This is a genomic window from Flavobacterium circumlabens, assembly GCF_004345565.1.
In the GTDB taxonomy this organism is placed as follows: domain Bacteria; phylum Bacteroidota; class Bacteroidia; order Flavobacteriales; family Flavobacteriaceae; genus Flavobacterium; species Flavobacterium circumlabens.
The window spans coordinates 57672-115342 of the sequence record NZ_SLWA01000008.1; the positions used below are offsets into that span (position 1 = coordinate 57672).

The 57671-nt window shown below is 35.4% G+C and carries 53 protein-coding genes and 1 pseudogene (1 of these 54 only partly in view); 24 read left to right on the forward strand and 30 right to left on the reverse strand.

What is annotated here, in order from left to right; translation table 11 throughout:
- Positions 1-589 carry the 5' portion of a type 1 glutamine amidotransferase domain-containing protein gene (locus EV142_RS17810; protein WP_162304652.1) on the reverse strand. It extends 176 nt beyond the left edge of the window, so only the first 589 of its 765 coding nucleotides appear in the window; it begins with the start codon at positions 587-589; its stop codon lies beyond the left edge, outside the window.
- Positions 590-674: 85 nt separating this feature from the next.
- On the opposite strand from EV142_RS17810, the gene EV142_RS17815 reads away from it, so the two are divergent.
- The 11 genes from EV142_RS17815 to EV142_RS17865 all read left to right on the forward strand — a co-directional run bounded on the left by EV142_RS17815 (position 675) and on the right by EV142_RS17865 (position 8741).
- On the forward strand, positions 675-1580 hold the full coding sequence (locus EV142_RS17815; protein ID WP_132037201.1) for a LysR family transcriptional regulator: 906 nt from the start codon (positions 675-677) through the stop codon (positions 1578-1580).
- A 241-nt stretch (positions 1581-1821) separates the two neighbouring features.
- Positions 1822-2025: a PKD domain-containing protein gene (locus EV142_RS24435; protein ID WP_238698760.1), complete on the forward strand. Its 204-nt coding sequence runs from the start codon at positions 1822-1824 to the stop codon at positions 2023-2025.
- Positions 2026-2139: 114 nt separating this feature from the next.
- Positions 2140-2832, forward strand: a complete 693-nt coding sequence (locus EV142_RS17825; protein WP_132037203.1) for an NUDIX hydrolase — start codon at positions 2140-2142, stop codon at positions 2830-2832.
- 72 nt (positions 2833-2904) lie between these two features.
- A complete protein-coding gene (prs, locus tag EV142_RS17830; protein ID WP_132037204.1) occupies positions 2905-3732 on the forward strand; it encodes a ribose-phosphate diphosphokinase in 828 nt (275 codons plus the stop codon).
- Positions 3729-4550, forward strand: coding sequence for a TIGR02452 family protein (locus EV142_RS17835; RefSeq protein ID WP_132037205.1), 822 nt, complete (start codon positions 3729-3731; stop codon positions 4548-4550). The genes prs and EV142_RS17835 overlap by 4 nt, the downstream gene beginning before the upstream one ends.
- A gap of 3 nt (positions 4551-4553) precedes the next feature.
- Positions 4554-5081, forward strand: coding sequence for an NADAR family protein (locus EV142_RS17840; RefSeq protein WP_132037206.1), 528 nt, complete (start codon positions 4554-4556; stop codon positions 5079-5081).
- 7 nt (positions 5082-5088) lie between these two features.
- Positions 5089-5502, forward strand: a complete 414-nt coding sequence (locus tag EV142_RS17845) for an ADP-ribosylation/crystallin J1 (protein WP_132037207.1) — start codon at positions 5089-5091, stop codon at positions 5500-5502.
- A 12-nt stretch (positions 5503-5514) separates the two neighbouring features.
- Positions 5515-5985 carry a macro domain-containing protein gene (locus EV142_RS17850; protein ID WP_132037208.1) on the forward strand — a complete coding sequence of 157 codons (471 nt, stop codon included), beginning with the start codon at positions 5515-5517 and terminating at the stop codon, positions 5983-5985.
- A gap of 59 nt (positions 5986-6044) precedes the next feature.
- Positions 6045-6692 (forward strand): DUF4291 domain-containing protein, encoded by a 648-nt coding sequence (locus EV142_RS17855; protein ID WP_132037209.1) that lies wholly within the window; start codon positions 6045-6047, stop codon positions 6690-6692.
- The gene (locus EV142_RS17860; RefSeq protein WP_132037210.1) at positions 6685-7236 is read left to right on the forward strand and encodes an RNA 2'-phosphotransferase; all 552 of its coding nucleotides are present in this window, start codon (positions 6685-6687) and stop codon (positions 7234-7236) included. The genes EV142_RS17855 and EV142_RS17860 overlap by 8 nt, the downstream gene beginning before the upstream one ends.
- Positions 7237-7271: 35 nt before the next feature.
- On the forward strand, positions 7272-8741 hold the full coding sequence (locus EV142_RS17865; RefSeq protein WP_132037211.1) for a nicotinate phosphoribosyltransferase: 1470 nt from the start codon (positions 7272-7274) through the stop codon (positions 8739-8741).
- Between the two features lie 162 nt (positions 8742-8903).
- Here EV142_RS17865 and nadD read toward each other — a convergent pair whose 3' ends face one another.
- From nadD to EV142_RS17885, 4 genes are all read right to left on the reverse strand, one after another.
- Positions 8904-9485: a nicotinate (nicotinamide) nucleotide adenylyltransferase gene (nadD, locus tag EV142_RS17870; protein WP_132037212.1), complete on the reverse strand. Its 582-nt coding sequence runs from the start codon at positions 9483-9485 to the stop codon at positions 8904-8906.
- 66 nt (positions 9486-9551) lie between these two features.
- Positions 9552-10124, reverse strand: a complete 573-nt coding sequence (gmk, locus tag EV142_RS17875; RefSeq protein ID WP_132037213.1) for a guanylate kinase — start codon at positions 10122-10124, stop codon at positions 9552-9554.
- A gap of 91 nt (positions 10125-10215) precedes the next feature.
- Positions 10216-11076, reverse strand: coding sequence for a YicC/YloC family endoribonuclease (locus EV142_RS17880; RefSeq protein ID WP_132037214.1), 861 nt, complete (start codon positions 11074-11076; stop codon positions 10216-10218).
- 273 nt (positions 11077-11349) lie between these two features.
- The gene (locus tag EV142_RS17885) at positions 11350-11700 is read right to left on the reverse strand and encodes an arsenate reductase family protein (protein WP_132037215.1); all 351 of its coding nucleotides are present in this window, start codon (positions 11698-11700) and stop codon (positions 11350-11352) included.
- 78 nt (positions 11701-11778) lie between these two features.
- On the opposite strand from EV142_RS17885, the gene EV142_RS17890 reads away from it, so the two are divergent.
- Complete coding sequence (locus EV142_RS17890) at positions 11779-12234, forward strand: DinB family protein (RefSeq protein ID WP_132037216.1); 456 nt, start codon at positions 11779-11781, stop codon at positions 12232-12234.
- 29 nt (positions 12235-12263) lie between these two features.
- Here the strand turns inward: EV142_RS17890 and EV142_RS17895 are convergent, their stop codons facing one another.
- The 13 genes and pseudogenes from EV142_RS17895 to uvrC all read right to left on the reverse strand — a co-directional run bounded on the left by EV142_RS17895 (position 12264) and on the right by uvrC (position 29353).
- On the reverse strand, positions 12264-12755 hold the full coding sequence (locus tag EV142_RS17895; protein WP_132037217.1) for a septal ring lytic transglycosylase RlpA family protein: 492 nt from the start codon (positions 12753-12755) through the stop codon (positions 12264-12266).
- Between the two features lie 89 nt (positions 12756-12844).
- On the reverse strand, positions 12845-13267 hold the full coding sequence (locus EV142_RS17900; protein ID WP_132037218.1) for a hypothetical protein: 423 nt from the start codon (positions 13265-13267) through the stop codon (positions 12845-12847).
- Between the two features lie 104 nt (positions 13268-13371).
- The gene (locus EV142_RS17905; RefSeq protein WP_132037219.1) at positions 13372-16203 is read right to left on the reverse strand and encodes a TonB-dependent receptor; all 2832 of its coding nucleotides are present in this window, start codon (positions 16201-16203) and stop codon (positions 13372-13374) included.
- A gap of 313 nt (positions 16204-16516) precedes the next feature.
- A complete protein-coding gene (pgi, locus tag EV142_RS17910; RefSeq protein WP_132037220.1) occupies positions 16517-18160 on the reverse strand; it encodes a glucose-6-phosphate isomerase in 1644 nt (547 codons plus the stop codon).
- A gap of 139 nt (positions 18161-18299) precedes the next feature.
- Entirely contained in the window at positions 18300-19520 is a 1221-nt protein-coding gene (locus EV142_RS17915) for a M23 family metallopeptidase (protein WP_132037221.1), read from the reverse strand.
- A 23-nt stretch (positions 19521-19543) separates the two neighbouring features.
- The gene (locus tag EV142_RS17920; protein ID WP_132037222.1) at positions 19544-20485 is read right to left on the reverse strand and encodes a tryptophan 2,3-dioxygenase family protein; all 942 of its coding nucleotides are present in this window, start codon (positions 20483-20485) and stop codon (positions 19544-19546) included.
- Positions 20485-21255 carry a DUF3108 domain-containing protein gene (locus EV142_RS17925; protein ID WP_132037223.1) on the reverse strand — a complete coding sequence of 257 codons (771 nt, stop codon included), beginning with the start codon at positions 21253-21255 and terminating at the stop codon, positions 20485-20487. Before EV142_RS17925 ends, EV142_RS17920 begins: the two co-directional genes overlap by 1 nt.
- Positions 21256-21551: 296 nt before the next feature.
- Positions 21552-22712: a 4-hydroxyphenylpyruvate dioxygenase gene (hppD, locus tag EV142_RS17930; protein WP_132037426.1), complete on the reverse strand. Its 1161-nt coding sequence runs from the start codon at positions 22710-22712 to the stop codon at positions 21552-21554.
- A gap of 63 nt (positions 22713-22775) precedes the next feature.
- Positions 22776-23030: pseudogene (locus EV142_RS17935) on the reverse strand (four helix bundle protein); the annotation flags it as partial.
- Between the two features lie 286 nt (positions 23031-23316).
- Complete coding sequence (locus EV142_RS17940) at positions 23317-24474, reverse strand: homogentisate 1,2-dioxygenase (RefSeq protein ID WP_132037224.1); 1158 nt, start codon at positions 24472-24474, stop codon at positions 23317-23319.
- Between the two features lie 211 nt (positions 24475-24685).
- Entirely contained in the window at positions 24686-26974 is a 2289-nt protein-coding gene (locus tag EV142_RS17945; protein WP_132037225.1) for a patatin-like phospholipase family protein, read from the reverse strand.
- 74 nt (positions 26975-27048) lie between these two features.
- Positions 27049-27549 carry an XAC2610-related protein gene (locus tag EV142_RS17950; protein WP_132037226.1) on the reverse strand — a complete coding sequence of 167 codons (501 nt, stop codon included), beginning with the start codon at positions 27547-27549 and terminating at the stop codon, positions 27049-27051.
- A gap of 4 nt (positions 27550-27553) precedes the next feature.
- The gene (uvrC, locus tag EV142_RS17955) at positions 27554-29353 is read right to left on the reverse strand and encodes an excinuclease ABC subunit UvrC (protein WP_132037227.1); all 1800 of its coding nucleotides are present in this window, start codon (positions 29351-29353) and stop codon (positions 27554-27556) included.
- Between the two features lie 136 nt (positions 29354-29489).
- On the opposite strand from uvrC, the gene EV142_RS17960 reads away from it, so the two are divergent.
- Both EV142_RS17960 and EV142_RS17965 read left to right on the forward strand, forming a co-directional pair.
- Positions 29490-30494 (forward strand): succinylglutamate desuccinylase/aspartoacylase family protein, encoded by a 1005-nt coding sequence (locus EV142_RS17960; RefSeq protein WP_132037228.1) that lies wholly within the window; start codon positions 29490-29492, stop codon positions 30492-30494.
- Complete coding sequence (locus tag EV142_RS17965; RefSeq protein WP_132037229.1) at positions 30481-31050, forward strand: 5-formyltetrahydrofolate cyclo-ligase; 570 nt, start codon at positions 30481-30483, stop codon at positions 31048-31050. Before EV142_RS17960 ends, EV142_RS17965 begins: the two co-directional genes overlap by 14 nt.
- A gap of 79 nt (positions 31051-31129) precedes the next feature.
- On the opposite strand, the gene EV142_RS17970 is transcribed toward EV142_RS17965, so the two are convergent.
- From EV142_RS17970 to EV142_RS18005, 8 genes are all read right to left on the reverse strand, one after another.
- On the reverse strand, positions 31130-31876 hold the full coding sequence (locus EV142_RS17970; RefSeq protein WP_132037230.1) for a tetratricopeptide repeat protein: 747 nt from the start codon (positions 31874-31876) through the stop codon (positions 31130-31132).
- 62 nt (positions 31877-31938) lie between these two features.
- Positions 31939-33687 carry a BatD family protein gene (locus tag EV142_RS17975; RefSeq protein WP_132037231.1) on the reverse strand — a complete coding sequence of 583 codons (1749 nt, stop codon included), beginning with the start codon at positions 33685-33687 and terminating at the stop codon, positions 31939-31941.
- Positions 33688-33799: 112 nt separating this feature from the next.
- Complete coding sequence (locus EV142_RS17980; RefSeq protein ID WP_132037232.1) at positions 33800-34564, reverse strand: tetratricopeptide repeat protein; 765 nt, start codon at positions 34562-34564, stop codon at positions 33800-33802.
- Positions 34565-34699: 135 nt separating this feature from the next.
- On the reverse strand, positions 34700-35737 hold the full coding sequence (locus tag EV142_RS17985) for a vWA domain-containing protein (protein ID WP_132037233.1): 1038 nt from the start codon (positions 35735-35737) through the stop codon (positions 34700-34702).
- A gap of 143 nt (positions 35738-35880) precedes the next feature.
- Entirely contained in the window at positions 35881-36882 is a 1002-nt protein-coding gene (locus EV142_RS17990; RefSeq protein ID WP_132037234.1) for a vWA domain-containing protein, read from the reverse strand.
- Positions 36882-38513, reverse strand: coding sequence for a phenylalanine--tRNA ligase subunit alpha (locus EV142_RS17995; protein WP_132037235.1), 1632 nt, complete (start codon positions 38511-38513; stop codon positions 36882-36884). Before EV142_RS17995 ends, EV142_RS17990 begins: the two co-directional genes overlap by 1 nt.
- A 147-nt stretch (positions 38514-38660) precedes the next feature.
- On the reverse strand, positions 38661-39524 hold the full coding sequence (locus EV142_RS18000; RefSeq protein ID WP_132037236.1) for a DUF58 domain-containing protein: 864 nt from the start codon (positions 39522-39524) through the stop codon (positions 38661-38663).
- Between the two features lie 80 nt (positions 39525-39604).
- Complete coding sequence (locus EV142_RS18005; RefSeq protein ID WP_132037237.1) at positions 39605-40609, reverse strand: AAA family ATPase; 1005 nt, start codon at positions 40607-40609, stop codon at positions 39605-39607.
- A gap of 223 nt (positions 40610-40832) precedes the next feature.
- Here EV142_RS18005 and EV142_RS18010 point away from each other — a divergent pair, with 223 nt between their 5' ends.
- The 3 genes from EV142_RS18010 (at position 40833) to EV142_RS18020 (ending at position 43869) form a co-directional block, all read left to right on the forward strand.
- Positions 40833-41708, forward strand: a complete 876-nt coding sequence (locus EV142_RS18010) for an aldo/keto reductase (protein ID WP_132037238.1) — start codon at positions 40833-40835, stop codon at positions 41706-41708.
- A gap of 133 nt (positions 41709-41841) precedes the next feature.
- Complete coding sequence (locus EV142_RS18015; protein WP_132037239.1) at positions 41842-42597, forward strand: SDR family NAD(P)-dependent oxidoreductase; 756 nt, start codon at positions 41842-41844, stop codon at positions 42595-42597.
- 132 nt (positions 42598-42729) lie between these two features.
- Positions 42730-43869, forward strand: a complete 1140-nt coding sequence (locus tag EV142_RS18020) for an ATP-binding protein (RefSeq protein ID WP_132037240.1) — start codon at positions 42730-42732, stop codon at positions 43867-43869.
- Between the two features lie 36 nt (positions 43870-43905).
- On the opposite strand, the gene EV142_RS18025 is transcribed toward EV142_RS18020, so the two are convergent.
- Positions 43906-44649: a DUF3298 and DUF4163 domain-containing protein gene (locus EV142_RS18025; protein WP_132037241.1), complete on the reverse strand. Its 744-nt coding sequence runs from the start codon at positions 44647-44649 to the stop codon at positions 43906-43908.
- An 81-nt stretch (positions 44650-44730) separates the two neighbouring features.
- Between EV142_RS18025 and EV142_RS18030 the strand changes: the two genes are divergently transcribed.
- Positions 44731-45897, forward strand: a complete 1167-nt coding sequence (locus EV142_RS18030) for a cystathionine gamma-synthase (RefSeq protein ID WP_262710774.1) — start codon at positions 44731-44733, stop codon at positions 45895-45897.
- 61 nt (positions 45898-45958) lie between these two features.
- On the opposite strand, the gene EV142_RS18035 is transcribed toward EV142_RS18030, so the two are convergent.
- On the reverse strand, positions 45959-46750 hold the full coding sequence (locus EV142_RS18035) for a THC0290_0291 family protein (protein WP_132037243.1): 792 nt from the start codon (positions 46748-46750) through the stop codon (positions 45959-45961).
- A 325-nt stretch (positions 46751-47075) separates the two neighbouring features.
- Between EV142_RS18035 and gdhA the strand changes: the two genes are divergently transcribed.
- The 6 genes from gdhA to EV142_RS18065 all read left to right on the forward strand — a co-directional run bounded on the left by gdhA (position 47076) and on the right by EV142_RS18065 (position 56597).
- Positions 47076-48419, forward strand: a complete 1344-nt coding sequence (gene gdhA / locus EV142_RS18040) for an NADP-specific glutamate dehydrogenase (protein WP_132037244.1) — start codon at positions 47076-47078, stop codon at positions 48417-48419.
- Between the two features lie 210 nt (positions 48420-48629).
- Positions 48630-50900 (forward strand): type IX secretion system anionic LPS delivery protein PorZ, encoded by a 2271-nt coding sequence (porZ, locus tag EV142_RS18045; RefSeq protein ID WP_132037245.1) that lies wholly within the window; start codon positions 48630-48632, stop codon positions 50898-50900.
- Between the two features lie 38 nt (positions 50901-50938).
- On the forward strand, positions 50939-51970 hold the full coding sequence (locus EV142_RS18050) for an acyltransferase family protein (RefSeq protein ID WP_158286339.1): 1032 nt from the start codon (positions 50939-50941) through the stop codon (positions 51968-51970).
- Positions 51964-52677 carry a DNA repair protein RecO gene (recO, locus tag EV142_RS18055; protein WP_132037247.1) on the forward strand — a complete coding sequence of 238 codons (714 nt, stop codon included), beginning with the start codon at positions 51964-51966 and terminating at the stop codon, positions 52675-52677. The genes EV142_RS18050 and recO overlap by 7 nt, the downstream gene beginning before the upstream one ends.
- Positions 52678-52807: 130 nt before the next feature.
- Positions 52808-56209: an isoleucine--tRNA ligase gene (ileS, locus tag EV142_RS18060; protein WP_132037248.1), complete on the forward strand. Its 3402-nt coding sequence runs from the start codon at positions 52808-52810 to the stop codon at positions 56207-56209.
- A gap of 7 nt (positions 56210-56216) precedes the next feature.
- A complete protein-coding gene (locus tag EV142_RS18065; RefSeq protein WP_035681592.1) occupies positions 56217-56597 on the forward strand; it encodes a TraR/DksA family transcriptional regulator in 381 nt (126 codons plus the stop codon).
- 182 nt (positions 56598-56779) lie between these two features.
- Here the strand turns inward: EV142_RS18065 and EV142_RS18070 are convergent, their stop codons facing one another.
- Both EV142_RS18070 and EV142_RS18075 read right to left on the reverse strand, forming a co-directional pair.
- A complete protein-coding gene (locus tag EV142_RS18070; RefSeq protein WP_132037249.1) occupies positions 56780-57160 on the reverse strand; it encodes a hypothetical protein in 381 nt (126 codons plus the stop codon).
- 33 nt (positions 57161-57193) lie between these two features.
- Positions 57194-57550, reverse strand: coding sequence for a roadblock/LC7 domain-containing protein (locus EV142_RS18075; protein WP_132037250.1), 357 nt, complete (start codon positions 57548-57550; stop codon positions 57194-57196).
- Positions 57551-57671: the final 121 nt, after the last annotated feature.

Here is a 57671-nt window from a genome sequence, read left to right on the forward strand (position 1 = left end):
GGCCCACTGCTTCTTCCTCTTCATTGGTAAAACCGGTCACTTTTTTACCCTTAACCAAATATTCGCCTTTTACTTTTACATTTTTCAACACTGCAGGAGCGTGACAAACAAAAGCAACGGGTTTATTGTGCGTGTAAAAAGATTCGATCAAAGCAATTGAATTTTTATCTTCCACTAAATCCCAAAGCGGTCCGTGACCTCCCGGATAGAATACAGCATCGTAATCTTTCTGGTTGATAGTGGAAAGCTTATGCGTGTTTTTTAGTTTTTCCTGTAATGTTTTATCGGCATCGAAACGTTTGGTGTCTTCGGTCGCAGAAGAAGGATCCGCACTTTTAGGATCAATTGGGGGCTGACCTCCAAGTGGAGAAGCAATTGTAATTTCGATTCCCTGATCTAATAACTCATAATAAGGTGCAGCAAATTCTTCTGACCAAAATCCTGTTTTTTCTCCTGTGTTGCCCAGTTTATCATTACTGGTTACAACAAATAATACTTTTTTCATACCTTTTTTATTTGATTTTTGAGCTGTAGCGGAAAAGCTTACGGCTGTGAATGCTATGATCGCAAGTAATGCTATTTTTTTCATGTTCATTAATTTTAAACAAATTTACGCCATTAGTGATATTGGTAAAAATAAAATAAACTATGTTTGTTATAAATATATTTATGTCATGGTAAATCTCGAATGGTACAGAACTTTTAAATCGGTTTATAAAAATGGTAATTTTTCTATTGCCGCCAAAGAATTGTTTATGAGTCAGCCCGCTGTAAGTCAGCAGATTGCTATGCTGGAGGCGCATGTTGGAAATAAATTATTTAATCGAAAATCAAAAGGCGTAGAAGCTACCGAGTACGGTAAGTTACTCAATAATTTAATTATTGATGCACTGGATCGCCTTGAAAATGTCGAAACTACTTTTAGAGCAAAAGCCCAGGATTCGGTGCGATTAATTTCTGTTGGAGTTTCAAAAGATTTATTTAATAGTGTGGGAAGTACTTTAATTTCAAAATTTGACTTTATAGATTTTACGTTTGGAGATAATGATGCGCTTTTCGCCCTGGTCGATGCTAAAAAACTGGATTTTGCAATATTAACGAAGCAATTTGAAACTTTTGATACTATATATGAAATCGTCGGAAAAATTAAACTGGTCATGGTGGCACCACTAAATTTAGATGCAGAAAAATTCCGTCAGATCTTAAAAACAGATAATTATACAGAAACGGAACAATGGCTTAATGAACAAAAATGGTATTGCCATGACGCGAGAATTTCGCATATAAAATTATTCTGGCTGCATGCGTTTAATAAAAAAAGACCCTCAATGGTTCCTAATTATATTATTCCGTCAGAATCTGAAATGCTCGAAATGTTGTCCAGAAACTCTGGGGTTGCTATAACCTGGAATTGTAATGCAAGAAGATATATTAAGGAAAATAAGCTGCAGTTGTTGTGGAATAGCTTCCATGTGCCGGAGGAGTTTGTGTATGTACTCGCTGCCAAAAACAACAATTTGAATTCCTTTTTTGACAGTATTTCTAAAGAATTAAAGCTGTTTTTTGGCAACAGATTGTAATTTTAAAACAGGTAAAAAAATCTTCTTTTTCTTTTGAGTGTATCGTTTGAAAAGGATAATTTTGATAGACTAACTAAACTTTCCAATGATGAAAAAGCTTACAATGATTTTAATGAGTACGCTGGTGTTTTTCGGGATTAATTCCTGTAGTAAACATGAGGATGAGGCAATATTTGATTGCCTGGCCGCATCAATTTATATTAAATTGCATAATTCGACGGATACCAATTTTCCAAAGCTAATGAATTACTCCGTTGAATATACCGGAACTGGAACTTTAGCTGAAGTAAAATGGAACTTTGGTGATGGAACCACCGGAGCGGGTACGGTCGTTGCCCATATGTATACTGCAGCTGGAACCTATGAGGCTAAGGCCGATGTAACTATTAAAAAAGAGGGTTCGGAATGTACTTCCACGCTAAAGAGAACGGTGACGGTGGACTAGAAGCAGATAGAAAAACAAAATGTACAGGAGAGTCAATTTCATGATTTATTGCACAAGCATTAATTATGAAATTGACTCTCATTCGTTATATTTGTGAGATATGATTTTTTAATTATGGAAAATTTTCAAAATATTCGAATTGCTGTTGACGCCATTGTTTTTGGATATAAAAACAACAATTTGTATGTGCTTTTAATCGAACAGAAATTTGGTTCAGCCGAGAAATATTGGGCTTTACCGGGAGGATTAGTAAAATCGGAAGAGTCTTTAAGCGATGCTGTTATAAGAGAATTGCATGAAGAAACCAATGTACAGCTGACTTTCATGGAGCAGCTTTACACTTTTGGGGATGATATTAAAAGAGATTCCAGAAACCGTGTTATTTCGGTAGCTTATTATGCACTGGTAGATGCTTCAAATCTGGAAATTAAGGCAGATACTGATGCCGAAAAAGTGCAATGGTTTAAAATAGATGGAATTCCTTCTTTGGCTTTTGATCATAATTTAATAGTAAAAAGTGCAATCGCAAGACTAAAAGGAAAACTGACTTACGAACCCATTGGTTTCGATTTACTTCCGGATGAATTTCTGTTTTCGGATCTTGAAAACCTCTATTGCACCATTCTGGAAAAGGAAATTGACCGTCGAAACTTCAGGAAAAAAATACTCAGTTACGGCTTTTTAGATCAAACGGAGCACTTTTCTCCGATAAAAAGCGGTCGTCCGGCAAAACTTTTCAGATTTAATAAATTGAAATACAATGAATTAATTGAAAAGGGCTTTCATTTTGAAATAAAGTTTGCGTAATTTTTACACAAAACAATTGTCCAACAAAATATTAAATGTATATTTGCGTATAATTAACGCAAACTAAAGATTATGATACTTAATTTAGACCCCAATTTTAAACCATTTACAGGTCAGAAAGAAATAGAATTTAAAAATTTTATTTTTTCAGGCGGAGAACCACACATCAAAATTAATCCTGATTTTGATGTTAATCAGGCTGTAACCATTACACATCGTTTAAATTCATTCAATGATTTAGGGTTATTGTGCCTGACAGTAGATGCTTTAAGACGGATGGAGGTGAAAGTGATAAGTCTTTTTATTCCGTACTTTCCGGCAGCGCGTCAGGACAGAGTAATGATCAAAGGGGAACCTTTATCTGTAAAAGTCTATGCCGATATCATAAACGGAATGCAGTTAGAAAAAGTTTTTGTTTTTGATGCGCATTCTGAAGTTACACCGGCATTGGTTAACAATTGCGAAGTGATTCCAAACCATACTTTCATTCAAACGGTTATAAAGACAATTGGCAACGATGTAAAATTAATTTCTCCCGACGGAGGAGCTTTGAAAAAAATCTACAAAGTTTCTGAATTTCTAGGTGGTGTTGACGTTGTAGAGTGCAGCAAAAGCCGTGATGTAAAAACAGGAAAACTATCTGGTTTTAAGGTCTATGAAGACGATTTACAGGGCATCGATTGTTTGATTGTCGATGATATTTGCGACGGAGGAGGAACATTTGTTGGTTTAGCGGAAGAATTAAAAAGCAAAAATGCAGGAAAACTATATCTGGCAGTAAGCCACGGAATTTTCAACAAAGGTCTTGAAGTTTTAGATTGTTTTGAAAAAATATTCACAACGAATTCTTTTAAAGATTTTGACGAAGAAAAGGTGGAGGTCGTAAAATTGAAATTATGAATAAAAATTATAGAGTAGAAATAGCCAATAAAACCTTAGAAATTGTGAAAAATGGTTTTTATGAGTTTAGTGGGAAAAAGATTGACATAGAAAAAGAACTCAAACAATCCATAGGAAATACGTTTACAATTATGCCAGAAGATTGGGATGCAATATTGAAAATCCCAATTGAAAATAAGTTTGAGACAGAAATTGTTTCAAAGAATTGTTCGACAATTGAAGCAATATTTCAAGAGGAAAATGGCAAAATTGGTGTCTTGAATTTCGCTTCTGCAAAAAATCCCGGCGGTGGATTTTTAGGAGGTGCTTCCGCTCAGGAAGAAAGTTTGGCGAGGTCCTCAAATCTTTATGAAACGCAAATCAAAGATAAAAAGATGTATGATTTTAATAAAAATCAATCTTCATTTTTATATTCAGATTACATGATTTATAGTCCCAATGTTTTGTTTTGGAACGATGATAGCGGAAATTATCTTGAAAAACCATTAGTTGCAGACATAATCACATCGCCGGCACCAAATAAAGGCGCGATGCTGCAACATAACAGGAAAGAAGAAATCGAACAAATAGAAAAGGTTTTTAGAAAGAGAATGGACGAAGTATTGGCCATTGCTTCAAAGCAAAAAATCGACTCATTGATTTTGGGAGCCTGGGGATGCGGTGTTTTTAGAAATGAACCAAAAGATGTAGCACATTTATTCAAAGAAGTTATTTCAGAAAAATATGCAGGGGCTTTTAAAAAAATAGTTTTTGCAGTATTGGACACTTCTGAAAAAAAATCAAATTTCAGGCATTTCGAAGATGCTTTTAAAAAATAAAAAATGAAATATAAGATAGAAAATATAACTGCGGAAAGTAAGTTTTTATTTTTCTGGGGTCATCATCCCAACAAAGACGGAAGTATTTCTAAAACCTGTTTCAGCCAGTGGTGGTTAAGTCCTTTTGAAGTTGATAATGTAACGTATAAAACTGCCGAACACTGGATGATGGCTAAGAAAGCCGAATTGTTTGGTGACAAAGCAATTTTCGAAAAAATAATCCACGCCAATTCTCCGGCTGAAGCTAAAAAACTTGGCCGTGAAGTTAAAAACTATGTAGATACGGTTTGGTTGGAAAACAGGTTTGAAATTGTTCGACAAGGGAATCTTTACAAGTTCAGTCAGAATGCAGCTTTAAAAGAATTTCTTATTCATACCAACGAAAGAATTCTGGTTGAAGCGAGTCCTGTTGATCCTATTTGGGGAATTGGAATGGCAGCCGATCATACGGATATTCATAATCCCGAAAAATGGAAGGGATTAAATCTTTTAGGTTTTGCTTTGATGGAGGTTAGGGATGAATTGAAATGATTAAATTATGGAAACAACAAGATTATATCGTCCGGTAGGATTGAAAGAAATGGAACTAATTGCAGAGACCGATTACAAATTATTTCCTCCAAGATTAGATTGGCAACCTATTTTTTATCCGGTAACGAATCAGGAATATGCTGAACAAATTGCCTTTGAGTGGAATACGGTTGATGAGTTTTCCGGTTTTATTGGAGTTGTTACAGCTTTTGAAGTTAAAAATGCCTTTTTAGAAAAATATGAAGTTCAAAATGTAGGAGACAAAAATCATAATGAACTTTGGATTCCATCTGAAGATTTAGGCGAGTTTAATTTCAATATAGTGAATGGAATACAAGTCGTTAATGTTTATTTTACAGAACTTTCTTTTATATCTGAAAATAGCGAACTAAGAGATAAGCTAAATAGATTTAAAAAGTGATTTTAGAACTTTATGAAAGATATTAAATACATAAAAGGAGACGCAACATCTCCTCAATCAGAAAATAATAAAATCATTGTTCATGTCTGTAATGATATTGGAGGTTGGGGAAAAGGATTTGTAATGGCAATTTCCAAAAGATGGAAAAAACCGGAAAATCAATATAGAGAATGGTTTAAGTCAAAAGATGATTTTGAATTGGGAAAAGTTCAATTCGTTCGGGTTGAAGAAGATCTTTGGGTGGCTAATTTAATTGGTCAACATAAAATTAACAAAGATGAGAACGGAAATGCGCCAATTAGATATGATGCAATTGAAGAAGGCTTAAAACAAGTTGCTCTTTTTGCAGAAGAAAACAAAGCTAGTATTCATATGCCAAGAATTGGCTGTGGTTTAGCAGGAGGAAAGTGGGAGATGATAGAACCGATTATCTTAAAAACACTTTCTGATAATAACATAGAAGTAACAGTTTATGATTTTTAGATAAACTGTTTTAATTAAAATAAAATAAACGCACAATGAAGATATTGTGTACAAAATAAATGAAAATAGAATTAAAAAAATATGATGAGCAAAGAACAGTATGGCCAAAATCAGGTTATCATATTATGGCTCAATATGATGAGGAAGAAATAATAGTTTATCAATCGTATCGAAAAGATATAGGAGAATTTGCAGCAAAGAATCAGTTTTTTGGTGGAGAATTTAGCCTTACCAGAATGACCTGGATCAAGCCAAACTTTCTTTGGATGATGTACAGAAACGGCTGGGGAACGAAAGAAGGACAAGAAGTAGTATTGGCAATTCATCTTCAAATTTCAGCATTCAATAAATATTTGCAAAATGCAGTGTATTCCTCTTACGATGCGTCATTTGAAATAAGTCGCGAAGAATGGCAGGAACAAGTAAAAACATCATCAGTAAGATTGCAATGGGATCCGGATCATGATCCTTACGGAAATAAGTTAGAAAGAAGAGCCATTCAAATTGGTTTAAGAGATGATTTTATAAAGTCTTTTGCTAAAGAAGATATTTTGCTAATTGAAGATATTTCAGAATTTGTAAAAGAGCAATATTCGTTTGTTCAAAACGGACAATTAGAAAAGTTAATAGTTCCTGCCGAAAAGCCATTCGTTTTTAAGGATGAAGAACTGAATAAAAAATTAAAAATTTCCGGAAATCATGAATGAAAAAACAGCAAAAAACGTAAGCAAGTTTCTAAGCTTGGTTCTTAGACATTCACCGGAAACCATCGGATTAAAATTAGATGAAAACGGGTGGGCAGATGTTGAAGAATTAATTGAAAAATGCTCTAAAAACGGAAATTCATTAAATACATTAACTACGGAACTTCTGGATTATGTGGTAGAAAACAATGATAAAAAACGTTTTGCTTTTAATGAAGATAAAACCAAAATAAGGGCGAGTCAAGGACATTCTATTTCGGTTGAATTAAACCTGAGTGAAGCAGAGCCTTCGGAATTTTTATTTCACGGAACGGTTGGAAAATTTATAGAAAGCATTAAAAAAGATGGTTTGCAGAAAATGAGCCGTCAACATGTTCATCTTTCCAAAGATAGAGAAACGGCGACAAAGGTTGGAAGTAGAAGAGGAGTTCCTCAGATCCTAACAATAAAAAGCGGAGAAATGTTCAAAGACGGATTTAAATTTTATTTGTCTGAAAATAATGTTTGGCTGACAGAGGAAGTTCCCGCAAAATATATTGAATTTTGATTTCGTAATAATTAAAAAATTAACCCATAAAATATATGAACCCACTATTATTAACAGACGGTTACAAAGTAGACCACAGAAGACAATATCCAACAGGCACAACACTAGTATATTCTAACTGGACACCAAGAAAATCAAGAATTGAAGGTGTAGAAGAAGTGGTGTTTTTCGGATTGCAATATTTTATCAAAAAGTATATTATTCAGGATTTTGAATTGCATTTTTTCAAACAGCCGAAAGAAGAAGTGGTAAAAAAATATGCCCGAAGAATCAATAATTATTTAGGCGAAAACCTGGTTGGAACTAAACATATCGAAGATTTGCATGATTTAGGATATATTCCGATGGTCTTTAAAGCATTGCCAGAAGGCACGAGTGTGCCGATTCGCGTGCCAATGTTTACCATGTTCAACACACTTCCGGAGTTTTTCTGGCTGACTAATTATTTTGAAACCTTGCTTTCTGCCGTAGTCTGGCTTCCTTGTAATTCCGCTACAATCGCAAAAGAGTACAGAAAAGTACTGGATAAACATGCAGGGGAAACGTCTTCAGTTCCGGAATTTGTAGACTGGCAGGCGCATGATTTCTCTATGAGAGGAATGGGTGGAATCGAAGCTTCGGTAACGTCTTCAGCCGGACATTTATTAAGTTTTACAGGATCTGATACTATTCCGGCGATCGATTTCCTGGAAGAATATTACAATGCCAATTCAGATGTTGAATTAGTCGCGGGTTCGGTAGCGGCTACAGAGCACTCTGTAATGTGCATGGGAACGACAGAGGGTGAATATGAAACTTTCAAAAGATTGATTTCTGAAGTGTATCCAAAAGGAATTGTTTCTATCGTTTCGGATACCTGGGATTTGTGGAAAGTATTAACCGATTATCTGCCGCGACTAAAAGAAGAAATAGTTTCAAGAGAAGGTAAAGTCGTAATTCGTCCTGACAGTGGTGATCCGGTAGATATTATCTGCGGAAACCCAAATGGTAAAACGGAAAAGGAAAAGAAAGGTGTAATCGAATTGCTTTGGGATGTTTTTGGCGGAACTGTAAATGCTAAAGGGTTCAAAGAATTGGTACCACAGATTGGTGCCATTTACGGTGATAGTATTACGGTTGCCAGAGCTACTCAAATCTGCGAAAAATTAAAATTAAAAGGATTTGCATCCACTAATGTTGTTCTTGGAATTGGTTCATTCACCTATCAGTACAATACGCGAGATACTTTTGGTTTTGCAATGAAAGCTACATATGGTGAAGTAAACGGAGCAGGCAGAGCCATTTTTAAAGATCCGATCACGGATGACGGAACTAAAAAATCAGCCAAAGGATTAATGAAAATTGATTTAGTCGATGGAGTTTATCATCTAACGGATAATGTTTCCTGGGAAGAGGAGCAAAAAGGAGAACTTAAAGAAGTTTTCAGGGATGGAAAACTTTTGGTTGATCAGTCGCTAAGTGAGATTCGAAATCGCGTAAAAAGCGAGATAAACCTTGAAGCATAAAAACTAGAAAGCCTGAATTTTAAATTCAGGCTTTTTTTATTCCGGTCTGTCATTTCGACCGAAGTGAGAAATCACATCCAGAGAGCGACGTACTGTGTGTCTTTACTTTATGTGATTTCTCCCTTCGGTCGAAATGACAAGATTGTGTAAAATGAAACTTTTTTATTTCTTATAAAAATTATTATGATCGATATATTCCCAGACTTTTGGCGGTAAAAGCGGTTGTATATTTTTACCTTCCTTGATGCTGTTTCGGATAAAAGTAGAAGAAATCTCCACAATTGGAGCATCAATAATATGAACTTTTGGGTGCGATTTTAATTCAATACTTTCCTCTTCTTCTGAAATACGGGGATAAACGTATATGTCATAATGATCTAAAATGACTTCGTAGTTTTTCCACTTATGAAGCGTTTTCAGATTGTCTTCCCCCATAATTAATGAAAAATCATGAGTTGGATATTTTTCATGCAAATGAATCAGGGTATTTACCGTGTAATTGGGTTGCGGTAATTTAAACTCAACGTCAGAAGGTTTAATTTTTGGATAATCTTCCGTCGCCAGAAAAACCATTTGTAAACGTTGGTAATCCTCTAATAAAGTTGCTTTCTTCTTCAGCGGATTATGTGGCGTTACAACCATCCAAACCTGATCTAAGTCGGCAAATTCAGCCATATGATTGGCAATGATCAGGTGACCAACATGAATGGGATTATACGTTCCGAAATAAAGGCCTATTTTCATAGTTGTTTTGTTTCACAGAGATTCACAAAGTAATTTATTTTCCTTTGTGCGGCTTTGTGTTATAATTTAAGCATTGACAAAAGCTTTCACCAATTGATAAGCTTCTTCTTTAGCCGTATCTAAATCGTAGTTTTTTATAATCGTATCAAATTGCGGTGCGGTTGCTAATTCAACAGAGGCTTTAGCAATTCGCATATTGATTTTGTCATCACTTTCAGTAGAACGCTCTTTTAATCTGCGTTTTAGTTCGTCTACGCTTGGAGGTTTTACAAAAACAGCTAAAGTCTGCTCCGGAAACTTGTGTTTGATACGCAATCCACCCGCAACATCAATATCAAAAATCACATTTTTTCCTAAAGCCCAGATACGCTCAATTTCGGATTTTAAAGTACCGTAAAAGTTGTCACGATAGACTTCTTCCCATTCCAGGAACTCTTCGGCTTTAATGTGTTTTTTGAATTCTTCCAGCGAAATAAAATAATAATCTTTTCCGTGTTCTTCTTCTCCGCGAGGGTCGCGGGAAGCTGCTGAGATCGAAAATTCTAAATTTAAATCCTCTTTCCCCAGTAAATGCCTTACTATAGTTGTTTTTCCTGATCCCGAAGGTGCCGAAAAGACAATTAATTTTCCTTTGTTCATTAAATATATGCTTTAGGCTTTGGGCGATATGCTTTCAGCTTTATTCGTTTCGTTTTTCTGCCTATAGCCTACAGCTTAAAGCTTATTGCGTTTACAACACATTTAAAACCTGTTCCTTAATTTTCTCCAATTCATCTTTCATCATCACAACCAGTTTCTGCATTTGCGCGTGATTTGATTTAGAACCCATTGTATTGATCTCACGACCCATTTCCTGCGTTATAAAACCTAATTTGCGACCATTGGCTTCCGTTCCTTTAATTGTTTCTAAAAAGTAATCCAAATGATTCGTAAGGCGTACTTTTTCCTCTGTGATATCTAATTTTTCAAGATAATAGATTAATTCCTGCTCAAAACGGTTTTCATCAACATTCACTTTCAATTCAGAAATAGCGGTTTGCAAACGATCTTTGATAGCCTGAACGCGTTCCGGATCAAGAGCCAGGGCATCAGTCATATATTGACGGATGTTTCCGATTCTCAGGTTGAATTCTTTTTCAAGTGATTCGCCTTCGTCTTTTCTGAAGTTTAAGATATTTTGAAGTGCCTCTTCAATGATAACCTGAATTTGTTCCCAGTCATTTTCATCAATTTCCTCACGTTCCGTTTTTAAGGTGTCCGGCATACGAATCGCCATTTTCATTAATTCCGTTTCGTCTGCATCAGGATAAACTTCCTGAAGTTGGGCGATATAGTTTTTTACAACAGGAACATTTACCTTAGTCGAAGTTTGTTCAGCAGTGCTTTCAATGTAAATTGCAAAATCAATCTTTCCTCTTTCGAGTTTTGTAGAGATAAAAGTTCGTAAACCTAATTCCATTTCGCGATAAAGCGACGGCATTCTTACGTTTAGATCTAAACCTTTACTATTTAAGGATTTTACTTCGACGGTAATTTTTTTTGTAGGCAATTGCAAAGAAGCTTTGCCAAACCCTGTCATAGATTGTATCATATAATTGAGTATAAAGGCGCAAAGATAAATAAAAGTTTGCAGTCTTGGGTTTTAAATCACTAATCAGTTGTGTACTGAGTGACTTAAAGTTTTATCGCCACGAATTACACTAATTAGCACGAATTTAATTAGTGTGAATTAATGGTTTTTCTTTTGCCACAGATTAAAATGATTGTATGGATTTTTACAATCTGTAAGAATCTTTTAATCTTTGGCGTTGTTAAGCTAAACAAATAATTTGTGCTAATTAGTGTAATTTGTGGCTAACTTTTTTTAAGATAATGCTTTCATAACCTGCAATGTAACAGGCTGCGTATTACCAATATAAATTTTTTCATCAATAATAAAAACCGGACGGCTGATGAAAGTGTAATGTTCCAGAATGTATTTTTTAAAATCGGCTTCAGTAAGATTTTTATCTTTTAAATCCATTGATTTGTACAACTGTGCTTTTTTACTGAACAAAGCTTCATAACTTCCCGCAAGCTGATACATTTCTTCTAATTCTGCTTCGGTGATTGGGTTTTGCTTAATGTCATGAAAAACCAAATTATGGTCTTTCGGTAAACTTTTGATGATTTTTCTGCAAGTATCGCAAGAAGCGAGGTAGTATATTTTGTTCATGATCTCTGAATTTATTTGAGTACAAAGAAAATCCATTTGAAATATAAAAAAGGTTAATTTTATAAAAAAATTAAAATTATGGATTCAGTTTTTGAAGTGCAAAAAACCATCAGGAATATTCTCCTAAAGGTTTTGGATAATCATTCGTTAGAGCAATTGAATACAATTCCTGAAGGATTTAGTAATAATCTGATTTGGAATATTGCACATTGCATCGCATCGCAACAGGTTTTGGTTTATAAATTGTCCGGTTTAAAGATGCAGGTTTCAAACGAATTTGTAGCAAAGTATTCAAAGGGCACCAAGCCGGAAGGAGATGTTACACAAGCTGAAGTCGATGAAGTTAGAGAGTTGCTTTCTTCTACTTTAAATCAAACTATAAAAGATTTTGAATCGGGAACTTTCGTTGCTTACAATGCCTATAAAACAAGTATGGGATTTGATTTAAATACTGTTGAGGATGCATTTAATTTCGTTAATTATCATGAAGGTATTCATACCGGAATTGTCATGAGTATTAGAAAGTTTGTTTAAATAAAAATCCCGCAATTGCGGGATTTTTTTTAATTCATTATCACTTCAATTGTAACTTTCATAGCTCCGGCACCTTTGCTTTTGGTAATGTCCATAAAAGCTCTTTTGGAGAGGTCTATTTCACGGGTTTTTACAAACGGACCCCGATCTGTAATTTTTACGATTACAAACTTGCCGTTGGCTTCATTGGTGACTTTTACTCTGGTTCCAAACGGAAGTTTTTTGTGTGCTGCGGTGTATTTACTATTGTTGAATCTGCTTCCGTCAGCTGTCTTTTTTCCGTTAAATCGGTCTGCATAATAAGAAGCATGCGCCGTTTTTTTGTATAATTTTAATTTTAAACCTTTATCTGTAAATATCGAATCTGTTGGAATGGCAAGCAGGTCAGGTTTTGTGGCTTTTACAGTATCTTGGGTAATTTTAGGTTCTGTTGTTGGTTTTGTTTGACTTATAACATAAGTAAAACAACTTAAAAAAGTTATTGTAAGTGTAGTCAGTAGAATGTGTTTTTTACTTCTCATAGGTTATTTTTTTTTCAGACTTGGGGAGTTTGTACAAATAATATGCCGAGATAAAAAAAGCCCTATTTTCCTAGGGCTTTAATTGGTTTTTAGAACCATAGGTTCCATGGGATTCTACTTAAAATAAGTAATAATCCAATTCCGTAATAAATAGCAAAAGTTTTAAATTTAGCTTCGCTATTAATTAGTTTTTTATGTTTTGACCATCCGATAGTAATCAGTGCGATAGCGATCAGGTTGATTAAAGGGTGTTCTAACGAAGTTAGCCTTAATTCTGCATTAGACATTTGTCCAAATGCTGCTTTTCCAAGAGGAGATACAAAATAAAGAATTAAACCAATCAATAATTGCGTATGGGTTCCAATTAAGGCAAACAATGCTATTTTTCGATCTTTAGCTGTAAAGTCTTTTTTAGAAGTAAGACCAATGATGGCGTTTACAACTGCAATTAATAAAAGTAGTAAGGCTAAATAAGCCCAGCCAGAGTGGAATTTTTGTAAAAAAGAGTACATAAGGTTGTTTTTTTATTAAAACAAATATAACAAAAAAGGCCATAAAAAAACGGCATTAGACTAAAAGTCAATGCCGTTTTTGGTATTTATTCAGATTCTAAATATTAGAAATCGTAACGTAGAGCAAAGTTCCATGTTCTTCCAAATCCGAAGAAAACCTGGTTAACATTTGCTACACCATTGTAAAGCATGCCATTTGAAGCATATGTTCCCTTAGATCCAGCAGTTTGTCCTGTAGCTACTGGTAAGTTGTCATCTGCAAAAGTATTAGTTCTTGATTCAGCAATGTAAATTTTGTCAAATAAGTTGTTTACGTTTAATCTGAAATTAACAGATTTGTCTTTGTCTTTACCAACTAACATTTTATAAGAGAAACCTGCATCAACTAAACCGTAAGAAGGCAATTGTAATGCTCCTTTGTTGTTTGGATCTGAAAAGTTAATCGGGCTTAATCCAGCATATAATTTGTCGTTAAAGTTATAATTAGCATCAACAGTTACTCTTGTCAAAACTTCATAAGAAGCTCCTAAAGAAGCCGTCATTTGAGCAGCATCACCTACTTTTACTTTGTCCATGTACACAGGAGATGCAGTATATCCTACAACAGGCGTGTTGTCTGCCTGATAGTAAGCATTAACAGTTGCGTTTCCTTTGTACTCCCAGATTCCATAAGAGAACATAGCGTTAACTTTTAATTTTTCTGTGATGTTAGAATTTGCTTCTAATTCAAATCCAGAGTGTACCTCGTTTAGACCTAAGTATTCTGTATAAGTAGTTGCATCAGATGGTAATGCATTACCTTTTAAATATCTGTCATTCCAAGTTGTGTTGTAAACGTTTACTGTAGCATTAAAGAATCTTGAACGGAAACCATATCCAGCTTCAAATCCAATAATTTTCTCGTTAGTAAGGTTAGGGTTTACAGTTGATCTGTTGTTAGGGTAAACTGAGTTAAAGAATGGTTGTCTTGAGTAGTAACCAGCATTAACATAAACATTGTTTTTCTCGTTAAGGTTGTAGTTAGCACCACCTTTTACGTTTCCACCTAATATGTTTTCATAATCAGTAGATGTTAATGGATCAGTTGGTAAGTAAACAAAATCATCTTCTCTTTTGAATCCTTGTTGAGAGATCGCTCCCTGTACAAATGCAGTTAAGTTATCTTTAGAGTATTCTAATTGAGTAAATGCACCATACCATCTAACTTTTCCAGTACTGTTAAATGAGATTTTTTCGTAATTTTTCTTGTCGAAAACATTCCATTGAACATCTGTAGGGTAAGTTGCTGTAATATGTCTTCCAGCTGGTTTAAGGCTAGCAACAGTGTTGTCGTAGAATTCACCTCCACCTAGTAAATCATTTACTACTGTAAAGTGGTATCCTGTGTAAGTTCTGGCATCAATACCAAAATCTAAAGTCAACGTGTTACTTAGTTTTTTATTTAAATTGATAACAGCTCCAAACCAGTCATGAGAGTTGATAGAAGAAGTTTGTGAGATACCTGCCGTAGTATTGTATACATATGGAGATGCTGTTGTTCCGGCTCCAGATCTACCTGTGTTAGAACTGTTTTGGTAAACACCACCAATCATTGTTCTTGTTCTGTTTGCTCCATTAAAGAAAACTTGTCCTTGACCAGAGTTCCATGCTTGGATTTTGTCGTAATCAACCATTCCGTTTGGCAATACAAAAGCAGAACCATTGTATAAATTTCCTCCTACACCACCTGTTGCACCAGCACCAGCTCCACGACCCATAGAAGCGTAAAGAACAGAAGATAGTTTTGTAGTTTCGTTAATTTTATAATCCCAGTTAAAAGAGGCAACCGGTTTGTGATAGTAATTTTTTCTGATATTATACTCTTCACCATTTAAATATCCTGCATCAGCATTATATCTGATATTTGGATCAGTTAAAGAACCATATTTTTGGTATGTAGCAATTGTAGAAACAGTAGATCTTTGGTTGTGCCATTGTGGCGCTCCTGTTACTGTAATTTGAAAGTTGTGTTTGTCATCTTTAGTTCCATATCCTAAAGCGATAAAATAGTTAGATCCTTCGAATTGAGTACCATTGATATATCCATCTCCCATTGTTTGAGATAATAAAACAGAAGCAGATAATCCGTTACTTAATTTTCCTGTATTGTAAGATCCTTGGATTTTAAAGTTTCTAGCATTTCCAAATCCAGAAGAAAAAGATCCGCCTTCTTTCATGTCAGAAGATTTAGTAACAATATTGATAGTACCTCCAACAGAAGGAGTAGCCAATTTAGAAGAACCTAAACCTCTTTGAACCTGCATAGCAGATGTTACATCTGATAAACCAGCCCAGTTACTCCAGTATACAGAACCATTTTCCATGTCGTTTACTGGCATACCGTTAATCATAACAGCAATGTTGTTTTGGTTAAAACCACGAATGTTAATTCTGGAATCTCCAAATCCACCACCTGATTTAGTAACATAAACTGAAGGAGTGTTTCTTAAGATTTCAGGAAATTCCTGAGTTCCTAATTTTTCTCTGATTTCTGCAGCTTTAATAGTTGATACAGCTACAGGAGTTTTTCTGTCTTTTGCAATATCTACGATGCTGCTTTTTACGACAATCTCGCTTAATTCGTTTGAGTTAGCAGACAAAACGATTTCGCCTAAATTTGTTGTTCCACCATTTGAAACTGAAAATTGTAAAGTTTTGGAATCGTATCCTAGGTAAGTAATAACCAATTCTCCAGTACTAGTTTTAGCATCGATTGTAAATTTACCATCGAAATCTGTTGAAGTTCCACTTGGTGAACCTTTAACAGCTACGTTTGCACCAGGTAAAGTTGCACCTGAGGCATCGGTAATAGTACCGGTAACTTTTCCTTGAGAAAATACGGTTGAAACTACCATGAACAATAGTCCAGTTAGTAACCAATTTTTCATTGTCTTCATTTGTTTATTTAGTTTATTGTTTTTGGCAAAATTATAACATTAAAATCAGATAATGTTATCAAAATGTTAAGAAAAACTAATTTTGCTTAATTCATTGCGCATTAAAATGATTTTTCTTTTTTGTGTTAAATAAAATGATGTTTTCCTGATTTTAGAGGCCTATATTTTGTTAAAAACATAATAATTTGAACAGTGCTGTAGCCTTAAACGCTCAAATACGAAGGTTGGGTCTTCATTTGTTAGGAGGTTTATACGAAAAAACGCCTTAATTTGTGTTAAATTAAGACGTTTCAATATGTTGTGAAAAATTAAATTATTTGTTTTTCAAAAAATGATTCAATAAAAATGAAGTTGAGCTATCGTGATTTCTCACTGTTTTGGTATTTATTTCTTCTAAGATGGAATTTGCCAGTTGTTTCCCTAGTTCCACTCCCCATTGATCAAAGCTAAAAATATTCCAGATAACTCCCTGAACAAAAATTTTGTGCTCATATAAAGCGATCAGTGATCCTAAGCTTTTTGGAGTCAGTTTCTGAATCAGAATCGTATTAGTCGGTTTGTTTCCTGTGAAAACTTTAAAAGGCAATAGATAAGAGGCCTGTTCTGCAGCAAGACCTTGTTTGTCGAATTCTGCCTGAACCTGTGCAGCAGTTTTTCCATGCAGTAAAGCTTCGGTTTGGGCAAAAAAGTTGGACATTAATTTATCGTGGTGATCTTCATTTCCATACAAAGGTTTTACAAATCCGATAAAATCTGTTGGGATCAGTTTAGTTCCCTGGTGGATCAATTGAAAAAAAGCATGTTGGGAATTGGTTCCGGGCTCTCCCCAGATAATCGTTCCTGTTTGATAGTTTACCGGTTTTCCGTCACGGCCAACACTTTTTCCGTTGCTTTCCATAAAGGCCTGTTGCAGGTACGGAGCTAATTTTTGCAAGTATTGCGTATAGGGGATCAAAGCTTCGCTTTCGGCCCCGTAGAAATTATTATACCAAACGCTTAATAAGGCTAAGATCACCGGAATGTTTTCGTCAAATTCTGCCGATTTGAAATGCTCGTCCATTTCATTGGCGCCTTTTAGTAATTCATTATAATTATCAAAACCAACGGCAAGCGCAATGCTTAAACCAACGGCACTCCACAGTGAGAATCTTCCTCCAACCCAATCCCACATCGGGAAAACGTTGTCCGGATTAATGCCGAATTCTGTTACTTTCTGGATATTGGTAGAAACAGCAACGAAGTGTTTTGCAATATCCGCCTGAGTAGCCGATTTTAAAAACCATTCTTTAATCGTTTCAGAATTGGTTAAAGTTTCCTGTGTGGTAAAGGTTTTGGAAACAATGACGAAAAGGGTTGTTTCAGGATCTAATTTTTTAATGATTTCATTTACGTGATCTCCGTCAACATTGGAAACGAAATGCGTAGTTAAATGATTTTTGTAGAACTGCAAGGCTTCAACTGCCATGACCGGACCAAGGTCAGAACCTCCGATACCAATATTTACGATATCAGTAAATGCTTTTCCTGTAAAACCTTTTCTTTGTCCTGAAATGACTTCCTGTGTGAAGTTTTTGATTTTGTTTTTTACTTCGTAAACTTCCGGAATTACATTTTCTCTGTCAACCTTAATAGTCGCTGATTCCGGTGCACGCAAAGCAGTATGTAAAACGGCTCTGTTTTCGGTTTTGTTAATGATCTCTCCGTTAAAATAATCCGCAATTGCATTTTTTAATCCGATTGAGTTGGCCAGTTCTAATAGAAGAGATATAGTCTCCTGGCTAATATTGTTTTTAGAGTAGTCTACCAAAAAGTCATTCCATTGTAAATTAAATTTTTCAACACGTGCGTTATCCTGTTGAAATAATTCCTGTATGGTAGTTTCGTGAATTGCGTTATAGTGATTTTGCAGATTTTTCCACGCTTCAGTCCCGGTTGGGTTTGTTGTGTTTAAAGCCATTTTGTTGTCTAATTATAAAAGTGGTTATGACGCAAAAATACTGAAATTAGTTTTAAAAGTCTGCCGCTTCACAATTATATAACAAATTAGAAGAAAAATGAAGAATGTAAATTCTTATGAATCTTCCGGGTTTAAACCTTTACAAATTCCCAATACTGTCCAGTTCTCTTTTCAAAGGTTCAATTTGATTTAAGAAACGCGTTCTGTCATTTCCTCCTAAAGATTCTCCGGTTGGCAAATTAAGTCGAAGGGCGTCTACCTGAACTCCGTTTTTCCAGAAACGGTAACAAACGTGAGGTCCTGATGCCAGTCCGGTACTTCCTACCAGTCCTATTTTTTGTCCTTGTGTAACACGTTGTCCGCGTCGTACTAAAATTCTGGACATGTGTAAATATTGAGTAGAGTAGGTGCCGTTGTGTTTTACTTTTACAAAATTCCCGTTTCCTGCTGTGTATCCTGTTGCTTCCACAACTCCGGATGCAGTTGTAGAAATTGGAGTTCCGGTCGGGGCAGCATAATCTGTTCCTTTATGTGCTTTCCAGGTATGTTGTACAGGATGAAATCTGTTCATCGTAAAACGGGAAGTGATTCGGCTAAATTTGATTGGTGTTTTTAAGAAAAAGTTTTTCAGCGTTCTTCCCTGGTCATCATAATATTCTATTTTCCCGGAAAGGGAGTCTTTTTCAAAGGGGAAGGCATAAATGATTTTTCCTTTGTATTCAAAAAATGCCGCTTCCAGATCTTCAACCCCGTCATACACTTTGTTGTTTATAAAACGTTCTGTAAAAATTAGTCCGTAACGGTCGCCTTTCTTAAGTTTAAAAAAGTCAATAGACCACGAAAATACTTTGGTAATTCTGTTGGCAAGTGCGGTTTCCACACTTTCATTTCCTAAAGTTTCAGATAGGGAACTTTTTAAAACGCCGCCAATAATTTTACGTTTAAAGGTAACAGGTTTTACTTTTTTATAAGCTTTAGCAGTACTGTCCCTGAAATCGACTACATAATAAGTTAATGCGTCGGGCTGATAAATAAAAACCTGAAGTTTGTTTGTTTTGTTTTTTGATCGAAGAAGCGTGTAAGGCTTGTTGTAGCGAATAGACCTTACGTCAAAAGAATCTTTTACCTGCTCTACAATGTCATAAACCTTTTTGTCTCCAATATTCTGGCTTTGAAAGATGGATCCAAAGGAATCGCCTTTCTGGATAGTGTCCTGTAAAACATTAAAATCTGCGTAATTAAAACCAAATTCTACTTTTTTAGTTTTTGGTTTTGTAATTTTGATTTCGACTTTTTCTTCTGTTTTTTTACATGAAAATATTGAAAACAATATTATAATAATTACAACTGCTTTTTTCAAACTTTTAAATTTTTGTTGAGAAATTAAACGGTGGTTTCGTTTCCCCAATTGGACAATTCTTCTTCGGTCCACAATTTAGGAAAAAAGATGCGTCTTTGGTATTTTGGATGCATATATTTTTGCCAGTCGCTTCCCCCGGTGGCTTCGCCGTTTCCTTTCCCGCTTTCTAAGATGTATTTTCTTGCAGTATTGAGGTGTTGCATCACCCAGGTAATATTTACAGTATGGTCATAATGACGCATTGCTGTGATTAATACTTCATTCAATTGATCTTTTTCCGGCAGCTGTGTAAATTTTTGCCAGATATTTTTTGTCTTGAACGTGCTGATCTGACGCAAAAACTGATCTTTATACTTGTTTTCAAACTCCTGAAGCAAATATGACTTTTTCCCGGTTTGATAGTCCTTTCCTGCTGCCTGCCAATACAAATGTTCGAAACTGGTTTCTAAAGCTGTATTTTCGTCAAAGTCTGCTTTGTATCTGCGGTCTGTTAAGTTAATGACATCTGTAGAGGCAAATTCAATTAATCGGTATTGTGCACTCTGAAAACCACTTGCCGGAGTCAGGGTATTTCTAAATTTCATATATTGATCGACTTCCATTCCGTTTTCCATAATGCTGAACGAATTGGTCAGCATATCAAAATAACGGGTAATTCGGGATAATCTTTCGCTAAAAAAATCAACCTGAATGTTTTCGGTGTCGGCAATCTGATCAATTTCCCAAAGAATCATTTTGAAAATCAATTCATTTACCTGATGGTACATAATAAATACCATTTCGTCAGGAAGCGTAGTGCGTTGTATTTGAAGGTTTAAAAGAGCATCCGTCTGAATATAATCCCAATAGGTAATTGGTTTTGACCAAAGTAAGCCTTCAAGCTGAACGTCAGTTTTTTGGTTTATGGCTTGAAATTTAAGATCAATTTCTTTTAGGATCGATTCAGAATTATCTGTGGTGTTCATTATTTTTTTACTTTAAGGGGGCTTTTTAATCCTTTGTATTCGTCAAGATCTGCTTTTAGTGAACCTACGGCAAGATCTGCTTTTATTCTGACGGGAACTTTGTTGTCGTCGTCTGTTATCCAAAGCGTTACGCTTTCTTTTTCTTTAAAAACTCTTCCGGTTTGTACCAAGGGTTTAAACATCATGGTAGAAACGGTGCCAAATTTAGTTGTAATATCCTGACGGCCTATATATTTTAACTTAAATTTTGTGATTTCATCATCAAAAAACATGTCTATAGTAATCGCTTCGCCCGATTTCAGTTTGTCTATATTGGGATGGTTTCTTAAATAATAAAACGAAGAAATAATGTCTTGTACCGCATCAGAGGTTACTATTGTTTTTTCTGATTTACGTTTGTAGTCTTTTACTAAAACCCTGTTTTCATTTTGATTAAAAATACCTTCCTGATTCTTGGTATAACCACCTTCGTCAATTTTTCTGATGTAACGGTAAGGACTTCCGGTTTCTTTGTCAAAATAACTTTCGTATATATCTTCTACTTTGAAGAAAAACTTTGACATCCCGGTTGTGTAACCTTTACCCACAGCGTGAAAAACTTTCTTATTGTTTATGGTGGCATCTTTTACTTCAAGAGTAGCGTAACCGGCGTTTACAATTCCATAGTGAATGCGGAATTTGAAATATTCCCCTACGTCAAATGCATCTTCCTTAAAAGAATCAAAGCTAAGTGTCGTGAGGATTAATATAGTGAGAATTATTTTTTTCATAGGACTATTTTGACAGTTATGTTATAAAGATAAAAGCAAATTCTATTCCAAATGTACCAAAACAAAAAAACTCAGTCAAGTAATGACTGAGTTTTTATGCTATTAACTAACCAAAAAACTATAAATTATGAAATTTATATCAATTCGGAAGGAAACCACCCCTTCCTGATTTGCGAGTGCAAAGATAGATACAAAGTTCAGAAAATAAATAGCAAAAAGTGAGTTTAACATATCATTTGCATTAAAAGCAGTTTTTTACAGAGAATTTTTCTACATAATGTAAAAAAAAGACGTTTTTACAATGTTCCTCTCAATTCCTGTTCTCTCTCGATGGACTCAAAAAGTGCTTTAAAGTTACCCGCGCCAAAACCTTTTGCACCCATTCTTTGAATAATTTCGAAAAATAAGGTTGGTCTGTCCTGAACAGGTTTTGTAAATATTTGTAATAAGTAACCATCCTCATCGGCATCGACCATGATGGCTAATTTTTCAATTTCATTTAAATCTTCTTTCATCATTTCCATATGAACGCCTAATCTTTCGGGAATTGCCTGATAGTAAGTATGCGGCGGAGCAGATAAAAATTCAACACCTCTCGCTTTTAAGTCCGAAACAGTTTTGATTATATCATCAGTAGCAATAGCGATATGCTGAATTCCGGGTCCTCCGTAAAAATCCAGGTATTCTTCAATTTGTGATTTTTTCTTTCCTTCTGCCGGTTCGTTGATTGGGAATTTGATTCTTCCGTTTCCGTTTGACATTACTTTACTCATCAAAGCCGAATATTCTGTATTGATTTGTTTGTCATCAAATGAAAGGAAATTCACAAAGCCCATCACGTCTTCGTAAAATTTTACCCAGATGTTCATTTCGTTCCAGCCCACGTTTCCTACCATGTGGTCTATATATTTTAATCCTGTTGGTTCCGGATTGTAATCTGATTTCCATTCTTTGTAACCCGGTAAGAAAACACCGTTGTAATTTTTTCTTTCTACAAAAATATGAACCGTTTCTCCGTAAGTGTAAATTCCGGAACGTACTACTTCTCCAAATTCATCTGATTCTACAGTTGGTTCCATAAACGAACGAGCACCACGTTTCATAGTTTCTTCGTAAGCACTTCTCGCATCTTCAACCCAAAGAGCTGCCACTTTTACACCGTCCCCATGTTTTTTAAGATGTTCATGAATTGGTGAATCCTGTGTTAATGGAGTGGTCAAAACAATTCTGATTTTGTCCTGTTTCAGAACATAAGAGGCTTTGTCTTTTACTCCGGTTTCTAATCCCGCATAGGCTAATGACTGATATCCGAAAGCGGTTTTGTAATAATGTGCAGATTGTTTTGCATTTCCTACGTAGAATTCTACATAATCTGTTCCTAATAACGGAAGGAAATCCTGTGCTCCTTCAAATATTTTTTCTAATCCGTATTCTACTGATTTTACTTCTTTCATAATAATTAGATAATTTGACAATGAGAAAATGAGATAATTTTGAAATGTTTTAATTGGATCAATTTTCTAATTCCTCATCTTAGATGTTGATATTATTTTATTTAAAATTTTTAAAATTTCTGATAATTCATATAATAAATCTTTGCAATCCGGATAGCTTTTATGAGCGTCGCAGAGAAACAACCAATATTCTGTTTCGTCTGCTTCTTTAATTGCAATTTTTAATTTATGAATAAAATCTGCTTTACTTTCTGCGTTTTGGGATTCTTTTGAATTTGCTCCAATTGATGTTCCACTTTTTAATAATTGATTGGCAATTACAAACTTTTTTTGTTCTTATAGATCGCTTTTGTAGTCAATGATATTTAATGCAAAATTGAAAGTTTTTATTAAAAGAGCGTTGTCTTTGTATTGTTCGTTGAAAGTCATGTTTTAATTAGATAATTAGAAAATGCGTTAATGAGATAATCTTTTATACTTGTCAAAGATAATATTTTGTAGTCCAAGGACTACTTTTTAATCTCGTTAGAAATTGTCTGATTATCGATTGCCACATTTTCTAATTGATAAATTATCTAATTATCAAATTGGCACATTGACTAATTCTTTACTCCGTCCAGGATTTATAATACTGTCCATCATCAAGACCCATTGCTTCTTCCGTCACCATAAGTGGACGGAAAGTATCTACCATAACGGCTAATTCGTGAGTTTCTTTATGACCAATACTACGTTCCATTGCGCCGGGTGCCGGACCATGCGGAATTCCTTTGGGATGTAAAGTGATATGTCCCTGCTCTATATTGTTACGGCTCATAAAATCACCATCAACATAATACAGTACTTCGTCCGAATCAATATTGCTGTGGTTATAAGGTGCCGGAATTGCTTTTGGGTGATAATCGTAAAGTCGTGGGCAGAAAGAACAAACAACAAAAGTTGCCGTTTCAAAAGTTTGGTGTACCGGTGGTGGTTGGTGTACGCGTCCGGTTATAGGTTCGAAATTATGAATCGAGAATCCGTATGGAAAATTATAGCCGTCCCAGCCAACAACATCAAAAGGGTGTGTGGCGTAAACGACTTCGTGAATCATTCCTTCTTTTTTGATTTTAATTAAAAAATCACCTTTTTCGTCGTGCGTTTCCAATTCGCCCGGCAGAATAAAATCGCGCTCACAAAAAGGAGAATGTTCTAAATGCTGACCGGATTCGTTCTTGTAACGTTTCGGAGTATAAAAAGGAGAATAAGATTCGACGTAAAAGAGTCTGTTGTCTTCTGTTTCAAATTCGATTTGGTAGATAATTCCTCTTGGAATAATCAGGTAATCACCATATTCAAAAGGAATATTACCCAGCATGGTACGTAATTTTCCTTTCCCTTTATGGATAAAAAGCATTTCGTCGGCATCGGCATTTTTATAGAAATAATTTCGAAGGGATTCCTTAGGTGCTGCCAAACCAATAATACAGTCTTTGTTGACCATCATTGCTTTACGGCTGTCTAAAAAATCATTCTCCGGTTTTAGTTCAAAACCTTTAAATAATAATGATTTTATGTTTTTTCCGATTGCAATTTTAGGCTCAACCGAATAGGAGTTTATAATTTCCTTAACTTGTGTAGGTCTGTGAACATGATAGGACAATGACGAATGTCCGTGAAAACCTTCGGTTCCAAATAATTGTTCGTAGTAAAAACCTCCGTTTGGTTTCTCGAACTGGGTGTGTCTTTTTTGAGGAAAATCTCCAAGTTTATGATATAATGGCATGGCTTTTCAATTAGATAATTTATAAATTAGATAATTAGAAAATGTGAATTGTGAACAGATAATTAGCTCATTTTCTAAGTTGGCTAATTATTCAATTCGATAGCATTACTCCGGGTTTCTCTTAATGAGAAATTGAAGATACTCCAATAAACCTGTCCATTTTGTTTTCATTATAACAAATGTCGTAATTTTTATTGATTTAAATTACAAATTAAAATAAAAATCCGATACTAAACCAGGTAAAACTTTTTGACATTTCCGGAGACCAGGAATGTTTAACTTCAATTGGTCCAATAATCGTTTCCAGTCCGTAACCTACGGCATATCCCGAATATTTAGGCATTGAGATCCAGTCTACTGTGGTGAAAATATCATCACCAAGGTTGGCATAATTGGCAGATATATTGACGTGATTTTTTTTGAAGATCTCGTAATCCAGTGTAATGTCTGATTTAATATAGCTGTTTCCTGCAATACTTAAAAAGTCGTATCCGTAAAAATAATTGAAATTGTTTATTTTGCTGTAACCATATCCTCCGAGTATGAAATTAAAAAACGGAACACTGTCGCTTCCTATATTAAATCCTGCATCGGCTCCGATTTTGAATGTTGCTTTTCTGAAAAGTTTGCCCGCAAATGCAATTTCCGCCTTTGCAATTGAGAAAGGCTTAAATTGTTTGGTGTAATCCGATGAAGCTAAATAAGTTTGTAAACCGGATGAAAAATACAATCCCGAACGGGGAAAACTTTTGCTGTCAAAGGAATCATATTTTAAATAACCAAAAACGCTGAAATAACTGCTTCTTTCAATAATGTTCTCCGTGTCGGAAAGTGTTGGCGAATCTATTTTTAAGTACTTGTATTCAAGCCCGCCACCCATAAGAAATTTTTGCACAAATATGGTCTGGAAATAGGCCTGATTGGTTAAATCTAAAAAATCAACATTAATGAGATTTACATTTTCAGTGTCGAAATTACTGATGTTGGTCGTAACATTTCTGTTAAACTTACTTAATTTTGACTGAAACCCGAAGCTGATGTTAAAACCATTTTCGACATAATAGTTTAAATCGTATCTGAAATTATCCCCTAAAATAATGTCAAGTGAGGTTATGTCATTTTTTAAGAATGTTTTTTTATGGGTAAGGTTTAATAAAATTCCGCTTTTGTAAAGACCGTCGTAATGCAATCCAAGTTTTAAAAAAGTCTGTGTCGGATTTTCCTGCAATACAAGGTCTAAATTATCCTGATTGCCATCAGGCTGCAGGCAATAGGATATAGTACTAAAGTTTTGTGTAGCATTCAGATTATTTATTCCGGTTCTCAGATCCTCATATGTTATAGTGCTTCCGGGTTTAAAACGAAGTTTACCACGAATATATTCTCTGGTATAATTATCTAACGGATCACTGTTTATTTTTTTAATCTCAATGGTATCCGTACTTATCTTTAGTTTTGGTTTTTTATAAAAATGCTCTTCATCTGTCAATGATTTAATTTTCTCATAGACGGCAAAAGCGGCTTCTTCACCTTTTCGGATTATTTCTTCCCCTTTATCAAATGAAATTACCCCGTAATCCCGAATGTCGGGTTTTATATAAACATCGGTATCTTTTACCTTGCTTTTCATCTTATCAATCGACTGCAGATTGGTAATCTGTACCAGTATTCGGGTAGCATTTTTAAGACCTTTTCGATTTAATAAATCATCCTGTACATCGACACCAATTATGATGTCTGCACCCAGATTTCGAACCTCTTTTATCGGATAATTGTTCACAACCCCGCCATCAACCAGTAATTTCCCATCAATTTCTACGGGAGTAAACAACGATGGAAAAGCAGCACTTGCCATCATGGCCTGAACGAGATTGCCTTTGTTAAGCAAAACTTCTTCTCCTGTTTCTATATTGGTTCCAATACACAAAAACGGAGTTGGTAGTTTATTGAAATCACGAACATGACGTACGTTTCGGGTCAGACTGCTCAATAAATTGTAGTTGTACATTCCTTTTGAAAGTGCTTCCGGAATGCCAATTCTGAAATTGCTGAAAGGCAAAACGATAGCATATAACTCATCATTTCTTTTGCCATAAAAGTTTTTCGAGGAACGCGGAATGTAATCGTTTATTAATTCGTCGAAATTGGTTTTCTTGAAAATAGAATCAATTTGGGAAGCATTGTAACCGGAAGCATAAAGTCCGCCAATAACAGATCCCATGCTGGTTCCGCCGATGTAATCTATTTTTATCCCGGCTTCTTCCAATACCTTTAAAACTCCAATATGAGCAAATCCTTTAGCGCCTCCGCCACTTAAAACCAAACCAATTTTGGGTCTTTTAATACTGTCTTGTTTTTTGTCTTGTGAAAAGGAATGTAGCGAAAACAGCATAACCAATAGTAAAACAGCTGTGTTTACACCCCGGGAGGAAATAGAAAAATTGGAGAGAAAAAAATCTTTTAATCGTATGTTTGGAAAGGACAGCTGGATAAGGCTCATAGAATTAGCTGGTTTGTTCTGTAAAAGTCGGAAATATTATTGAACTTTACAGGTCAATTTTGTTTTTAATAACATTATTTCTTCGTTAATATCAGATTTTGTTTTTTGTCAAATTTCCAGATATCGGTATGCCATTTTGCACCACCTCTACAACTGGATTGAAATGTTTTTCTTTTTTTATTTATTTGTACATCACAAAATTCATCACATTCCGGATTATAGTTTAAAGGCATTTTTAATTTTTTGAATTGTTGATTTGCAGGGTTGTAGATAAATATTTGATATATGGTGTAAACGCCCATTCCGTCATCTGTTCTGTATACTGCAAAATCTTTATAACCATCAAAATTGTAATCTTCTGTTACAAAATGCATCTCTTTATCGGTAATGGATGTTTCGATATAATCAATATTTTGTGTTTTAGTATTTTTAGAATTGGTGATTTCTAATTTTTCAAAATTATTGACAACTTTAATTTTTATTTGTGTTTGGTCTTTCTGATGAAATTCAATATTCTTCTGACAATAACAATGGCAGGAAAAGAATATCATGAGGCTTAAAAAGAATATTTTCATCTGATTAGGATTGATTGTTACTGTAAAAGGAAACAATTTTTTTTGCTTTGGACGGACCTACTACATCCGATATTTCTTTTTCCGAGGCTAATTTTAATCTTTTAACACTTTTGAAATGCTGGATTAAGGTCAGCATCGTTTTTTCACCAATTCCGGGAATGCTTTCCACAGAAGAATTGAGTGCTGCCTTGCTGCGTTTGTCGCGATGAAAAGTAATTCCAAATCGATGCGCTTCATTTCGTAATTGCTGGATTACTTTTAGTGTCTCCGATTTTTTATCGAGGTATAACGGAATCGAATCTCCGGGATAAAATAACTCTTCAAGGCGTTTTGCAATTCCGATGATGGCAATTTTGCCGCGCAGTCCCAATTCATCTATACTTTTTAAAGCGGCAGATAATTGTCCTTTACCACCGTCAATAATAATAAGCTGTGGCAAAGGTTCTTTTTCGTCTAATAACCGTTTGTAACGACGATAAACGATTTCGGTCATCGAAGCAAAATCATCAGGGCCTTCCACCGTTTTTACATTAAAATGGCGGTAATCTTTTTTACTGGCTTTTCCGTCTTTAAAAACAACACAGGCCGCAACAGGATTTGTACCCTGAATGTTCGAGTTGTCAAAACATTCTATATGACGCGGTTCTACCGGCAATCGCAAATCTTTCTGCATCTGTGCCATAATACGATTGGTATGGCGATCGGGATCTACAATCTGCAATTGTTTGAGTTGTTCTATGCGGTAAAATTTTGCGTTTCGAATCGATAAGTCCAGAATCTGTTTTTTGTCTCCAAGCTGTGGTACCGTTGTTTTGATATTTTCTCCCAAATCAATTTCAAACGGAACAATAATTTCTTTTGACAATAAATGAAAACGTTCCCGAAGTTCTATTATCGCAAGTTCGAGTAATTCCTCGTCGCTTTCGTCCAGTTTTTTCTTTATTTCTAAAGTATGCGAACGAATAATCGATCCGTGAGAAATCTGTAGAAAGTTGACATAGGCAGCGCTTTCGTCGGATACAATCGAAAAGACATCAATATTGGTGATTTTCGGATTTACAATAGTGGATCTCGACTGGTAATTTTCCAGAACTTCTATCTTTTCTTTTATTTTCTGGGCTTCTTCAAAATGCAAATCCTGAGCATATTTTGTCATTAACCGCTTGAAATCTTTCATGCTTTCCTTGAAATTTCCTTTCAGGATTTCACGGATCGCATCCACTTGTTTCTGATAGTCTTCCAGGGATTCCAGACCTTCGCACGGACCTTTGCAATTGCCAATATGATATTCGAGGCAAACTTTAAATTTTCCTGAATTGATATTGGGCTGGTTTAAGTCGTAGTTGCAGGTACGGAGCGGATACAATTCTTTGATTAAATCCAGAATCGTATGCACGGTTTTAAAACTCGTATAAGGGCCGAAATATTCAGAGCCGTCTTTGACCATTCTTCGCGTCGAAAATATTCTTGAAAAAGGCTCTCTTTTAATACAGATCCAGGGATAACTTTTGTCGTCACGCAATAAAACGTTGTAGCGGGGCTGCAAAGTTTTGATTAGGTTGTTTTCCAGCAAAAGTGCATCGGTTTCAGTAGGAACTACAATATGTTTTATGGTTACGATTTTCCTGACCAGAACATTTGTTTTTCTCGTATCGTGAATTTTATTGAAGTAGGAAGAGACTCTTTTTTTTAAATTTTTTGCTTTTCCGACATACAATATTTTATCGTCTTTGTCATAATATTGATACACACCGGGATTGTCCGGTAAGGTTTGAATTTGGAGTTCTAAAGACGGTTTTGACATTCTGTTTTGTTTCTGAAGAGACTGAAAAAGCTTTTTCAAAAACGATTCTGATTTTGATAATAAGCTTAACAGTGATTTAGTTTCAAATTTACGAAATCAAAAGAATAATTTCTATATTTAGATTTTATAATTCTATATGAAAAATAACAAAACCATGATTATTTTTGGCGAGTCGATTTTGCCGGGAGAAAATAGAACCATAAACGTCGAAATTGCCAGATTACATACCACTACAAAACTCAATATTCCTGTTATTGTGCGTCGTTCCAAACTAGAAGGCCCGGTAGTTTTATTCTCGGCCGGAATTCACGGAGACGAAATAAACGGAATTGAGATTGTACGTCAGCTTATTAGCAAAAAGATCAACAGGCCCACTAGAGGGACGATTATTTGTATTCCGATTATTAATATTTATGGTTTTGTAAATAAATCCAGGGAGTTCCCTGACGGAAGAGATTTAAATCGTGTCTTTCCCGGAAGTAAAAAAGGTTCTCTGGCAAGCCGTTTTGCTTTTCATATTGTTGCGGAAGTTTTGCCCATTTTAGATTATGCAGTCGATTTTCATGCCGGTGGTGCGAGCAGATTTAATGCCCCTCAGATCAGAATCACCGAAAATAATCCGGAACTGAAACTTTTGGCGGATGTTTTTAATGCGCCGTTTACCTTGTACTCTAAAAATATTAATGGTTCTTTTAGAAACACATCCGAAAAGGCAAATGTAAAAATGCTGCTTTTTGAAGGAGGAAAATCATTGGATATCAATAATGATATTGCCAATGAAGCCGTGATGGGAGTAAAGCGTTTGTTGCATTATTTGAATATGCTGGATCCCAAACAAGTTGTTGACGAGGCAGAAGATCCGTCCATCTATATCAAAAATTCGATTTGGTTAAGGGCCAAATGTTCCGGTTTATTGCATGATTTTAATATGATTGGAAGATTTGTAACCAAAGGAACTATTCTGGCTATAATTACAGATCCGTTTGGTAAATTTGAGCAGAAAGTAAAAGCGCCTCATGATGGCTTTGTTATTAATGCCAATCATTCGCCGATCGTCTACGAAGGCGATGCGATTTATCATATTTCTAAAAACGCTCCCGAAAACGCTCCCGAAAATGCTCTCGAAAATGCCGACGAATAAAAAAGAATTACGACTACAATATAAGCATCTCAGAAAAGAATTGTCGGCTGATGACATCGAAGAAAAAAGCCTGATGATTGCCAACAATTTACTACAGTTGCCGATTTGGAATAAAACCTACTATCATCTTTTTCTTCCTATCGAAGAGCAAAAAGAAATCAATACAGAATATGTACTGCATTTGCTTTCCGGAAAGGATAAGGAAATTGTGGTTTCTAAAAGTGATTTTGAAACCCGCGCGATGGCTCATTTTTTATTGACTGATAATACGAAAATAAAGAAAAACGAGTATAACATTCCGGAACCTGTAAACGGATTGCCGGTTGCATCTCAAATGATTGAACTTGTTTTTGTGCCACTGCTGGCTTTTGATATTTTAGGAAATCGAGTGGGTTACGGAAAAGGTTTCTACGATAAATTCTTAGCAGAATGTAAACCGGAAACCATCAAAATCGGACTTTCTTTTTTTGAAGCGGAAAGCCAAATTGAAGATGTTTTTGAATTGGATATAAAATTAGATTATTGTGTGACGCCTGAAAAAACGTATGCGTTTTGATTAAATCCCAAACAACAAATCCCAAATTCCGATCTTAAATTTTGGAATTTGGGATTTGTTGTTTAAAAAGATAATCTAATTATTTTACTTCCTTGATAGTGGAAGCATCAATCCAGCCTTCTGTTCCGTCTGTTAATTCGATTTTTTTCCATTTGTCCAGCGTCTCGGTTACATAAACTTTTGCACCTTCGTGTAATAAAATAATAGCTGAACCTGCTTTCTGAGGTTCGCTTCTCACTTCACTGATCTCAGCAAAAACAATTGCCGGGCGATCATTATTAAAATGATCTTTTTCAGACATTCCTGCAGCAACGCTTAAAAGCAGGGCAACCAGAATAATAAACATTCCGATAAAATAAATTCTTTTCATGAGGGTGTGTTGCGAGAAATAGTATCCAATAAAGCTCAGCAAAAAAATAAAACCAATTGCGACAGAAATTTTTGCCCAGGTATTATAATCAAAGATCCCTGTGAAATTCTGGATTAGTTTTGCAAAACCAACTTTTGGAACTTCCTTTATTTCGTCAATCGTCAGTTTTTTAGCGAATTTTAAATTGTTTAAGGTTTGAGAATCATTAGGTTTTAAAACCAAAGCTTTCTCATAATTGTAAATAGAAGGCGCAACCTTATTGAGTTTGTAGTAACAATTCCCCAGATTGTAATACAACTCAGCCGATTGCTGTTTGTCTTCTTTTATAATATTTTCATATTCCTCAACTGCCTGCTGATATTGTCCTTTTAAGTATAAATCGTTCCCTTTTTCAAAGCTGCTTTGAGCAAAGAAAACCTGAGAAATTAATAAAAAGAGATATAGTATATTTTTCATTTTATTTTCTTTAAACCTGAAAGATTTTTGATACCTGTCAGGTTTGATTTTAGAATTTAAATTTAAACGATCTGCTTTTCTAATTCCGAAATAATCGAAACAGCTTTGTCATAATCCTGCTGAATTGATGCACTTGATGCCGGAGCATAACGCGCAAACTCACAGTTTTCAGTTAAATCGATAAAACTCTGAACGGTTTCCGGATTAGCATTTCTGGATAACAACAATTCGCGGATATTGTCTTTGCTCATTTCTGAAGTTTCAATGTGTAATTTGGCTTTCAGGAAATTATGCATCGCTTTTTCGAGTGCAATGTAAAAAGGCTCTTTATTATTAAGCTGTTTTTTAGCTTCAGATAAATATTTTTTAGCCAGTTTATTGTTCATTTTAATTCTGTTTCCAGTCACATCACTGTCAATTGCCTCTTTTTTCTTCTTAGCCAAAATGATAATTGGAATAATTATAAAAGGCAGTAACAACAATCCGTAATACAGGTCAGAACCATAGAAATCGTTTGTGGCTATCGAAAGTAATGTTGTTTTAGTTCTTATATATTTAAATTGTTCTGTTTTCGATACAACATTTTTTGATGCGTTTGCAGCAGTATTTGCCTCAGTCTGCATTGGTCCGTCTAAAACATCAACCATAATTTCCTGAGAAGTAATGGTTTTATAAGAACCTGTATTCAGATCGAAATAAGAAAACTGCATTGGCTTGATAGCATATTTTCCTTTATACTGCGGAATAATAGTATACTTATCTGAGATTCTTCCGGACATTCCGGCTAATGAAGTCGTTACTTTTTCGTCATGTACCGGATCATACATTTCTAATGCATTAGGTACAACCGGTTTTGGTAAAGTAAACAATTTCATGTTTCCGGATCCTGTAGCACTTACAAATAAGTCCAGGCTTTCTCCGTTTTTCAATGTCGTTTTAGATGGCGTAACGGTAAAGCTGAATTTACCTACGGCACCACTGAATCCTTCCGGTTTGCTGGTTTCAGGAAGTGGTTTTACATTAATTGTTTTAGCTCCGGCCGAAACAATTTTGTTGTCTTCTGATAGTATCATCTGACCAAACATGTCGCGACGATTGGTTGGCAATTGCACTCCAATATCTAATGAAAGCGGTTCAATAGTAAGCTTTCCTGATTTCTGAGGATATAAAATCGTTTTTTTCAGGATTACGAAATAACATCTTTGTCCATTATGAGTTCCTTCTTCTGTAGTCAGTCGTTGGATTTCTATATTTTGGTTCCAGAAATCATTGTATTTTGGTTTTGCCAGTTCTTTAAAGCCGGTAACACCAATATTATTAAAGTATAATTTGTAAACAACTGTTATGGGTTCATTCAGATACGGATTTGTTTTTGAAATTTCCGCAACAAGATCCAGTGTTTCGCTTCCGGCGCCCTGTGGTCTGTCATTAGGATCTCTTTCCTGGGCAACAGCATTGGTAACCACTATCTTTATGGGAGCTGTTTTGTAGACCTGTCCATTAAATTCTATAGAGGCCTGTCTGATGGTAACAGTTCCTTTTTGTGCGGGTTGTAAAATATAGGAATATGCTTTCTGAAAAGAACTACGTCCGTTTATCCAGGATTGACTTACCTGCTGACTTGGTCCTGCAACAACTCTGAATCCTTCAAATGCAGGCTGCTCAAAATTATCTCCATCAACATTCATGATAAAGTCAATTCGAAGTCTTTCATTTACTCCAAGCGTAGTTTTAGTTACTTTGGCTTCAAATTGAACCTGAGCCATAAGCCCCTGAAAAGTGAATAGTAATAGAATTAAATATCTTTTCATTAAATTATTTCAGTTTTTATTGAACTGTTTAATTATTAGTTAGTTTAATCGGTTTTTTTTAAGTTTTATTGTTTATTGGAATAAACAGTTAAACGGTAGATAACCCGGAAAGCTACCAGTCTTTTTCTGTTTTTTTAGGACTTCCCTTTACTTTTTGAGCGTTGACTTTATCCTGAATTTTCTTTTCTTCGTTATTAACGGCGTCTAATAAATTCTGAACACGTTCTTTTGAAATTCCTCCGGGCATTGGTTTTGGCTCTCCTTTATTGTCTGATTTGTCATCTTTCTTCGGATCGTTTTTACCGTCTTTTTTATCCTTGTCTTTATCGCCTTTGTCGTCTTTTTTATCTTTATCCTTATCCTTGTTTTTATCCTTATCCTTGTCCTTATCTTTGTTTTTGTCTTTATCCTTATCCTTGTTTTTGTCTTTGTTTTTATCGTTTTTCGGAGGATTTTCTTTTAGTTTTTGTTTGGCGTATGCATAGTTGTAGCGCGTTTCATCATCAGTTGGGTCATTACGCAACGCTTGTTTGTAAGCTTCCACCGCCTGCGTATAATCTTTCTCTTTCATGAAAACATTTCCTAAATTGTGAAAAGCCTTGTGTTTGTCAGGTCTCGTCTTGGCATTTTTTATGGCTTTGACATACGCCAGTTTGGCTTCAGAAGCCTGATTTTGTCTGTAAATGGTATTTCCTAAATTATAAGAAGCAATACCGCGTTTCGGGAATTTTGATTCCGAAATTCTATAATTTGCTTCAGCATCAACAAATTTATTCTGCTTATATTCTTCATTGGCATCAGGCAATGTCTTGTCTTTCTCCTGAGCCGAAACTGCTAAAGAAAACGTTAGTAAAATATAAAGAAGTAAATTTTTCATTCTAATTTATTTATTTTTTTATTTGCCATGAAAGGCACCAATTTTCACTAATTAGATTTTTTTTATTTGAATTTCAAAAAGAGAAAATTAAAAACGCTCTCTTTTTGTGTAAATTCGAGTAATTAGTGGCTAATCTTATTGTTTCTTTTCGTTAAATAAATTCAACTCTTTTATCCAGTTTGTTTTTCTTTCCAAAAGGAAAATATCCAAAAACAACAACAGGAATGCAAAGCCGATAAACCATTGAAATTGCGACTGAAAATCGGCCATTTGTGTGGCTTCAAATTCTGTTTTCTGAATGTTGTTCAGCGCATTTTTCACATATTCTAAAACTTCCTTTGTATTTCCGCCATACACATAACCGCCTTTAGTAGCTTTAGCAATAGCTTTTAAGCCTTCCTGATTTAGTTTGGTAATAACAGTTCCTCCATTTTGATCTTTTTGGTAGCTTTTGACAACACCATCTTCTTTCAACGGAATTGTTCCTCCTTTTTCAGTTCCAACACCAATGGTGATGATTTTCATTCCCAGTTTATTGGCTTCTTCGGCTGCAGCAGAAGCTCCTTCCGAGTGATCTTCCCCGTCAGAAATCAGAATCAGTAATTTACTGGTTTTGCTTTTTTCATCAAAATAAGTAGAAGACAATCTGATTGCGTCGTCAAGGGAAGTTCCCTGAGACGAAACCATATCAGGAGTCATACTTTGCAGGAACATTTTGGCTACACTGTAGTCAGACGTAATTGGTAAAACCGGGAAAGCACTTCCCGCATAAGCTACAATTCCAATCCTGTCACTTCCCAGATTGTTGATAATCTGTGAAACCAATTGTTTGCTTTTTTCTAAACGGCTTGGTGCCACATCTTCGGCCAGCATACTTTTAGAAACGTCAACGGCAAAAACAATGTCGATACCTTCACGTTTTACTGTTTCCATTTTGGTTCCAATCTTCGGATTCACTAATCCAATAATTAAAAAGGCAAGAGCCAAAAGCATTACCGATATTTTTAATACAGGTTTGAAAACAGAACTTTCCGGGCTCAGTCTTTTTACTATTTCCAGATCACCAAATTCACGTTGTTTTTTTCTTTTCCAATACATATTGAAAAGAAAAACACACACCACAATTGGGAGTAAGAATAAAAGGTATAAATATTTTTTTTCGTCTAATTCCATAAATGTTTTAAAATTTCAATCCTCATCGTTGCGGGGATAAATTCCAAATTCCAACTTTTTGCCTTTATCTTCAATTTTTAAATCCAATTCCAATTCAAATTGGAAATTGGAATTTTAAAATTGAATTTTTTTGATTTGAAAAATCAAATGAAGCTTCTGTAAACGGTATTTCTTAAACCAATTTCCAGCAATAATAAAAATGCTGCGAGTAAAACAAAAACTCTGTATTTTTCGTCGTAATCATAGAACTTCAATTCCTGGATTTCTGTTGTTTCCAGTTTATTGATCGATTTATAAATCTGTGCCAATCTGTCGTTGCTTGTTGCTCTGAAATAAGTTCCATCAGTTTTTCGGGCAATGTTTTTCATCAATTGCTCATCGATTTCCACTTTTTGCATTTTAAATAAAAATCCTCCATTTGGTCCGTAAGCGTATGGCGATTCTGCCATTCCGTTACTTCCAAGACCAATGGTATATACTTTTATTCCGTATTGTTTTGCGATATCAGCAGCTGTTTCGGGTTCAATAAAACCGGCGTTATTTACACCATCTGTCATCAGGATAATAACACGGCTTTTTGCTTTACTGTCCTTAAGACGGTTTACAGCAGTTGCCAGTCCCATTCCAATTCCGGTTCCGTCCTGTAAAGCCGTATCGTATTTAATTCCCTTTATGGCTTCTAAGATAATCGCTTTGTCACTTGTAACAGGTGTTTTTGTATACGCTTCGGAAGCATACAGTACTAATCCGACTCTGTCATTTGGTCTCTCTTCAACGAAATCTGCCGCTACTCTTTTTAAAGCCTCCATACGGTTTGGCTTTAAATCTTTCGCCAGCATACTTCCTGAAACGTCAATTGCAATAACAATATCAATTCCTTTCGTTGTTTTCGTCTGATTGCTGATATCTACGGTTCTTGGTCTTGCTAATGCAATAATTAAAGAAGATAGGGCAATAGTTCTGAAAACATACAAACACGGTTTTAGTTTTGTCAATAGTGATTCACTATTTTTAAAACCCTGTGTTGAACTCATTTTTAGGGTAGCCGACTGTTGATTGCGTTTCAGTAAAAACCAAATGATCGCAATTGGAATTAATAGAAACAACCAAAAAAATTCCGGATTTAAAAAAGTTATCTTACTCATTAGTTACCTGCTTTTCTAAGTTCAACAGAATTTAAAATCCTTGTTGTGATATCATTTGCGTACGAATCACCTTCTTCATGCAAAATCATGATTTGCTGTAAGCCCTGATCTTGTTTGAAAAGCAAAATTTCGTAATACGCTTTTGCACTTGTTTTATCAAGAGGGTTTAAGATGGTCATTGTTCCGTAGCCTTTTAATCCCTGAACACCTTCGTTGGTTTGGAAATCTTCTTGTTTTACAATTATATTTTGTCCGCCCTGAGCTTCAATTACTTTTAAAGAACCTTCTAAAGTTTTGGCTAAATCCAGCTCAACAGGTTTTTTGAATTTACTGGTAGAAACCGTAATAAAGAAATTATCAATCATACTTCCGTATGTAAAAAGCTGCATTTCCTTAATCAGGGCCATTGTTTCTTTTGGCAGCACTTTTTGGGCATCCATACGTTTTAAAACTTTTGGAGTTTCAATTAAAACACCCGGATTTCCATACTCGCTTTTTACCCATTCTCCTTCTAAAAGCCGCTTCGTCGGATTCATTAAAAGGGTATCTTTCACATAAGTGAAACCTTTATTTGCAATAAAAACCGCTGTGGTAAGGGCTAGTAAGAGAAAAACAGATCCTACGGCAATTGCAATGCGTTTGTTGCGTTTTTTTCGTAACTGAATCTTGATTTGTTTTTGTCTTTGCGCTTCATTCAGTAATTCGTCCTCTTCATTCGGAACTTCTGTCGGAATCGCGTTATCAAGCGTTAAGATTACTTTCTGGATTTTATTTCTATCCTCGGTAATTTCAAAATCCAAAGGCTTTGATTTTGCAAATTTTACTAAATCAGCCTGACGTAAAACACGTTCTAAATTTTCAACAGTTTCAGGTGTCAAAGCCATTTTCTTTTTAGTAGAAGCAGTTCTGATGGCCTGAATCAATTCGGAAGTCGTGCTTTCCATTGCCGGAATGTGAATGGCTTCTTCAATATAGTTACGGGCAATATCCGTTAATTCACTGTAATATTCTTTAATTTCACCCTTTTGAACCAATTCTTTCTGCTCCAGGTTGTTCAGTAAGCTGGTGGCCTTTTCGATAGGTGTTTTATAAACTTCTTCTTCAATTTTCTTCTGTTGGCGTTTTTTGACAAACCAGTAGACAAAAATTCCAATTCCGATAAGTACAACTCCAATCAAAAGGTAAAGCCACCAATCGCTAATGCCGCTGTCACCAGCAGTTATATCTTTGATGTCGTACATTTTTTGCTGTAAAGTATCCACTTTTACGTTAGCGACTTCAACACGGATAGAATCACTTAAAAAAGGTTTTTTGTCAATCAGAATCTGAACACCCGGAATCGTATATTTTCCCGAATCAAACTGTGTTAAACCGTATTTTTTGATCAGTTCGTAAGTGTCATTTTTCTTAACCGTATCAATTGGGTACGATTGAATTACCTCAAGCGGACCAATGTTTTTTAGTTTAGGAAAAACGACTTTAGATTTTGAACTCACCACCGTTTTAAGCGTTAACTTAAATTCGGCTCCAATTTTGTTTTTCGTAGTATCAATGCTCGTTTCTACCTGTTTTTGCTGTGCAAAAATAGACGAGGAAAGCAAAAATAAGAATATGTAAAACTTTAATTTCATTTGATTTTTTTGATTTCAGATTTTAGTCTAAAATGTGCTTAAAAATGGAACGCTGATGACGCAGATTTAAGCGAATTTTTTTATCTGGATGTTTGATATTCTTTAAAATCTAATATTCTAACAATCTAAGAAGTCTGATATTCTAAATTATCTTGACTTGAAATACCCCAGTAATTTAGTTACGTAATTCTCATCGACTCTTGTGTTCACAACACCTGCGCCGGATTTGCTAAAAATATCCTTGAAATAATTTACTCGTTCCTGATAATGTTTTTCGTAATTCATTCGCACCGATTTTGAGCCTGTGTCAACCAATTGAACTTTTCCGGTTTCGGCGTCAAGCATGCTGACCATTCCTAAATTAGGGATTTTTTCTTCGCGGATATCGTAAACACGGACACCTGTTATGTCGTGTTTTTTGGAAGCAATTTTTAAAGTCTGCTCGTAATTTTCAGACATAAAATCAGAAATTACAAAAACAATCGCTTTCTTTTTCTGAGTTCCTGATAAAAACTTCAAAGCCTGTGCAATGTCTGTTTTTTGACTTTTAGGTTCAAACTCGATCAATTCGCGAATAATCCTTAAAACATGGGAACGACCCTTTTTTGGCGGAATATACAATTCTACATTGTCCGAAAAAAGAATTAAACCAATCTTATCGTTATTTTGTGTAGCCGAAAAAGCCATCGTTGCCGCTATTTCGGTTACGATGTCTTTTTTAAACTGATTTTTTGATCCAAAACCTTCAGAACCCGAAATATCAACCATTAAAACCATGGTCAGCTCTCGCTCTTCTTCAAAAACTTTTACGTGAGCTTCGTTATAACGCGCAGTCACATTCCAGTCGATGTTACGGATATCATCGCCATATTGGTATTGACGCACTTCACTAAAAGTCATCCCGCGTCCCTTAAATGAAGAGTGGTATTCTCCCGAAAAGATATGATTACTCAGCCTTTTGGTTTTGATTTCTATTTTCCGTACTTTTTTTAAAAGCTCTTTTGTATCCATTTGATTTGTTTAAAGTTTAAAAATTTCAGGTTTCAGGTTTGCTTTACAACAACCTGAAACCTGAAACCTGAAACAAATTTTTAAGGTACTTCAATCTCGTTTACGATTTTGTTGATAATGTCTACAGAAGTAATGTTTTCGGCTTCAGCCTCGTAGGTGATTCCAACTCTGTGACGTAAAACATCATGCACAACAGCACGAACATCCTCAGGAATTACATAACCACGGCGTTTGATGAAAGCGTAACATTTTGCTGCATTGGCTAAATTGATACTTCCACGTGGTGATGCTCCAAAACTAATAAGAGGTTTTAAGTCTGCCAGTTTGTACTTCTCCGGATAACGGGTAGCAAAGATGATATCTAAGATATATTTTTCGATTTTTTCGTCCATGTAAACTTCACGGACAGCTTCCTGTGCGCGTAAAATTTGTTCAACGGAAACTACAGCATTTACTTTTTCGTAACTTCCTTTCAGGTTTTGACGAATTACAAAACGCTCTTCGTCGATTTTTGGGTAGTCAATTACCGTTTTCAACATAAAACGATCGACCTGTGCTTCAGGAAGCTGGTATGTTCCTTCTTGTTCAACAGGGTTTTGTGTAGCAAGTACTAAAAACGGGCGGTCTAGTTTGAAAGTAGTATCGCCAATAGTAACTTGTTTTTCCTGCATCGCCTCCAAAAGTGCTGATTGTACTTTCGCGGGAGCACGGTTAATCTCATCGGCAAGCACGAAATTGGCGAAGATTGGCCCTTTCTTAATAGAAAATTCGTTTGCTTTGATGTTGTAAATCATTGTTCCGACTACATCGGCAGGTAATAAGTCAGGTGTAAACTGAATACGGCTGAAAGAACCCTGAACAGCTTGTGACAAAGTATTAATGGCTAAAGTTTTGGCCAGTCCCGGAACACCTTCCAATAAAATATGACCCTGTCCTAAAAGACCAATTAATAAACGCTCGACCATATGTTTCTGGCCCACAATAACTTTGTTCATCTCCATTGTAAGAAGGTCTATAAAAGCACTTTCTCTTTCAATTTTTTCATTTATCGCTCTAATGTCTAAAGTCGTTGTATTTTCTTCCATATAAATATTTTTAAAACCTTTTTAAGACGTTGATTTATGTGCCTAACTTTTGAGAGTGCAAATTGAATATTTTTTGAGAAGTAAGATGTTAAAGAATGGTTAAAACTTCGACCAATGACCTAATTTTAAGGACGAATTGTGAATCTATTTTTATATTTTTAAGAACTTTGGTGATTATGCTGTAGAAAAGCATATTTAATACCAAAAATAACGCAATATTACCATGAGCAAAACAACATTATCGCCTATAATTTCGGGCACTATGAATTGGGGGGTATGGGACAAAAACCTTACATCTAAGGAAATGGAAAACATGATACAAATCTGTATCGAAAATAAAATCACCACTTTTGATCACGCCGATATTTACGGATCTTATACCACGGAAGCCGACTTTGGAAAAGCTTTTCACTCCAGTAAAATTGACCGTGAAAAATTACAGCTTATCACCAAATGCGGAATCCGCATGATTGCTGAAAATCGTCCCGAAAATAAAATTAAGCATTATGACTATTCCAAAGAATATATTATAGGGTCTGCTGAAGAATCGTTGAAAAAATTAAAAACAGATTATGTTGATGTTTTTTTATTGCACAGACCAAGTCCGTTGATGCAGGCTGATGAAATTGCCGAAGCGGTCGAGAAATTAAAGACTGAAGGGAAAATCATAGATTTTGGACTTTCCAATTTTACCAGTTCCCAAACGGAGTTGATTCGCCAGAAAACAGAAGTAAGTTACAATCAGGTGCAGTTTTCGGCAACACATTTTGAACCGATGAAGGACGGAAGTTTAGATTATATGCAAACGCACGGAATCAGACCCTTGTCATGGAATCCGCTTGGAACTGTCTTTAGGGAAGATACCAAGAAAACACGTCGTTTGAAGAAATTGCTTTCCACTTTAGTAGAAAAATACCATTTTGGTTCGGATACACTTCTGCTTTCCTGGATTTTAAAACATCCCGCAAAAGTTATTCCCATCGCCGGAACAGTAAACATTGCCAGAATTCAATCTTTAATGAAAGCAGTCGAATTAGAAATGGATAAAGAAGACTGGTTTGCCATCTGGACTGAAAGTATGGGCGACGATGTAGCCTAGTTTTCACTGTCAGTATTCAGTATTCAGCCATAGAGGTTGTAATATGTTTTGAACATAAAATAATAGCCACAGATTATTAGATTTTCACAGATTTAAGATCATTTAATCTGTGGCAAAAAAAATAAAAAGCAGCATGAAAAAAACAGTTTTAATTACTGGAGCCACAAGCGGGATTGGAAAAGCAACCGCTCAGATACTGGCCAGAAATAACTATAAAATTATCCTTTGCGGAAGACGTAAAGAACGTTTGGACGAACTTGAAAAAGAACTTTCTGCTTTTACGGAAGTCCATTCGCTTTCTTTTGATGTTCGTGATAAAGAGACAGTTTTTTCAACTATAAACTCATTGCCAACAGAATTTTCGCAAATTGATGTTTTAATTAATAATGCCGGAAATGCTCATGGTCTGGATCCAATTCAAAATGGAAATACTGACGATTGGGATGCTATGATCGATATTAATGTGAAAGGACTTTTGTATGTTTCAAAGGCTATTATTCCACAAATGATCGAAAGAAAAGCGGGACATATTATCAATATTGGTTCTATTGCGGGTAAAGAAGTTTATCCGAATGGAAATGTTTATTGCGCCTCAAAACATGCTGTTGATGCTATTAATAACGGAATGCGAATGGACTTGAATCCATACGGAATTAGAGTAGGAGCAATTCATCCGGGAATGGTTGAAACCGAATTTAGTGAAGTTCGTTTTAAAGGCGATGCAGATAGAGCGTCGAATGTTTATAAAGGTTTGGATGCTTTACAAGCGGAAGATATTGCGGATATTATTCATTTTGTGGTTTCGAGAAAATACCATGTAAACATTGCGGATTTAATTGTATATCCGACGGCGCAAGCCTCGGCAACAATTGTCAAGAAGAATGTTTAGATTATTTGACGTTGGACTTCTTAGATTTTAGACTAGCTTAGACAGCGAGATTTAAAATTGTTAAATCTAAAAATTTAAGAAGTCCAACGTCTAAGAAGTCTAAAAATCTAACATCTAAGAAGTCTAAACTAAATGATCAACAAACGTCTTTTAATAAAAAATTTACTCGCTCATAATGACGAGAGCAGTTTTTATGACAAAAAAAGACAGTTGAACCTGCACACCCGTGAAGGAAAGGGAAAGTTTCTGAAACACATTTGTGCCTTATCCAATTCAAATCCTACCAATAATTCGTATATCGTTGTTGGTGTTGAAGATCAGGATAATGAAATTGTCGGGGATGATTTCTTTGATGACAGCCGGATTCAGAATCTGGTGAATGCTTTTTTAGAAAATCCGCCTAAAATTCAATACGAGAATGTGCCTTTTCCGAATCTTCCAAAAGATAAAGTGATCGGTCTGGTGACCATTAAACCCAAAAATAAGATATCTTACTTTAAGAAAGGAATACATACCATTGTTGCCAATAGTGTTTTTGTGAGGCGTGGCAGCAATTCGGTTCCTGTTGAAGGGGAGATTGAAAAGAATTACCAAAATACGGAAACCGTTATTGGAATCGAAAACAATTCCCGAAACAGTATTCAGTATACACTGGACGGCGTTATCGATTTTATGAATTTCAGGCATAAAGATATGTCGCCGAAATACAATGTTTTTAAAGAATTGTTTGTGATCTGTTGGGCCGGAGTTCCTAAAAAATCCAGAGATAAAACTTTTTTGTCGCGGGTAGATATCGAATTAATCAACGAACAGATTAAACTTTTTTATTCGGCTCAGGATGTAGTTACCATTGTTTTTGATGATGATAGTTTTACCATTACGGAGTATGTTCCGTTAGGCTTGAATGATAAAACGAGTTATTACCCTTTAGAGGAACAAACCATCCGGTTTTTTGATAACGGCTATTATAAGATTGATCGCAAAATGCTTTTTCAGCCACCGGAATTCAACCGAAGAATGCTGTACCATATTTACAATTCAAATGTCACATTGCTTCAGAAATTACAAAAGGGATTTACGCTTTCTGAACGCGAAATGTTTGATTTAGAAAATCTTCCCTCTACTTTTATGATTTGCTATCTGAATGGGTTTGATGATGCCAGGCAAAAATTAATAGATTCTAAACCACTTTTAAAACCTTACGGGCAGGTATATTTATCTTTTAAAGAAGCATTGCGAATTTTGCGTAAAATGAAATACGACGTTCAGTAGGAAAGTTTAAAGTTGCAGAAACTCAAGCGGGAAAATTTATTGGTAGCGTAAATATGTACTGACTTTGTCGTACGGGAAAAGAATTTCCTTGGCTCCTTCTGCATAAGAAGCTGCTTCATAGGAATTGTAATATAATAGCAATCCGTCTTCTGTATAAAAAATATTCTGCGGCAGTTGAAATTGATCGTTTTCAAACATTAGTCCGGTAGCGTTGATATTGGCTTTTTCCGGTATATTGTATTTGGCACGGAATTCTTTTTCGGCAAAAACCTTAAACTCTTTTGGATTTTTGAAAATCTGATCGTTAAAAAGTGTTTTTCCGGTTTTTGGATTGAATAATAAAGAGCGGAAACCCTGATAACCGTGAGCTCCTCCGGTAAAAGTGTAATGATCAATTTTTATATTCAGGACTTGTTCCGATTGAAATTCGATATTGCCCGTAATTTTGGCTTCCCAGCCATAAGTTTCACTCGGGAATTTTTTATGCATTTCTTCATAAGAAGCAATAAATGAGGAAGCTAATGTAATATAGTCGGATGCTTTTAATGGTTTTTCTTCAAAATAAACAATTTCCTTTACTGTCGAATATATTTTTTTATTAATGCTGTCCGCAATGATCTTACTGTTTTTTGCAATTGGAATATCGATTTTAATATAGGGGCAATCTTTATCGCAGGGCAGGGTGGTTTTTTTTTCAAATGTTTCATTCTCAAATGAAAGCTCTTTGTTACAACTAATGCATATCAGAAACAAAAAGACTAAAAAAGTATACTGTTTCATGTCTAAAAGTGTTAATTATATACAAAGGTAAGAAGTTGTGGCTGGATTAAAATAAATTAAACGGTAAATTTGTACTGTTAAATTAGGTCTAAAAAACGTAACTATATGAAATTCAACACAAAAGTAATACATGGTGGTCAGCATCATGATCCAAGTACAGGAGCTGTTATGCCTCCTGTATATCAAACTTCAACTTATGTTCAGACAAGTCCGGGACAGCCTTTGGGGGATTATGAATATAGCAGGGCTGCAAATCCTACCCGTACGGCATTAGAAAACGCTTTGGCGAGTATTGAGAATGGTACACGCGGATTGGCTTTTTCATCTGGTCTGGCAGCGACAGATTGTATTTTGAGAGGGTTTAAAGCCGGAGACGAGGTAATCGCGATGGATGATTTATATGGCGGAACCTATAGAATGTTTTCCAGAATTTATAAAGATTCAGGGATTAAGTTTCATTTTGTTGATATGACCGATATTGCAAAACTGAAGTCCTTAATCAATGAGAATACAAAATTGATTTGGGTTGAAACCCCAACAAATCCATTAATGAAACTGGCAGATATCCAGGAAATTTCAAAAATCACCAAAGAGCATAAAATCTGGTTAGCTGTCGATAATACGTTTGCAACACCTTATCTGCAAAAACCTCTTGATCTGGGTGCTGATATCGTGATGCACTCTGCTACAAAATATTTAGGTGGTCACTCTGATGTTATTGCAGGAGCCTTGATCGTAAAGGATGAGGCTTTAGGAGAACAACTGCATTTTCAACAATTTGCAACCGGAGCGACACTTGGACCAATGGATAGTTTTTTGGTTTTGAGAGGAATTAAAACGCTTTCATTAAGAGTACAAAGACATTGCGAAAATGGAGAAAAAGTGGTGGAGTACCTCACGAAACATCCAAAAATAAAAACAGTTTATTACCCTGGATTGCCAAGTCATCCTTTTCATGAAATTGCCAAAAAACAAATGAAAGGTTTTGGAGGAATGGTTTCTTTTACTTTTAATTCAGGTAAAAAAGAAGATTCAATTGCATTTTTGGAAAAACTTAAAGTTTTCACCCTGGCAGAATCATTGGGTGGAGTAGAATCATTGGCCAATCATCCTGCTTTAATGACACACGCTTCTATTCCTGCGGATAAAAGAGCTGAGGTTGGTATCACTGATGATTTAGTTCGATTGAGTGTTGGAATTGAGGATGCAGAAGATTTAATAGCCGATTTAGAACAGGCACTAGCCTAAAAAAACAAAACCCCAATTCGAAAGAGTTGGGGTTTTTTGCTTTATATTTATTTTGTAAATTCTAGAAATCCAGATAGAAGATGTAACCTGCGTTAACCCATACTTGTGAATCATTAGACTTGTTTTCTTTGTACATGTCTTTGTTAGGGTTTAATCCGTCAACCCAGTCAGAGCTAAAACCCTGATAACGGATATCAAGCATTAAATCGCTCATTTCTGATAACTTGTAATGAACACCTACACCGGTTACAAGAGATAAAACTACACCAGTTTCGGTAGAAAATCCAAATTGACGACCATCCGAAGGGGTTAAGTATTTTGGATAAGTGGTGGCCGAAGTTCCCAAAGGACCTAATGACGAACCTACTTTTGTTGAATAATAACTAACCTGAAGTCCTAAACTTACGTAAGGACTAAAACTGCCAATGGTGTTTTCATAATCATGTATTTTCATAAATGGGGAAAATTCCAATTGGGTACCCAGATTTAATAACGTAGAACTGCCGGTCATGGCTTTCAGTTGTTCTGTTGTAATCTTAGGCGGATTTCTGTCAACATCTTCTCCAAAATGTTTTAAATCGGTTTTGTTGAATGATAATTCCGATCTTACTTTGAAATGTTCTGAAAAAAAACGATCTCTGTTACTGTTCGACGAAAAGTTGATAAAGTGAACGATTCCTACTCCAAATCCGGTATTTCCGACATTCGTTTTAAAATCGTGTCTTTGTCCATAATCGGATTGAAAAGATACGGGGCCGAATATTATTCCTACTTCTTGTGCAATAGACTGGGCATTTGCAGTAGTTGAAATTCCTAATAAGGCGAATAATGTGAGTACTATAGGTTTAAGCATGAGTTTGGGCTTTCAAATCTTGAGCAAATATATAAAAAACATGTACGATTCAAAATATAATATTGTCCTATTAGAAAATAAGTAGCAAAATACTTAATTTGCTAACTTTAATTCGGTTGTTTTGATGTAAATTTAGAACTGTAAAATGCTATTTTTAGGATTGTTTGAAAAATTTACAATTCGGTGATTGAAACAAAAAAAAATAACATTGAATTATCATTTTACTATATCTTTGTGTGTCAAAACGAAAACGTTTTCTTAAACGTGTTTTCTAAGATTAAAAGAGTCAAAAATAAAATAATTTACTAGAATAATTTATTTAGAAATGGAACAAAAAATAAATGAATTTATGGCTCTTGTAGAGTCAAAAAATCCAAACGAGCCAGAATTTCTTCAAGCCGTTAGAGAATTTGCAGAAACGGTAATTCCATTTATTGCAGAAAGAAAAAAGTATGATGGAAAAAACTTACTTCTTAGAATTGCCGAGCCAGAACGTTCTATAATTTTTAGAGTTCCATGGGTAGATGATAATGGAGAGATAATTGTAAACAGAGGTTTTAGAATTCAGATGAACTCCGCAATCGGACCTTACAAAGGCGGAATCAGATTTCACCATACCGTAAACCTGTCTGTATTAAAATTTCTTGCTTTCGAACAAGTTTTTAAAAACAGTCTGACAACACTTCCTATGGGAGGTGGAAAAGGAGGTTCTGATTTTGATCCTGAAGGAAAATCTGATGGTGAAATTATGCGTTTTTGCCAGTCTTTCATGACAGAATTATGCCGTCATATTGGTCCTGATTTAGATGTTCCTGCCGGAGATATTGGTGTGGGTGCAAGAGAAATCGGTTATTTATTTGGTCAGTACAAAAGAATCAGAAATGAATTTACAGGTGTTTTAACCGGAAAAGGAATTGCTTACGGAGGTTCATTGATACGTCCTGAGGCTACCGGATATGGTGTTGTTTATTTCACAGATCAAATGTTGCGTACTATCGGGCATGATATTAAAGGAAAAAGAGTTGCCATTTCAGGTTTCGGAAATGTTGCCTGGGGTGTGGCGCTAAAAATAAACGAATTAGGAGGAAAAGTAGTTACGATTTCCGGACCTGATGGTTATATTTATGATGAAGAAGGAATTTCAGGAGAGAAAATCGAGCACATGGTAGAAATGAGAGCTACCGGCGATAACAGAGCTGAAGTTTATACTAAAAAATATCCAAACGCTGTTTTCCATAAAGGGAAAAGCCCATGGGAAGTAAAAGTGGATATCGCGATTCCGTGTGCTACTCAAAACGAACTAAACGGTGATGATGCCAAAAAACTAATTGATAATGGGGTATTGTGTGTAACTGAAGCTGCAAATATGCCTTCAACATTAGATGCCATCAAATTATTCTTAGACAATAAAGTATTATTCGCTCCGGGGAAAGCTGCAAATGCCGGTGGAGTTGCTGCATCCGGATTAGAAATGACCCAAAATTCAATTCGTCTGAACTGGACTAGTGAAGAAGTAGATTTAAGATTGAAAGATATCATGGTTGGAATTCACAACCAATGTAAAAAATACGGTGCTGGTGAAGATGGTTACGTAAATTATGTAAAAGGAGCGAACATTGCCGGATTCGTTAAAGTTGCAGATGCTATGCTTGCGCAGGGTGTAGTGTAATTTTAATTACAGTTTTATAAATGCCTTCGTTTCTGTTATCAGGAATGAAGGCATTTTTTTTTCGCTATTTTTAAACAATAAAATTCGGAAATTACTCCGTCTGTTTATATCGGTCGGATCGTGGTAAAAATAACGTGAATTATTTATGAAGAGAACAAAATTCAAATAGTTACGTTTGTAGTATATTTGTCTATCCGAACATATTTGATAATGAAGAGAAGGTTTTTGTACATTTTGTTTTTATTGCTCATGCAATTCGCGGTCGCACAGAATAAATTGTCCTGGCAGGGCTATTTTTCGTTTAATGAAATAAAAGATATTTCAGAAAGTGCAACAACTGTTTTTGCCGCTTCAGAAAATGCAGTATTTTCTAAAAACCAGGCAAACAACACTATTAAAACAACTACTACTGTTGACGGACTTTCAGGACAAACCATTTCTGCGTTATATTATAGTGAGACTGCTAAAAAAACTTTAATAGGATACGAAAACGGTTTGCTGGCTATTGTGAATGAAACCGATGGAAGCATTTCAAAAAAAGTAGATATTATTAATAAACAGTTAGCGCCTAATCTAAAGAAAATCAATCACTTTATGGAGCGTGACGGTCTCGTTTATGTTTCTTGTGATTTTGGAATTGTGCAGTTTAACCTGAAAACATTGCAATTTGGCGATACCTATTTTATTGGTGATAATGGTGCTGAAATAAGTGTCAGACAAACTTCTTTTTTTAACGGGTTTATTTATGCGGCAACTTCCAGTGGAATCAGGAGAGCGGATCTTGCAAATGCGAATTTAATCGATTTCAATCAGTGGAGTGTGGTTAATTCAGGAGATTGGTCCAGTGTTGAAACGTTTGATACAGCACTTATAGCAATCAATACTGCGGGATACATTCACAGATATAATTCCAGTACATTTGTTGGGTTTGTTCAGCTTCCACAGTCTTCCGTAGACATGCGGGCCAAAAATAATAATTTGTTTATTACAACCGCTACAACTGTTTATGTTTATAACAATCAAATGACCTTGAGTCGTCAGATTAGCAATACGCAGGTGCTGAATGATAGACTGAGTTTTAGCTGTGCGACGACTGTTGGAGATTTAATTTACATTGGAACAAAGGAGAATGGCTTATTCTCGTCAACACTTTCAGGAGCTTCTGTTTTTGAGAACAGTACACCAAAAGGACCTTTACGAAATAGTGTTTTTGCGCTTCAGGCTACGACAACTTCATTATGGACAGTTTTTGGAGATTATTCCGGTGTCTACAATCCATATCCAAAAGATAATTATGGAATAAGTAAATTCAGTAAGGATCAATGGCTGGACATTCCTTATGAAGAAGTTTTAGGCGCTAAATCGTTAGTAAGAATAGCGGTAGATCCAAATAATGAGAATAAAGTATACATCGGTTCTTATGATGCAGGTTTGCTAAAGGTTGAAAATAATGTACCCTCTTATCTTTACGGAACAGGAAATAGTTCGTTAGACGCTATTTCGGGTACGACAGATGTATGGGTTAATGGAACCGTGTTTGATAAAGCTGGAAATTTGTGGATGAACAACAGCTTAGTAGACGATGGAATCAAAGTGCTGAAACCAAATGGAGACTGGCAGGTTTATTCGACAAAATCAATAATTACGAATGTTGCGAGTTGTGCTTTTGGCCGAATGGCTATTGATAAAAACGGAACAAAATGGATGGCAACCTACAATAATGGTATTGTCGGATTTAACGAAAAAGGAAATGTGTTCAAGAAAATAACAATGGGTAGTGATGCCGGAAATCTTCCTTTTATTGATGCACGTGTAGCAACTCCGGATAATAACAATCAGCTTTGGATAGGGACAACAAAAGGATTGAGAATTCTTTCTAATGTCAATAGTTTTTTAACAGATAGCCAGTTAACCACAAAAGCAATCATTATTCTGGAAGATGGCTTAGCGCAGGAATTGTTGTACGAGCAGTTTATTACAGATATTGTGGTTGACGGATCTAACAACAAATGGATTGCAACTGCTGATTCCGGCGTTTTTTTAGTTTCTCCTAATGGGCAGGAAACCAAATATCATTTTACAATAAATAATTCTCCCTTACCCAGTAATACTGTAAATGACATTGATATTAACAGTGCAACAGGGGAAGTTTTTATAGCAACAGACAAAGGGCTTGTTTCTTTTAAAGGAGTTTCAACCGCTGCGAATGAAGATTTGAATGAGGTATTTGTATATCCAAATCCAGTTCGTCCCAATTATGCGGGAACTGTAAAAGTCGCAGGATTACTGGATAAAGCGAATATAAAAATTACAGATATTGAAGGAAATCTTGTTTTTGAAACGACCTCCCAAGGCGGAACAATAGAGTGGGATACAACTGCGTTTGGCAGATATAAAGTCGCGTCCGGAGTTTATATGATTTTTATCTCCGCTCAGGACGGCGTTGAAACTAAGGTTAAAAAAGTAATGATTATCAGGTAGTTTGATACCCGCCGTTTTATTACATGTCTGTCAGCACTATGAATAATAAAAATTGTTTTGACTTTTTACGGTTTTTCTTTGCAGCAAATATTCTATTGGCACACCTCTGCGAACTTTCTCAAAATAGTAATCTGGCTTTTTTGTCTTATTTCTCTAATGCAATAATTGCGATAAAAGGTTTCTTTGTAATAAGTGGTTTTCTGGTTGCCAAAAGTTATGTGAATACACCTTCATTAAAAGAATACTTCGTTAAACGGGCCAAAAGAATTTTACCGGCTTATATTGTAGTTATTCTTTTTTCAGTTCTGATTTTTGCGTTCTTTAGCAGCCATAATTTTTCGGACTATTTTTCAGATATCAATACCTATAAATATCTGGGATGGAATTTGGTTTTTCTAAATTTCATGCAGCCTTGCCTGCCGGGACTTTTTGTGAATAATCTTCATTGCGCTGTAAATGGAGCTTTATGGACCTTAAAAGTAGAAGAAGGTTTTTATATTGTTTTGCCTCTGATTTTTTACGTAATCAAAAAAACCAGAAGGACTTTTTTAGTACTCGCAAGTCTTTATATTTTGTCGTTACTATATTGGTTTACTATGGATTATCTGGATAAGCCATTATTAGCAAAGCAATTACCGGGTTATTTGTCTTATTTCGTAACGGGAATTTTTCTCTTTTTGAATTTTGATTTCATTATGAAATACAAAAAAATAATTTTGACATTTTCAGTTTTACTCTTAATGGGTTATTACATTTTAAGCCTGCAAACAGATTGGCTGTATCCTGCAGCATTTGGCTGTATTGTCATTATTACCGCCTACAATCTTCCTTTTTTGAATAATTTCGGAAAGTATGGCGATTTTACCTATGGACTTTATATCTACCATTTTCCTGTCATTCAGATTTTCAGGCAATATGACTTATTCGAAAAATACAATGCTTATTTAATGGCAGTTGCCGTAATTTTGATTACTTTGTTCTTTGCTGTCCTTTCGTGGTTTTTTATAGAACGAAGATTTTTGGATAGATATAAAAAGAACAATCAAAAGCACATTCCGACTGTATGTTAGTCAAAACAAAAGCAATCGTAATCTCATCCTTAAAATTTCAGGAAAAAAGCCTGATCGTAAAATGTTTTACGCTTTCAAACGGCCTGAAATCTTATTTTGTGCGTGATGCTTTTTCGAGCCGGAAAGCCAGTCAGAAAATTGCTTATTTTCAGCCTTTGTCCATTCTCGAAATCGAGGCTGTACATAAAAACAAAGGTACTTTAGAGAATTTCAAGGAAATAAAAACAGCCGTTCCCTTCCAAAGTATCCATACCGATATTGTAAAAAGTACGATGGTGATGTTTCTGTCTGAAATGCTTCATTATTCGATTCAGGAAGAAGAAAAAAACGAGCCTCTTTTTGTGTTTTTAGAGACTGCTTTGACCTGGCTGGATCATCACGATGAGATTTCTAACTTCCATTTAATCCTTCTTCTGGAAACAACCAAATATTTGGGTTTTTATCCGGATGTTTCAGAAATGGATTTGCCTTTTTTTGAAATGTACGATGGGGTTTTTACCCTTTTCCATGGTATGGGTTCGCTGACGGAACATGAAAGTAACTTGTTTAAAAAGTTAATTGATTTAAAATTTGACAACGATCAAAAAGTTTTTCATGTTATTGAAAGACAAATACTCCTTAAAATTCTGATCGACTACTACAGTTTTCATTTGGATGGATTCAAAAAACCAAAATCTTTAGAGGTTTTAAAAGAAGTTTTCTCTTAAATTTTGCAAATTGGGGCTGTTTTTTGCGGAATCTACCTGAAATTCAAGGGCAGCACTCTTTTTTCTGTCATCTTTTATCTATTTACCTCAAAATTCCTTACTTTCGCACCTCGATTAAGAAAAGGATAAAATGAGCACAAAATTTACTGAATACAAAGGACTTGACTTGCCAACAGTAGCGTCAGAAGTACTTGATTTTTGGAAGAAAGAAAATATATTTGAAAAGAGTGTAACCACTCGCGAAGGTGCTGAGCCTTACGTATTTTTTGAAGGTCCGCCTTCAGCTAACGGTTTACCGGGAATTCACCACGTGATGGCACGTGCGATTAAAGATATTTTTTGCAGATATAAAACTCAAAAAGGTTTTCAGGTAAAAAGAAAAGCCGGTTGGGATACGCACGGATTGCCTGTAGAATTAGGTACTGAGAAAGAACTTGGAATCACAAAAGAAGATATTGGGAAAACCATTTCTATCGAAGAATATAACGAAGCGTGTAAAAAAACCGTAATGCGTTATACCGACGTATGGAATGATCTGACCGAAAAAATGGGATATTGGGTAGATATGGAAGATCCGTATGTGACTTACAAACCCAAATATATGGAGTCTGTCTGGTGGCTTTTGAAACAAATCTACGATAAAGGTTTGTTGTACAAAGGATACACAATTCAGCCGTATTCTCCGAAAGCAGGAACAGGATTGTCTTCTCACGAAGTAAATCAGCCCGGAGCTTACCGTGATGTTACAGATACAACGATTGTAGCGCAGTTTAAAACATTGCCGGAAACATTGCCAAACTTTTTAAAAGGTTTTGGAGATATTCACATCTTAGCCTGGACGACAACTCCGTGGACATTGCCTTCGAATACCGCCTTGACCGTTGGGCCAAAAATTGACTACGTTTTAGTAAAAACTTTTAATCAATATACTTTTGAACCTGTAAATGTTATTCTGGCTAAAAATTTAGTTGGAAAACAGTTCGGGAAAGGATTTTTTGCCAGTGAAGACGATGCTGATTTCGACAAAGTGAAAAATGGCGACAAGCAACTTCCGTATAAAATTTTAGCGGAAGCGAAAGGTGCTGACTTAGTTGAAATCCGTTACGAGCAATTATTGCAATACGTATTGCCTTACCAAAATGCGGAAAACGCCTTTAGAGTAATTGCCGGAGATTTCGTAACTACCGAAGACGGAACCGGAATTGTACATACCGCTCCAACTTTTGGTGCAGATGATGCTAAAGTAGCAAAAGAAGCAAAACCGGAAATTCCGCCAATGTTGGTTTTAGATGAAACCGGAACAGCAGTTCCTTTGGTTGATTTACAAGGGAAATTCACTTCACACTTAGGTGATCTTGCCGGTAAATATGTGAAAAACGAATATTATGACGAAGGACAAGCGCCAGAGCGTTCTGTTGATGTTGAAATTGCTATTCGATTAAAAGAAGAAAATAAAGCCTTTAAGGTTGAAAAATACGTACATAGTTATCCACACAGCTGGAGAACTGATGAGCCGTTATTATATTATCCCCTAGACTCTTGGTTCATTAAAGTAACCGATGTAAAAGATAGAATGTTCGACCTGAACGAAACTATCAATTGGAAACCTAAGTCTACTGGTGAAGGACGTTTTGGAAACTGGCTGAAAAATGCCAACGACTGGAACTTATCTCGTTCTAGATATTGGGGTATTCCGTTGCCAATTTGGAGAACCGAAGACAAAAAAGAAGAAGTTCTTATTGGCTCTGTTGAAGAATTATACAACGCGATCGAAAAATCTGTCGAAGCCGGTTTTCAAAAAGAAAACCCATTCAAAGGTTTTGAAATCGGAAACATGTCTGAAGCAAATTATGATTTAATTGATTTACACAAAAATGTTGTCGATCAGATAATTTTAGTTTCTGCTTCCGGACAACCAATGAAACGCGAAAGCGATTTAATTGACGTTTGGTTTGATTCCGGAGCGATGCCTTATGCACAATGGCATTATCCTTTCGAAAACAAAGACAAAATCGATGAGAATAAAGATTTCCCTGCGAATTTCATTGCAGAAGGTGTCGATCAGACTCGTGGATGGTTTTATACTTTACATGCAATAGCCACTTTAGTTTTTGATAAAGTTGCCTATAAAAATGTAGTTTCGAATGGTCTGGTTTTAGATAAAGACGGAATAAAAATGTCTAAAAGTAAAGGGAATACGATAGACCCTTTTAAAACCATCGAAGAATATGGTCCTGATGCCACTCGCTGGTACATGATTATGAATGCAAATCCATGGGATAACCTGAAATTTGATTTAGATGGAATTGCTGAGGTTCGCCGTAAATTCTTCGGAACATTATACAACACCTATTCATTCTTTTCGCTGTATGCCAATATCGACGGATTTAAATATGCTGAAGCGGAAATTCCGTTAAACGAAAGACCCGAAATCGATCAGTGGATTATGTCTGAATTGCACACGCTGATAAAATTTGTTGACGAATGTTATGCAGATTATGAACCAACAAAAGCTACAAGAGCAATTTCTGACTTTGTTCAGGAGAACCTGAGTAACTGGTACGTTCGTTTATGCCGTCGTCGTTTCTGGAAAGGCGAATACGCTCCTGATAAAATTGCAGCTTACCAAACACTTTATACTTGTTTACTAACAATAAGCAAATTGAGTGCTCCGGTCGCTCCTTTTTTCATGGATAAATTGTACCGGGATTTAACAGTTTCAACAGGGACTGAGGGTTTTGCCAGTGTTCACTTGGCAGAGTTCCCAAAATTTGTCGAAAACTTTGTTAATAAAACGTTAGAAAGCAAAATGCAGAAGGCGCAAACCATCTCATCATTGGTTTTATCACTCCGTAAAAAGGAAATGATCAAGGTGCGTCAGCCTTTACAAAAGGTAATGATTCCGGTACTTGACGATAATCAACGTGCTGAAATCGAAGCTATTTCCGAGCTTATAAAAGCGGAAGTAAACGTGAAAGAAATCATGCTTTTAGACGATGCTTCAGGTGTTTTGGTAAAACAGATTAAACCTAATTTTAAGACTTTAGGGCCACGCTTTGGAAAAGATATGGGCTTGATTTCTAAGCAAATACAAAGTTTTTCTTCCGATCAGATCAATCAGTTGGACAAGCAGGGGACGTTAGATATTGTTATTGCTGGAAATAATGTAACTTTATCATTAGAAGATGTCGAAATAACGTCTCAGGATATCGAAGGATGGCTCGTTGCAAATTCAAACGGAATCACAGTTGCGCTTGATATAACAATCACCGAAGATTTGAAAAAAGAAGGTATCGCAAGGGAAGTAGTAAACAGAATTCAGAACATCCGTAAAGATTCAGGATTTGAGGTTACTGATAAGATTAAAGTGCAAATTAAAAGAACCGGCCTTTTAGAGGAAGCTATTTTAAAAAATGAAGACTATATTAAGTCTGAGACATTAACAGATAATTTGGTTTTTACAGATGCTTTGGAAAGCGGCATAGAAATTGAGTTTGATGATATTAAAACAATGATATTAATTTCAAAATAATATAAAAATGGTAGATGAAATTACAAGATACTCTGACGCTGATTTGGCGGAGTTCAAAGAAATAATCCAAAATAAAATACAAAAAGCACAAGCCGATCTGGATTTAATAAAAAGTGCTTACATGAATGATTTGAATAACGGAACAGATGATACCTCTCCAACTTTCAAAGCCTTTGAAGAAGGAAGCGAAACAATGTCAAAAGAAGCAAACTCACAGTTGGCTATCAGACAGGAAAAGTTTATTCGTGATTTGAAAAACGCATTATTCCGTGTAGAAAATAAAACATATGGTATCTGCAAAGTAACAGGTAAATTAATCGGTAAAGAAAGACTGAAAATTGTACCTCACGCTACAATGAGTATCGAAGCAAAAAATCTGCAACGATAAGATATACTAAATTATGAAACGCTCCTTTTGGGGCGTTTTTTTATATATAAAAATGTGAAGTGATTCCTTAATCCGTGCTCTGCTTTGAAAGAAGATGCGGCAGTTAACAGGATTGAAAAATATTGCATTAATTAGAACTGTCCCGATTATAAACAGTTCTAATTAAGCAATGGTGAATTGCATTAAGCTAAATTCTTTTCGAGTTCTAATTTATGTTTTTTCAGGATGGCTCTTGTCATTCCTAAATTGGCTTTGCTGGAGTCTGCAGCCAGGTAAATCATAAATTTTTTGTTGGGTGAAATGTCAATAATGTGAATTTGTGTAGAAAGCGTAATTAAGATATCTTCAATATCCTGATTTAAATTCAAAGCTTTCACGGCGTTTAATTTTGCTTTTACAACTTCAAGATTGTAAGCAGCTGCCAATTCAGGATCAAAAGAAGGGTCTAAACTTAAATTACCAAAGCTTAATCCTGATTCAATTTCGGTTACGGCAATAGCAATAAAACCGTTTACATTTGTTTTCATTTCATTTAAAAACACGTTTAAAAAGTCGTTACTCATGGTTTTGTGGTATTTGTGGTTAATAGATTTATGTTATTTCAATAGGGAATTTTTGCTTAATTCTGTCGAAAGTTCCTCTGTTGTACGCATCAATAATCCGAGGTTGCTCCCGTCTTTTGAAAAAGCCACTACAAAGTTTGAGCCACTGATCTTATTTCCAATTACAACTCCGTCTGCTGTTTTTAAAAACAACTGTTTCAGGGAACCTTTATCCAGATCAGCTAAAAATTTTTCACTCATAGATAAAATCGCAGCGCTCATTGCCGCTACACTGTCTCCGTAATCTAAGTGTAATGATGTGATTAGTTTTCCTTTTCCGTTTAAAATTAGCGCTGATGTAGATTTAGTGTTAACCAGAAAATCGTTCAGGATGGTCGTGATTTCATTCATTTTGGAAGGATTTAAGGAGTTGTTAAAATATATTGATATTGATAAAATTTTTAAAGTATCGGGATGTATTATGACTAAACAACTGTTAATTTTTCTAACAAATATAAATTATTTTATGTAT

Excerpts from the sequence above, each read along its gene's own strand:
- EV142_RS17900 (WP_132037218.1), bottom strand. The coding sequence starts at position 13,267 with ATGTACTCTTTTTTACAAAAATTCCACTCTGGCTGGGCTTATTTAGCC.
- EV142_RS17890 (WP_132037216.1), top strand. The coding sequence starts at position 11,779 with ATGGATTCAGTTTTTGAAGTGCAAAAAACCATCAGGAATATTCTCCTA.
- EV142_RS17965 (WP_132037229.1), top strand. The coding sequence starts at position 30,481 with ATGCCGACGAATAAAAAAGAATTACGACTACAATATAAGCATCTCAGA.
- EV142_RS18005 (WP_132037237.1), bottom strand. The coding sequence starts at position 40,609 with ATGGAAGAAAATACAACGACTTTAGACATTAGAGCGATAAATGAAAAA.
- EV142_RS18065 (WP_035681592.1), top strand. The coding sequence starts at position 56,217 with ATGGTAGATGAAATTACAAGATACTCTGACGCTGATTTGGCGGAGTTC.
- gmk (WP_132037213.1), bottom strand. The coding sequence starts at position 10,124 with ATGAACAAAGGAAAATTAATTGTCTTTTCGGCACCTTCGGGATCAGGA.
- EV142_RS17970 (WP_132037230.1), bottom strand. The coding sequence starts at position 31,876 with ATGAAAAATATACTATATCTCTTTTTATTAATTTCTCAGGTTTTCTTT.
- EV142_RS17855 (WP_132037209.1), top strand. The coding sequence starts at position 6,045 with ATGAAAATAGAATTAAAAAAATATGATGAGCAAAGAACAGTATGGCCA.
- pgi (WP_132037220.1), bottom strand. The coding sequence starts at position 18,160 with ATGGCTTTAAACACAACAAACCCAACCGGGACTGAAGCGTGGAAAAAT.
- EV142_RS18070 (WP_132037249.1), bottom strand. The coding sequence starts at position 57,160 with ATGAGTAACGACTTTTTAAACGTGTTTTTAAATGAAATGAAAACAAAT.
- EV142_RS17815 (WP_132037201.1), top strand. The coding sequence starts at position 675 with ATGGTAAATCTCGAATGGTACAGAACTTTTAAATCGGTTTATAAAAAT.
- EV142_RS17850 (WP_132037208.1), top strand. The coding sequence starts at position 5,515 with ATGAAAGATATTAAATACATAAAAGGAGACGCAACATCTCCTCAATCA.
- EV142_RS17995 (WP_132037235.1), bottom strand. The coding sequence starts at position 38,513 with ATGAAATTAAAGTTTTACATATTCTTATTTTTGCTTTCCTCGTCTATT.
- ileS (WP_132037248.1), top strand. The coding sequence starts at position 52,808 with ATGAGCACAAAATTTACTGAATACAAAGGACTTGACTTGCCAACAGTA.
- EV142_RS17860 (WP_132037210.1), top strand. The coding sequence starts at position 6,685 with ATGAATGAAAAAACAGCAAAAAACGTAAGCAAGTTTCTAAGCTTGGTT.
- recO (WP_132037247.1), top strand. The coding sequence starts at position 51,964 with ATGTTAGTCAAAACAAAAGCAATCGTAATCTCATCCTTAAAATTTCAG.
- nadD (WP_132037212.1), bottom strand. The coding sequence starts at position 9,485 with ATGAAAATAGGCCTTTATTTCGGAACGTATAATCCCATTCATGTTGGT.
- EV142_RS24435 (WP_238698760.1), top strand. The coding sequence starts at position 1,822 with ATGAATTACTCCGTTGAATATACCGGAACTGGAACTTTAGCTGAAGTA.
- EV142_RS17920 (WP_132037222.1), bottom strand. The coding sequence starts at position 20,485 with ATGAACACCACAGATAATTCTGAATCGATCCTAAAAGAAATTGATCTT.
- EV142_RS18025 (WP_132037241.1), bottom strand. The coding sequence starts at position 44,649 with ATGAAACAGTATACTTTTTTAGTCTTTTTGTTTCTGATATGCATTAGT.
- uvrC (WP_132037227.1), bottom strand. The coding sequence starts at position 29,353 with ATGTCAAAACCGTCTTTAGAACTCCAAATTCAAACCTTACCGGACAAT.
- EV142_RS17925 (WP_132037223.1), bottom strand. The coding sequence starts at position 21,255 with ATGAAAAAAATAATTCTCACTATATTAATCCTCACGACACTTAGCTTT.
- EV142_RS17825 (WP_132037203.1), top strand. The coding sequence starts at position 2,140 with ATGGAAAATTTTCAAAATATTCGAATTGCTGTTGACGCCATTGTTTTT.
- EV142_RS18075 (WP_132037250.1), bottom strand. The coding sequence starts at position 57,550 with ATGAATGAAATCACGACCATCCTGAACGATTTTCTGGTTAACACTAAA.
- prs (WP_132037204.1), top strand. The coding sequence starts at position 2,905 with ATGATACTTAATTTAGACCCCAATTTTAAACCATTTACAGGTCAGAAA.
- EV142_RS17975 (WP_132037231.1), bottom strand. The coding sequence starts at position 33,687 with ATGAAAAGATATTTAATTCTATTACTATTCACTTTTCAGGGGCTTATG.
- EV142_RS17990 (WP_132037234.1), bottom strand. The coding sequence starts at position 36,882 with ATGAGTAAGATAACTTTTTTAAATCCGGAATTTTTTTGGTTGTTTCTA.
- EV142_RS17865 (WP_132037211.1), top strand. The coding sequence starts at position 7,272 with ATGAACCCACTATTATTAACAGACGGTTACAAAGTAGACCACAGAAGA.
- EV142_RS17880 (WP_132037214.1), bottom strand. The coding sequence starts at position 11,076 with ATGATACAATCTATGACAGGGTTTGGCAAAGCTTCTTTGCAATTGCCT.
- EV142_RS18035 (WP_132037243.1), bottom strand. The coding sequence starts at position 46,750 with ATGCTTAAACCTATAGTACTCACATTATTCGCCTTATTAGGAATTTCA.
- EV142_RS17980 (WP_132037232.1), bottom strand. The coding sequence starts at position 34,564 with ATGAAAAATTTACTTCTTTATATTTTACTAACGTTTTCTTTAGCAGTT.
- EV142_RS17945 (WP_132037225.1), bottom strand. The coding sequence starts at position 26,974 with ATGAGCCTTATCCAGCTGTCCTTTCCAAACATACGATTAAAAGATTTT.
- EV142_RS18020 (WP_132037240.1), top strand. The coding sequence starts at position 42,730 with ATGATCAACAAACGTCTTTTAATAAAAAATTTACTCGCTCATAATGAC.
- EV142_RS17940 (WP_132037224.1), bottom strand. The coding sequence starts at position 24,474 with ATGCCATTATATCATAAACTTGGAGATTTTCCTCAAAAAAGACACACC.
- gdhA (WP_132037244.1), top strand. The coding sequence starts at position 47,076 with ATGGAACAAAAAATAAATGAATTTATGGCTCTTGTAGAGTCAAAAAAT.
- EV142_RS18015 (WP_132037239.1), top strand. The coding sequence starts at position 41,842 with ATGAAAAAAACAGTTTTAATTACTGGAGCCACAAGCGGGATTGGAAAA.
- EV142_RS17840 (WP_132037206.1), top strand. The coding sequence starts at position 4,554 with ATGAAATATAAGATAGAAAATATAACTGCGGAAAGTAAGTTTTTATTT.
- EV142_RS17895 (WP_132037217.1), bottom strand. The coding sequence starts at position 12,755 with ATGAGAAGTAAAAAACACATTCTACTGACTACACTTACAATAACTTTT.
- EV142_RS18000 (WP_132037236.1), bottom strand. The coding sequence starts at position 39,524 with ATGGATACAAAAGAGCTTTTAAAAAAAGTACGGAAAATAGAAATCAAA.
- EV142_RS17905 (WP_132037219.1), bottom strand. The coding sequence starts at position 16,203 with ATGAAGACAATGAAAAATTGGTTACTAACTGGACTATTGTTCATGGTA.
- EV142_RS17960 (WP_132037228.1), top strand. The coding sequence starts at position 29,490 with ATGAAAAATAACAAAACCATGATTATTTTTGGCGAGTCGATTTTGCCG.
- EV142_RS17845 (WP_132037207.1), top strand. The coding sequence starts at position 5,089 with ATGGAAACAACAAGATTATATCGTCCGGTAGGATTGAAAGAAATGGAA.
- EV142_RS18050 (WP_158286339.1), top strand. The coding sequence starts at position 50,939 with ATGAATAATAAAAATTGTTTTGACTTTTTACGGTTTTTCTTTGCAGCA.
- EV142_RS17985 (WP_132037233.1), bottom strand. The coding sequence starts at position 35,737 with ATGGAATTAGACGAAAAAAAATATTTATACCTTTTATTCTTACTCCCA.
- EV142_RS17950 (WP_132037226.1), bottom strand. The coding sequence starts at position 27,549 with ATGAAAATATTCTTTTTAAGCCTCATGATATTCTTTTCCTGCCATTGT.
- EV142_RS17885 (WP_132037215.1), bottom strand. The coding sequence starts at position 11,700 with ATGAACAAAATATACTACCTCGCTTCTTGCGATACTTGCAGAAAAATC.
- EV142_RS18010 (WP_132037238.1), top strand. The coding sequence starts at position 40,833 with ATGAGCAAAACAACATTATCGCCTATAATTTCGGGCACTATGAATTGG.
- EV142_RS17835 (WP_132037205.1), top strand. The coding sequence starts at position 3,729 with ATGAATAAAAATTATAGAGTAGAAATAGCCAATAAAACCTTAGAAATT.
- porZ (WP_132037245.1), top strand. The coding sequence starts at position 48,630 with ATGAAGAGAAGGTTTTTGTACATTTTGTTTTTATTGCTCATGCAATTC.